51 protein-coding genes and 1 pseudogene (2 of these 52 cut by a window edge) are annotated in these 56,541 nt (G+C 73.4%); 24 read left to right on the forward strand and 28 right to left on the reverse strand.

Going from position 1 to position 56,541, the window contains the following annotated elements:
* From ACFYX4_RS23420 to ACFYX4_RS23435, 4 genes are all read left to right on the forward strand, one after another.
* Positions 1–215: the end of an urease accessory protein UreF gene (locus ACFYX4_RS23420; RefSeq protein ID WP_389336508.1), read on the forward strand. The gene continues 460 nt to the left of window position 1, outside the view; the window shows 215 of its 675 coding nt (coding positions 461–675); the start codon falls outside the window, past its left edge; it ends in the stop codon at positions 213–215.
* 181 nt (positions 216–396) lie between these two features.
* The gene (ureG, locus tag ACFYX4_RS23425; protein ID WP_389336511.1) at positions 397–1,074 is read left to right on the forward strand and encodes an urease accessory protein UreG; all 678 of its coding nucleotides are present in this window, start codon (positions 397–399) and stop codon (positions 1,072–1,074) included.
* Between the two features lies 1 nt (position 1,075).
* Positions 1,076–1,831, forward strand: a complete 756-nt coding sequence (locus ACFYX4_RS23430; RefSeq protein WP_389336514.1) for an urease accessory protein UreD — start codon at positions 1,076–1,078, stop codon at positions 1,829–1,831.
* Positions 1,832–1,971: 140 nt separating this feature from the next.
* Positions 1,972–3,570: an alpha/beta hydrolase gene (locus ACFYX4_RS23435; protein WP_389336516.1), complete on the forward strand. Its 1,599-nt coding sequence runs from the start codon at positions 1,972–1,974 to the stop codon at positions 3,568–3,570.
* Between the two features lie 118 nt (positions 3,571–3,688).
* Here the strand turns inward: ACFYX4_RS23435 and ACFYX4_RS23440 are convergent, their stop codons facing one another.
* The 6 genes from ACFYX4_RS23440 to ACFYX4_RS23465 form a co-directional block, all read right to left on the reverse strand.
* Positions 3,689–4,411 carry a lysophospholipid acyltransferase family protein gene (locus ACFYX4_RS23440; protein WP_389336519.1) on the reverse strand — a complete coding sequence of 241 codons (723 nt, stop codon included), beginning with the start codon at positions 4,409–4,411 and terminating at the stop codon, positions 3,689–3,691.
* Positions 4,412–4,556: 145 nt separating this feature from the next.
* Positions 4,557–5,801 (reverse strand): PP2C family protein-serine/threonine phosphatase, encoded by a 1,245-nt coding sequence (locus tag ACFYX4_RS23445; RefSeq protein ID WP_389336522.1) that lies wholly within the window; start codon positions 5,799–5,801, stop codon positions 4,557–4,559.
* A gap of 114 nt (positions 5,802–5,915) precedes the next feature.
* Positions 5,916–8,462 (reverse strand): SpoIIE family protein phosphatase, encoded by a 2,547-nt coding sequence (locus ACFYX4_RS23450; protein ID WP_389336525.1) that lies wholly within the window; start codon positions 8,460–8,462, stop codon positions 5,916–5,918.
* A 103-nt stretch (positions 8,463–8,565) separates the two neighbouring features.
* On the reverse strand, positions 8,566–9,795 hold the full coding sequence (gene rocD / locus ACFYX4_RS23455; protein ID WP_389336528.1) for an ornithine--oxo-acid transaminase: 1,230 nt from the start codon (positions 9,793–9,795) through the stop codon (positions 8,566–8,568).
* Positions 9,792–10,604 (reverse strand): dimethylargininase, encoded by an 813-nt coding sequence (ddaH, locus tag ACFYX4_RS23460; protein WP_389336531.1) that lies wholly within the window; start codon positions 10,602–10,604, stop codon positions 9,792–9,794. The genes rocD and ddaH overlap by 4 nt, the downstream gene beginning before the upstream one ends.
* Before the next feature lie 125 nt (positions 10,605–10,729).
* A complete protein-coding gene (locus ACFYX4_RS23465; RefSeq protein WP_389336534.1) occupies positions 10,730–11,233 on the reverse strand; it encodes an Lrp/AsnC family transcriptional regulator in 504 nt (167 codons plus the stop codon).
* A gap of 191 nt (positions 11,234–11,424) precedes the next feature.
* On the opposite strand from ACFYX4_RS23465, the gene ACFYX4_RS23470 reads away from it, so the two are divergent.
* The 4 genes from ACFYX4_RS23470 to ACFYX4_RS23485 are packed head-to-tail and all read left to right on the forward strand — an operon-like array spanning position 11,425 to position 15,527.
* The gene (locus ACFYX4_RS23470) at positions 11,425–12,183 is read left to right on the forward strand and encodes a LytR/AlgR family response regulator transcription factor (protein ID WP_389336537.1); all 759 of its coding nucleotides are present in this window, start codon (positions 11,425–11,427) and stop codon (positions 12,181–12,183) included.
* A 2-nt stretch (positions 12,184–12,185) separates the two neighbouring features.
* Entirely contained in the window at positions 12,186–12,554 is a 369-nt protein-coding gene (locus tag ACFYX4_RS23475; protein ID WP_389336540.1) for a hypothetical protein, read from the forward strand.
* Between the two features lie 46 nt (positions 12,555–12,600).
* On the forward strand, positions 12,601–14,325 hold the full coding sequence (locus ACFYX4_RS23480) for a cation acetate symporter (RefSeq protein WP_389336543.1): 1,725 nt from the start codon (positions 12,601–12,603) through the stop codon (positions 14,323–14,325).
* A complete protein-coding gene (locus tag ACFYX4_RS23485; protein WP_389336546.1) occupies positions 14,322–15,527 on the forward strand; it encodes a sensor histidine kinase in 1,206 nt (401 codons plus the stop codon). Before ACFYX4_RS23480 ends, ACFYX4_RS23485 begins: the two co-directional genes overlap by 4 nt.
* Before the next feature lie 60 nt (positions 15,528–15,587).
* Here the strand turns inward: ACFYX4_RS23485 and ACFYX4_RS23490 are convergent, their stop codons facing one another.
* From ACFYX4_RS23490 to ACFYX4_RS23510, 5 genes are all read right to left on the reverse strand, one after another.
* A complete protein-coding gene (locus ACFYX4_RS23490) occupies positions 15,588–15,758 on the reverse strand; it encodes a hypothetical protein (RefSeq protein WP_389336549.1) in 171 nt (56 codons plus the stop codon).
* A gap of 69 nt (positions 15,759–15,827) precedes the next feature.
* Positions 15,828–16,778 carry a cytochrome c oxidase assembly protein gene (locus tag ACFYX4_RS23495; RefSeq protein WP_389336552.1) on the reverse strand — a complete coding sequence of 317 codons (951 nt, stop codon included), beginning with the start codon at positions 16,776–16,778 and terminating at the stop codon, positions 15,828–15,830.
* A 95-nt stretch (positions 16,779–16,873) separates the two neighbouring features.
* Positions 16,874–17,899 carry a 6-phosphofructokinase gene (locus tag ACFYX4_RS23500; protein ID WP_389336555.1) on the reverse strand — a complete coding sequence of 342 codons (1,026 nt, stop codon included), beginning with the start codon at positions 17,897–17,899 and terminating at the stop codon, positions 16,874–16,876.
* A 241-nt stretch (positions 17,900–18,140) separates the two neighbouring features.
* Complete coding sequence (locus tag ACFYX4_RS23505) at positions 18,141–18,869, reverse strand: type 1 glutamine amidotransferase (protein WP_389336558.1); 729 nt, start codon at positions 18,867–18,869, stop codon at positions 18,141–18,143.
* Positions 18,870–18,889: 20 nt separating this feature from the next.
* Complete coding sequence (locus ACFYX4_RS23510) at positions 18,890–20,128, reverse strand: MurT ligase domain-containing protein (RefSeq protein WP_389336561.1); 1,239 nt, start codon at positions 20,126–20,128, stop codon at positions 18,890–18,892.
* Positions 20,129–20,285: 157 nt separating this feature from the next.
* Between ACFYX4_RS23510 and def the strand changes: the two genes are divergently transcribed.
* Complete coding sequence (def, locus tag ACFYX4_RS23515) at positions 20,286–20,840, forward strand: peptide deformylase (protein WP_389336563.1); 555 nt, start codon at positions 20,286–20,288, stop codon at positions 20,838–20,840.
* A gap of 81 nt (positions 20,841–20,921) precedes the next feature.
* Here def and ACFYX4_RS23520 read toward each other — a convergent pair whose 3' ends face one another.
* Complete coding sequence (locus ACFYX4_RS23520) at positions 20,922–21,566, reverse strand: TetR family transcriptional regulator (protein WP_389336566.1); 645 nt, start codon at positions 21,564–21,566, stop codon at positions 20,922–20,924.
* A gap of 180 nt (positions 21,567–21,746) precedes the next feature.
* Between ACFYX4_RS23520 and ACFYX4_RS23525 the strand changes: the two genes are divergently transcribed.
* On the forward strand, positions 21,747–22,976 hold the full coding sequence (locus ACFYX4_RS23525; RefSeq protein ID WP_389336568.1) for an acyl-CoA dehydrogenase family protein: 1,230 nt from the start codon (positions 21,747–21,749) through the stop codon (positions 22,974–22,976).
* A gap of 184 nt (positions 22,977–23,160) precedes the next feature.
* Here ACFYX4_RS23525 and ACFYX4_RS23530 read toward each other — a convergent pair whose 3' ends face one another.
* From ACFYX4_RS23530 to ACFYX4_RS23550, 5 genes are all read right to left on the reverse strand, one after another.
* Positions 23,161–23,397 carry a DUF6213 family protein gene (locus ACFYX4_RS23530; protein WP_389336570.1) on the reverse strand — a complete coding sequence of 79 codons (237 nt, stop codon included), beginning with the start codon at positions 23,395–23,397 and terminating at the stop codon, positions 23,161–23,163.
* 25 nt (positions 23,398–23,422) lie between these two features.
* Positions 23,423–24,808, reverse strand: a complete 1,386-nt coding sequence (locus tag ACFYX4_RS23535) for an NADP-dependent succinic semialdehyde dehydrogenase (RefSeq protein ID WP_389336572.1) — start codon at positions 24,806–24,808, stop codon at positions 23,423–23,425.
* A gap of 92 nt (positions 24,809–24,900) precedes the next feature.
* Complete coding sequence (locus ACFYX4_RS23540) at positions 24,901–25,365, reverse strand: NUDIX domain-containing protein (protein WP_389336576.1); 465 nt, start codon at positions 25,363–25,365, stop codon at positions 24,901–24,903.
* Positions 25,362–26,900 (reverse strand): ATP-dependent DNA ligase, encoded by a 1,539-nt coding sequence (locus tag ACFYX4_RS23545; RefSeq protein WP_389336578.1) that lies wholly within the window; start codon positions 26,898–26,900, stop codon positions 25,362–25,364. Before ACFYX4_RS23545 ends, ACFYX4_RS23540 begins: the two co-directional genes overlap by 4 nt.
* A 29-nt stretch (positions 26,901–26,929) precedes the next feature.
* Positions 26,930–27,907 (reverse strand): NAD(P)/FAD-dependent oxidoreductase, encoded by a 978-nt coding sequence (locus ACFYX4_RS23550; protein WP_389336581.1) that lies wholly within the window; start codon positions 27,905–27,907, stop codon positions 26,930–26,932.
* A gap of 79 nt (positions 27,908–27,986) precedes the next feature.
* On the opposite strand from ACFYX4_RS23550, the gene ACFYX4_RS23555 reads away from it, so the two are divergent.
* The 5 genes from ACFYX4_RS23555 (at position 27,987) to ACFYX4_RS23575 (ending at position 32,339) form a co-directional block, all read left to right on the forward strand.
* On the forward strand, positions 27,987–28,598 hold the full coding sequence (locus ACFYX4_RS23555; RefSeq protein WP_389336585.1) for a helix-turn-helix domain-containing protein: 612 nt from the start codon (positions 27,987–27,989) through the stop codon (positions 28,596–28,598).
* A gap of 116 nt (positions 28,599–28,714) precedes the next feature.
* Entirely contained in the window at positions 28,715–29,692 is a 978-nt protein-coding gene (locus ACFYX4_RS23560; RefSeq protein ID WP_389336587.1) for an NADPH:quinone oxidoreductase family protein, read from the forward strand.
* Positions 29,689–30,870 (forward strand): acyl-CoA dehydrogenase family protein, encoded by a 1,182-nt coding sequence (locus tag ACFYX4_RS23565; RefSeq protein ID WP_389336590.1) that lies wholly within the window; start codon positions 29,689–29,691, stop codon positions 30,868–30,870. The genes ACFYX4_RS23560 and ACFYX4_RS23565 overlap by 4 nt, the downstream gene beginning before the upstream one ends.
* The gene (locus ACFYX4_RS23570; RefSeq protein WP_389336593.1) at positions 30,867–31,949 is read left to right on the forward strand and encodes an acyl-CoA dehydrogenase family protein; all 1,083 of its coding nucleotides are present in this window, start codon (positions 30,867–30,869) and stop codon (positions 31,947–31,949) included. The genes ACFYX4_RS23565 and ACFYX4_RS23570 overlap by 4 nt, the downstream gene beginning before the upstream one ends.
* A gap of 195 nt (positions 31,950–32,144) precedes the next feature.
* Entirely contained in the window at positions 32,145–32,339 is a 195-nt protein-coding gene (locus ACFYX4_RS23575) for a hypothetical protein (RefSeq protein ID WP_389336596.1), read from the forward strand.
* 47 nt (positions 32,340–32,386) lie between these two features.
* Here ACFYX4_RS23575 and ACFYX4_RS23580 read toward each other — a convergent pair whose 3' ends face one another.
* From ACFYX4_RS23580 to ACFYX4_RS23595, 4 genes are all read right to left on the reverse strand, one after another.
* Positions 32,387–33,661, reverse strand: coding sequence for a phosphodiester glycosidase family protein (locus ACFYX4_RS23580; RefSeq protein WP_389336599.1), 1,275 nt, complete (start codon positions 33,659–33,661; stop codon positions 32,387–32,389).
* Between the two features lie 132 nt (positions 33,662–33,793).
* A complete protein-coding gene (locus ACFYX4_RS23585; RefSeq protein ID WP_389336602.1) occupies positions 33,794–34,852 on the reverse strand; it encodes an NUDIX domain-containing protein in 1,059 nt (352 codons plus the stop codon).
* A 67-nt stretch (positions 34,853–34,919) separates the two neighbouring features.
* Positions 34,920–35,372, reverse strand: coding sequence for a carboxymuconolactone decarboxylase family protein (locus ACFYX4_RS23590; RefSeq protein WP_389336605.1), 453 nt, complete (start codon positions 35,370–35,372; stop codon positions 34,920–34,922).
* A 5-nt stretch (positions 35,373–35,377) separates the two neighbouring features.
* Positions 35,378–35,647 carry an STAS domain-containing protein gene (locus ACFYX4_RS23595; protein ID WP_389336608.1) on the reverse strand — a complete coding sequence of 90 codons (270 nt, stop codon included), beginning with the start codon at positions 35,645–35,647 and terminating at the stop codon, positions 35,378–35,380.
* 219 nt (positions 35,648–35,866) lie between these two features.
* Here ACFYX4_RS23595 and lanKC point away from each other — a divergent pair, with 219 nt between their 5' ends.
* The 4 genes from lanKC (at position 35,867) to ACFYX4_RS23615 (ending at position 42,658) form a co-directional block, all read left to right on the forward strand.
* Positions 35,867–38,467 (forward strand): class III lanthionine synthetase LanKC, encoded by a 2,601-nt coding sequence (gene lanKC / locus ACFYX4_RS23600; RefSeq protein ID WP_389336611.1) that lies wholly within the window; start codon positions 35,867–35,869, stop codon positions 38,465–38,467.
* Between the two features lie 110 nt (positions 38,468–38,577).
* Complete coding sequence (locus ACFYX4_RS23605) at positions 38,578–38,703, forward strand: SapB/AmfS family lanthipeptide (protein WP_389336614.1); 126 nt, start codon at positions 38,578–38,580, stop codon at positions 38,701–38,703.
* A gap of 192 nt (positions 38,704–38,895) precedes the next feature.
* A complete protein-coding gene (locus ACFYX4_RS23610) occupies positions 38,896–40,629 on the forward strand; it encodes an ATP-binding cassette domain-containing protein (protein ID WP_389336617.1) in 1,734 nt (577 codons plus the stop codon).
* 73 nt (positions 40,630–40,702) lie between these two features.
* Positions 40,703–42,658 carry an ATP-binding cassette domain-containing protein gene (locus tag ACFYX4_RS23615; protein ID WP_389336620.1) on the forward strand — a complete coding sequence of 652 codons (1,956 nt, stop codon included), beginning with the start codon at positions 40,703–40,705 and terminating at the stop codon, positions 42,656–42,658.
* On the opposite strand, the gene ACFYX4_RS23620 is transcribed toward ACFYX4_RS23615, so the two are convergent.
* The 4 genes from ACFYX4_RS23620 to ACFYX4_RS23635 all read right to left on the reverse strand — a co-directional run bounded on the left by ACFYX4_RS23620 (position 42,594) and on the right by ACFYX4_RS23635 (position 48,166).
* The gene (locus tag ACFYX4_RS23620) at positions 42,594–43,283 is read right to left on the reverse strand and encodes an SDR family oxidoreductase (protein WP_389336623.1); all 690 of its coding nucleotides are present in this window, start codon (positions 43,281–43,283) and stop codon (positions 42,594–42,596) included. The genes ACFYX4_RS23615 and ACFYX4_RS23620 overlap by 65 nt on opposite strands.
* 147 nt (positions 43,284–43,430) lie before the next feature.
* Positions 43,431–45,884: a SpoIIE family protein phosphatase gene (locus ACFYX4_RS23625; protein WP_389336625.1), complete on the reverse strand. Its 2,454-nt coding sequence runs from the start codon at positions 45,882–45,884 to the stop codon at positions 43,431–43,433.
* Positions 45,885–46,026: 142 nt separating this feature from the next.
* Positions 46,027–47,148 carry a LacI family DNA-binding transcriptional regulator gene (locus tag ACFYX4_RS23630; protein WP_389336628.1) on the reverse strand — a complete coding sequence of 374 codons (1,122 nt, stop codon included), beginning with the start codon at positions 47,146–47,148 and terminating at the stop codon, positions 46,027–46,029.
* Between the two features lie 316 nt (positions 47,149–47,464).
* The gene (locus tag ACFYX4_RS23635; protein ID WP_389336631.1) at positions 47,465–48,166 is read right to left on the reverse strand and encodes a TetR/AcrR family transcriptional regulator; all 702 of its coding nucleotides are present in this window, start codon (positions 48,164–48,166) and stop codon (positions 47,465–47,467) included.
* Positions 48,167–48,331: 165 nt separating this feature from the next.
* Here ACFYX4_RS23635 and ACFYX4_RS23640 point away from each other — a divergent pair, with 165 nt between their 5' ends.
* Positions 48,332–49,873 (forward strand): APC family permease, encoded by a 1,542-nt coding sequence (locus tag ACFYX4_RS23640; RefSeq protein WP_389336634.1) that lies wholly within the window; start codon positions 48,332–48,334, stop codon positions 49,871–49,873.
* 64 nt (positions 49,874–49,937) lie between these two features.
* On the forward strand, positions 49,938–51,617 hold the full coding sequence (locus ACFYX4_RS23645) for an amidohydrolase (RefSeq protein ID WP_389336637.1): 1,680 nt from the start codon (positions 49,938–49,940) through the stop codon (positions 51,615–51,617).
* A gap of 24 nt (positions 51,618–51,641) precedes the next feature.
* Here ACFYX4_RS23645 and ACFYX4_RS23650 read toward each other — a convergent pair whose 3' ends face one another.
* Positions 51,642–53,027, reverse strand: a complete 1,386-nt coding sequence (locus tag ACFYX4_RS23650; RefSeq protein ID WP_389336908.1) for a LuxR C-terminal-related transcriptional regulator — start codon at positions 53,025–53,027, stop codon at positions 51,642–51,644.
* 312 nt (positions 53,028–53,339) lie between these two features.
* Between ACFYX4_RS23650 and ACFYX4_RS23655 the strand changes: the two genes are divergently transcribed.
* A complete protein-coding gene (locus ACFYX4_RS23655) occupies positions 53,340–53,414 on the forward strand; it encodes a pentapeptide repeat-containing protein (protein ID WP_389336911.1) in 75 nt (24 codons plus the stop codon).
* 105 nt (positions 53,415–53,519) lie between these two features.
* Entirely contained in the window at positions 53,520–53,636 is a 117-nt protein-coding gene (locus tag ACFYX4_RS23660) for a hypothetical protein (RefSeq protein ID WP_389336914.1), read from the forward strand.
* 1,101 nt (positions 53,637–54,737) lie between these two features.
* Here the strand turns inward: ACFYX4_RS23660 and ACFYX4_RS23665 are convergent.
* Positions 54,738–55,154, reverse strand: a pseudogene (locus ACFYX4_RS23665) (ATP-binding protein); the annotation flags it as partial.
* Positions 55,155–55,352: 198 nt separating this feature from the next.
* Here ACFYX4_RS23665 and ACFYX4_RS23670 point away from each other — a divergent pair.
* The gene (locus ACFYX4_RS23670; RefSeq protein WP_389336640.1) at positions 55,353–56,342 is read left to right on the forward strand and encodes a helix-turn-helix domain-containing protein; all 990 of its coding nucleotides are present in this window, start codon (positions 55,353–55,355) and stop codon (positions 56,340–56,342) included.
* Between the two features lie 42 nt (positions 56,343–56,384).
* On the opposite strand, the gene ACFYX4_RS23675 is transcribed toward ACFYX4_RS23670, so the two are convergent.
* Positions 56,385–56,541: the final stretch of a hypothetical protein gene (locus ACFYX4_RS23675; RefSeq protein ID WP_389336643.1), read on the reverse strand. Its footprint extends 1,358 nt past the window's final position; the window shows 157 of its 1,515 coding nt (coding positions 1,359–1,515); the start codon falls outside the window, past its right edge; its stop codon occupies positions 56,385–56,387.

Raw genomic sequence — 56,541 nt, forward strand, 5'->3', positions numbered from 1 at the left:
CTGTGGTGCGGTTGTTGAGTCTTGATCCGTTCGCGGCTGTGGGGGTGTTGGGGCGGTTGGCGCCGGAGCTCGATCGGGTGGTCGACCGGGCCGTGTCCGCGGGGGTGGCCGTCCTGGATGGGGGGGTGGGGGTGCTTCCCTCGGCTTCCGGACCGTTGCTGGAGATCGGGGCGGAGGTGCATGCGGGGTGGGCTGTGCGGTTGTTCGCCTCGTAGAGGGGGTTCGCCTCCTAGAGGGGGGTTCGCCCCCGCCGCCCCTACCCGTTCCGTACCTGGGGGGCTGCCGCCCCCAGACCCCCCGCTTCGGCCCTGGACGGGCCTCGTCCTCAAGCTCCCCCAGAGGGGGGACCCCCAGACGGGCTGTTTTCGCCCCGCGTATCTCGTGAAGGAGCCGTACATGCATCTTGATCATTCTCATCACGGTCCCGCCGCCGTCAGTGCCGACGCCCGGCGTGGGGACGGGACTCTGCGGGCCTTGCGGATCGGGCTCGGGGGGCCCGTCGGGTCCGGGAAGACCGCTACCGTCGCCGCGCTCTGCCGGGTGCTGCGGGACGAGTTCTCGCTCGCCGTCGTCACCAATGACATCTACACGCGCGAGGACGCCGAATTCCTGCTCAGGGAGGCCGTGTTGCCGCCCGAGCGGATCGCCGCCGTCGAGACGGGGGCCTGTCCGCACACCGCGATCCGGGACGACATCTCCGCCAACCTCGAAGCCGTGGAGGACCTGGAGGACGAGGTCGGGCCGCTCGATCTCGTGCTCGTGGAGTCCGGCGGGGACAACCTCACCGCCACCTTCTCCAAGGGGCTCGTGGATGCGCAGATCTTCGTCATCGACGTCGCCGGCGGGGACGACATCCCCCGCAAGGGCGGACCCGGGGTCACCACCGCCGACCTGCTCGTCGTCAACAAGACCGACCTCGCGCCGTACGTCGGCTCCGACCTCGCCCGGATGGCCGCCGACGCGAAAGCGCAGCGCGCCGAACTGCCGGTCGTCTTCCAGTCGTTGCGCAGTGAGAGCGGGGTGTCCGACGTCGCCGCGTGGGTGCGCGAGCGGCTCGCCGCGTGGACGGCGTGACATGAGCGGTGTGCACGCCACCGCGCGGATCGTCGCTCGGGCGGACGGGCGCGGGGGGACCTCGCTGCCCGTCCTGGAGAGCGACGGGCCGCTCGCGCTCAGGCGCACCCGCGGCAGCGCCGGAGGCGACGCCCGGGTCATGCTCGTCGGGGCGATGAGCGGGCCCCTCGGCGGCGACCGCTTCGCCGTCGAGGCGGCCGTCGAAAGCGGCGCGCGGCTGCGCGTCGGCTCGGCTGCCGCCACCATCGCCCTGCCGGGCCAGACCAAGGGCGAGGCCCGCTACGACGTACGGATCGACGTCGCCGACGGCGGCGAACTGCACTGGCTGCCCGAGCCGTTGATCTCCGCCCGGGGCAGCGACCTGCACGTCACGACCCGTGCCGACCTCGCGCCGGGCGCGCGGCTCCTGCTGCGGGAGGAGCAGGTGCTCGGACGGGCGGGGGAGGAACCCGGGCGGCTCACCAGCCGTCTTGTCGTACGCGTCGGCGGACGGGCCCTGCTGGACCAGGAGTTGGCCTGCGGGCCCGGAGCGGGTGGAGGATGGGACGGGCCCGCGGTGCTCGGGGGACTTCGGGCGGTGGGGCAACTCGTCCTCGTGCGGGAGGAGTTCGGGGAACGGCCGGTCGAGGCGCGGGTGCTCGGGGACGGCGCGGCGCTCATGCCGCTCGCCGGTCCGGCCGCCCTGGTGACCGCCGTCGCCCCCGACGGGCTGCGGCTGCGGCGTCTGCTGGACGAGGCCCTCAACTCGCTGACCTGAGTCGGCCGTTCATCCGGTGAGCGGGCGTGTCGTTCCGGTTATCGGATTGGCAAAGAAGCCCGACGACACCTGTTCTCAGCAACCTCACAGCCGCGAGGATCCCCCCTGACTGTCACAACTAGGCACGGGGAGATTCCCACTTGAGGGACATACGACCGAACAGGCGCACCGCGGCGATCGGCTCGGCCGGCGCAATCGTCGCCGCCACCCTGATCGCCGGCGCGGTCGCCGCGCCCACCGCGAGCGCGGCCGGCGGGCAGCCCGGCCAGGACCGGGAGATGCGCGGCGCGGCCGTCGCCGCGGAACGCGCCGCCAAGGCCGGCATCGACTGGCGGGACTGCCCCGCCGACTGGGGCCTGGAGAAGCCGATCCAGTGCGGCTGGGTCACCGTCCCGCTCGACTACGCCAAGCCCGACGGCAAGCAGATCAAGCTGGCCGTCGACCGCATCGGCAACACCGGGACGAAGGAGGAGCGCCAGGGCGCCCTCGTCTACAACCCGGGCGGCCCCGGCGGCTCCGGCCTGCGCTTCCCGCGCCGGGTCACCACCAAGGCCCCCGTGTGGACCAACGTCGCCAAGGCCTACGACTTCGTCGGCTTCGACCCGCGCGGCGTCGGCAAGTCCGCGCCCATCTCCTGCGTCGACCCGACGGAGTTCGTCAAGGCGCCCAAGGCCGACCCGGTCCCGGACAGCGAGGCCGACAAGCTCGCCCAGATCAAGCTGGCCCGCAAGTACGCCGAGGGCTGCTACGAGCGCAGCGCCGAGATGCTGCCCCACATGACCACGCCGAACACCGCGCGCGACCTGGACGTCATCCGCGCCGCCCTAGGCGAGAAGAAGCTCAACTTCCTCGGCGTCTCCTACGGGACCTACATCGGGGCCGTCTACGGCACGCTGTTCCCGGGCCACGTCCGCCGCATGATCGTGGACAGCGTCGTCAACCCGTCCCGGCAGAAGATCTGGTACGAGGCCAACCTCGACCAGGACGTCGCCTTCGAGATGCGCTGGAAGGACTGGCAGGACTGGGTCGCCGCCAACGACGCCACCTACCACCTCGGCACCACCCGCGCCGCCGTCCAGGCCAAGTGGCTCGAACTGCGCGCCACCGCCAAGAAGAGCCCCATCGGCGGGGTCGTCGGCCCGGCCGAGCTGATCTCCTTCTTCCAGAGCGCCCCGTACTACGACTCCTCGTGGGCGCCGGTCGCCGGCGTCTTCAGCAAGTACTTCGCCGGTGACACCCAGGCCCTCGTCGACGCGGCGGCCCCCGACCTCACCGACACCGTCGGCAACGCCTCCTCCGAGAACGGCAACGCCGTCTACACGGCCGTCGAGTGCGCCGACGCCAAGTGGCCGACCAGCTGGCGGACTTGGAACCGCGACAACACGCGGCTGCACAAGGATCACCCGTTCATGACCTGGGCCAACGCCTGGATGAACCTGCCCTGCGCCTTCTGGCCGACCAAGCAGCAGACCCCGGTGAACGTCAAGAGCCACAAGGACCTGCCGCCGGTGCTGATCGTGCAGGCCGAGCGGGACGCGGCCACCCCCTACGAGGGCGCCGTCGAACTGCACGACCGCTTCAAGGGCTCGCGTCTGATCACCGAGAAGGGCGCCGGCTCCCACGGCGTGACCGGACTGGTCAACTCCTGCGTCAACACCCGGGTGAACGCCTACCTCCTCACCGGTGAGGTGGACACCGCGGACGTGACCTGCGCCCCGCACGCCACGCCCAAGCCGTAAGGACTCGGCTCCCGTAGAACCGCCGTACGACGACACCGCCGTACGAGGACGACACCGCCGTACGACGACGAGGGGCGGCCGGATCGCACCGGCCGCCCCTCGCCCCTGTCCGCCCGCCTCAACTCAGCGGCAGCCGCGGGAACTTGCGCGCCTTCTCCTTCGCGGCGGCCTCCTCGGCCTTGACCACGGCCGCGTACTCGTCGACGTACTCCTGGGCCGACAGCGTCAGGATCGCGTACATGATCTCGTCGGTGATCGCGCGCAGCACGGCCTTCTCGTTCTCCATGCCCTCGTAGCGGGAGAAGTCGAGGGGCTCGCCGAAGCGGATCGCCACGGGGTGGACGTTCGGGATCACCTTGCCGGGCGGCTGCGCCTCGAACGTGCCGATCATCGCGCACGGCACGACGGGCACTCCCGCCCGCAGAGCCATCACCGCCACGCCGACCTTGCCCTTGTACAGGCGGCCGTCGTGCGAGCGGGTGCCCTCCGGGTAGATGCCCAGCAACTCGCCCTTGCTCAGCACCCCGAGACCCTCGCGGATCGCGGCCTGGCCGGCCTCCTTGCCGGAGCGGTCCACCGGGATCTGCCCCGCGCTGCGGAAGAACGCCGCGGTCAGCCGGCCCTTGAGGCCGGGCCCGGTGAAGTACTCGGCCTTCGCGAGGAACGTGATGCGCCGCTTGAGGATCGCGGGCATGAGGAAGTGGTCCGAGAACGACAGGTGATTGCCCGCGACGATGGCCGCGCCGGTCGCCGGGACATGCTCCAGGCCCTCTATTCGCGGCCGGAACACCACTCTCAGCAGCGGTCCCAACACCACGTACTTCAGCAGGTAGTAGAACAAGGGATCGCTCCTCAATCCGGCGGAACGGTTCGACCGCCGCGTTCCAGCAGGTCAATCGGCATGGTGTGGGGTGCAAGTGTAGGCGTGGGCGGGGGCCGCCGGAACCCGGCTGCTTGACGGTGCGTCACCATCGGCGCGAAAGCTTTCACAGCCGCACGATCACAAGGGCCGTGTCGTCCGTCGAGCCCCCGTGCGGCAGCAGTTCCAGCAGCACCGCGTCGGCCAGGGCCTCGGGGTCGTCGTCCCGGTGCCGGGCCAGGGAGTCGGCCAGCCGGCCCAGACCGGTGTCCAGATCCTCGTGCCGCCGCTCCACCAGACCGTCGGTGTACAGGGCGAGGGTGGCGCCCGGCCCGAAGGCGGTGGTGGCCTGCGGCCGGGGGACCGGGTCGGGGCGCGCGTCCAGCGGGGGATCGGTGGCACGGTCGAGGAACTCCACCCGGCCGTCGGCGTGCACGAGCACCGGCGGGGGGTGCCCGGCGCTGCTGTAGGCGATGGTGTGGTGGTCGAAGTCGATGAACGTCGTGACCGCCGTGGCCGATTCCGCGCCGTCCACGACATGGGCGTACCGGCCGAGGACGTCCAGCGCCTGGGCGGGCCCGACGGCGACCCGTGAGGCGGCGCTCAGCGCGCTGCGCAGCTGCCCCATCACCCCGGCGGCCTCCAGACCGTGCCCGACGACGTCCCCGACGGACACGCCGACGCGGCGGCCGCCGACCAGGTCCACCAGGTCGTACCAGTCGCCGCAGACGTTGAGCGCGCCGACCGCGGGCCGGTAGCGCACGGCGGCTCTGAGGTGCCGCACCGAAGTGCGCGCGGGCAGCATCGCCTCCTGGAGGGCGAGGGCCACCTCCCGCTCGCGGGCGTGGGCCAGCCGCAGGCGCTCGTTGAGCTCCTGGAGCTCACGGGCCCGCGTGTACAGCTCGGCCTCCAGCACCCGGGCCCGGCTCGCCGCCCGGCCGCCGGCCCAGCGTCCGCCGCGCGCCCGGATCAGCTCCGTCACCTCCTCCACCCGGTGCACGACGAGCTCCACCGAGCCGTCGGGCCCGATCACCGGCGCGTTGACGGGGCTCCAGTAGCGCTCCTCCCACTCGCCGGGCCGGTCGTGCGACTCGACGTCGTAGCGCTGGAGGGCCATCGCGTCGCGCTCGCCGGTGGCCAGGACGCGGTGCAGCGAGGCCTCCAGGTTGCGCATGCCGCTCGCGGCGGGGTCATGGGGGTTGTCCGGGAAGACCTCGAAGACATGGCGGCCGACCATCTGATCGCGCCGGCGCCCCGCCACCCGCAGGAACTCCTCGTTGGCGTCGGCGTACACGAGCCGCGGGGTCAGCAGGGCGACCATGCCGGGCAGGGCCTGGAACACCGCCGCGTAGTCGATCTCCGTGTCGTTCATGACCCGTGCCCCATCTGCCGGTTTTGCGTCATTTTCTCATGGGGGCGGGATGCCGCTTCTCACACGGGGGAGGGGCTGGTTTCCCACGTGGGGTGAGGCGCGGGCCGCGATCCGTCACACGCCGGGGCGGGGCAGGGACTGCTCCGCCCAGATGATCTTCCCTTCGGGGACGAAACGGGTGCCCCAGCGCCGGGTGACCTGGGAGACCAGCAGCAGCCCCCGGCCGCCCTCGTCCGTCGTGCGCGGATGGCGCAGATGGGGCGCGGTGGCACCGCCGTCGTGGACCTCGCAGACCAGCGCGCGCCCGCGGATCAGCCGCAGCCGGATCGGACCGGAGGCATAGCGGATGGCGTTGGTGACCAGCTCGCTGACCACCAGCTCCGTCGTGAACGACAACTCCGCGAGCCCCCAGTCGGCCAGCCGGCGGCTCGCCGACTTGCGGGCCTCGGCGACCGCGGCCGGATCGGCGGGCAGCTCCCACACCGCGACCCGGTCGGCCGGCAGCCGCCGGGTCCGGGCCATCAGCAGGGCCACGTCGTCGTGCGGACGGGCCGGCACGAGCGCGTCGATCACGGTCCGGCAGCTCAGGTCGAGCGAGGACGCCCGGATCTCCAGGGCCTGCCGCAGCCTGGTCCGGTCCACGTCGAGCGCCCACTGCTCGCCCTGCGCCAGCAGCCCGTCCGTGTGCAGCGCCAGCGTGGTGTCCTCCGGCAGCGTCAGCACCGCCGACTCGAACGGCGGGCCGCCCACGCCGAGCGGCGGCCCCTGCGGCAGGTCGACGAACGCGACCGTGCCGTCCGGCTCGACGAGGGCCGGCGCGGGGTGCCCGGCGGCGGCCATCGCGCACCGCCCGTCGACGGGGTCGTAGACGACGTACAGACAGCCCGCGCCCACCGCCTGCGCGCCGCCCGTGCCGTAGGCGTCACCCGCGTCACCGCCGCCCCCGCCGTCACCCGCGTCCCCGCCGTCACCCGTGTCGGAGGCCTCCGTCTCGCCGCCGTCCTCGTGGGCCCGGCTGCCGACCAGGTCGTCCAGGCGGGCCAGGACCTCGTCGGGCGGCAGATCCATGGCGGCGAGCGTCCGTACGGCGGTCCGCAGCCGGCCCATGGCCGCGGCGGCGTCGATGCCGTGCCCCGGCACCTCGCCCACGACGAGCGCCACCCGGGCCCCCGACAGCGGGATCAGGTCGTACCAGTCGCCGCCGAGCCCGGTCAGCTCGTCCGCCGGCCGGTAGCAGGCGGCCACCTCGACGGCGTCCTGCTCGGGCAGCCGGCGGGGGAGCAGATTGCGCTGGAGCGCCAGCGCGGCGTCGCGTTCACGGGTGTAGCGGCGGGCGTTGTCCACGCAGACCGCCGCCCGCGAGACCAGGTCCTCCGCCAGGACGACGTCGTCCGCGTCGAAAGGTTCCTGCGTGCCGCGCCGCAGGAACGTGGTCACGCCGAGGGTCGTCCCGCGCGCCCGTACCGGTACGACCAGCACACTGGGCGGCTCCGCCGCACCGCCGACCGACGGCAGCGCGGGCCCCCACCCCTCGTCCTCGACCCCGAGCCGCGCCACGCTCCACGGCTGCCCCGAGGCCAGACAGCGCACAGGTGGCGAGCCCCCCGGATACACGACGACGCCCCCCGCCCCACCGGACCCCGTCCCACCGGAACTCTCCGCGCCCTCTCCGCCCTCCACCGCTCCCGCGCCGCCCGACCGCCGGCCGGCCCGCCGCAGCGCCACGGACCCGCCGGGCCTCGCCGTCTGCCGCGCGCCGGGCTCCGCCCCGCGGAACACGGCCTCCAGCAGATCCACGGCGACGGCGTCCGCGAACCCCGGCACCGCCACCTCGGCCAGCTCCTGCGCCGTCCGCGCGATGTCCAGGCTGCGGCCGATGCGCCGGCCGGCCCGGTCCAGCAGCGCGAGGCGCTGACGGGCGCGGTGGCGGTCGGTGATGTCGACGACCGTGTAGTAGACGCCCATCGGATGGCCGTGCTCGTCGTCGAGCCGGGTGAACGACAGCATGTGCGCCGTCTCCCGGTGCGGGGCGGCGCGCAGCCGCCCCACGTGCTCGTACCCGAGGACGGGTTCACCGGTGTCGAGGACGTGCCGCATCTGCGTCTCGACCGCCAGGGCGTCGAAGCCGGGCTGCACGTCGGCCAGCCGCAGCCCGAGCCGGCGCTCGGGCGGCCCGCCGCCGAACCGGGTGAGCGCGGCGTTGGACCACACGAACCGCAGCTCGGTGTCGACGATCGCGATGCCGATCGGCGCGCCGCCCACCATCTGCTCCAGCACGGACCTGCTCATGCTCCAGCCCGGCGCGTCGCCGATCTCGTTGAGCAGCACCAGCCAGCGGGCGGGGCCGCCGGGCTCGTCGGCCGAGGTGATCCGGGCCATCACCGGCACCGGCTCCTGGTCCTTGCGGCGGGCCGACAGCAGCCCCGCCCACCCGCCGTCCCGGCGGCACCGCTCCAGGACGTCCGGCACCCGTCCGGCGTCCCCGAGCATCAGCAGCCCGGTCAGATCCTTGCCGACCGCCTCGCCGCCCGCGTACCCGAGCAGCCGCTCGGCGTCCCTGGTCCAGCTGGTCACCACACCCCGAGCGTCGAGCAGCAGCGGCGCGGCGTCCGCCACGTCGAACCGCCGCCGGGCGGCGCGGCCCTCGTCGTGTGCGCCCACGGTCGACCTCTCTGTCGCTGACAGTGGTCTACCACCTCTCGCCCCCATCTTCACCCTCCCCGCCGTCAACGCACACGACGAGGAGACGAGACGCCGCAGCCCGCTACACCAACACCCTCGCCAACCCGTCCAAAGCGGCCTCCAGCTCCTCCCGGGTGATCGTCAGCGGCGGGGCCAGGCGGATGGTGGAGCCGTGGGTGTCCTTGACCAGGATTCCCTCCCGCAGCAGCCGCTCACCGATCTCCCGGCCGCTGCCCACCCCGGGGTCGACGTCGACGCCGGCCCACAGCCCGCGCGAACGGAAGCCGACCACTCCCTTGCCGACCAGCGCGGTCAGACCCTCCCGCAGAACGGAGCCCAGCTCCTCCGCCCGCCGCTGGAACTCGCCCGTCTCCAGCAGCTCCACCACCGCGGTGCCCACCGCCGCCGCCAGCGGATTGCCGCCGAACGTCGAGCCGTGCTCGCCCGGCCGCAGCACGCTCAGCACCTCCCGCCGCGCCACCACCGCCGACACCGGCACGATCCCGCCGCCCAGCGCCTTGCCCAGCAGCACCATGTCGGGGACGACCCCCTCGTGCTCCACCGCCAGCGTCCGCCCCGTGCGGCCCAGGCCGGACTGGATCTCGTCCGCGACGAACAGACAGCCCGCCCGACGGGTCAGCTCCCGCACCCCCGCCAGATAGCCGTCGTCGGGGATCACGACCCCCGCCTCGCCCTGGATCGGCTCGATCAGCACCGCCGCCGTCGTCTCGTCGACCGCCGCCTCCAGCGCCGCGAGGTCGTTGTACGGCACGATCCTGAACCCGGGCGTGAACGGCCCGAACCCGGCCCGCGCCGTCTCGTCCGTCGAGAAGCTCACGATCGTCGTCGTCCGGCCGTGGAAGTTCTCCGCGGCGACCACGATCGTCGCCCGGTCGGCCGGCACCCCCTTCACCTCGTACGCCCACTTGCGGGCCACCTTGATGCCGCTCTCCACGGCCTCCGCGCCCGTGTTCATGGGCAGCACCATGTCAAGGCCGGTCAGCTCCGCCAGCCGCTCGGCGAACTCGGCGAGCCGGTCGTTGTGGAACGCCCGCGAGGTCAGCGTCAGCCGGTCCAGCTGGCGGTGCGCGGCCTCGACCAGCGCCGGGTGCCGGTGGCCGAAGTTCAGCGCCGAGTAGCCGGCCAGCATGTCGAGGTACCGCCGCCCCTCGACGTCCTCCACCCACGCGCCCTCGGCACGGGCGACGACCACGGGCAGCGGGTGGTAGTTGTGCGCGAGGACGGGCTCCTCGGCCCGGATCAGATCGGCGGAGGTACGCGTACGCGGGGGAACACCGGCGGGAGCGGTCATGAGCGGATCTCCTGAGTGCAGCACTTGATGCCACCGCCGGCCTTCTGGAACTCGGACAGGTCGACGGGGACGGGGACGTAACCGCGCTCCTCCAGCCGCGCGGCGAGGGCCTCGGCCCGGGGGGCGATGAACACATGACGGCCGTCGGACACCGAGTTCAGCCCGAACGCCAGCGCGTCGTCGCGGGTGGCGAGCACCGCGTCCGGGTACAGCCGCGCCAGCACCTCCCGGCTGCCCGGCGAGAACGCCTCCGGATAATAGGAGACGTTGTCGTCGTCCAGCACGAACAACGCCGTGTCCAGGTGGTAGAAGTGCGGATCGACCAGCGTCAGGCTGATCACCGGGTGCCCGAAGAACTCCTGCACCTCCCGGTGCGCCTCCCGGGTCGTCCGGAACCCGGTGCCGGCGAGCACGTACCGGCCCGTCCACACCAGGTCCCCCTCGCCCTCGCAGACGGACTCGGGGCGGTGGACGTCGTAGCCCGCCGTCTTGAACCAGGTGTCGTAGTGGACGGACTCCGGACGCCGCTCGGGCGCGTGGAAGAGGGAGCCGAACACCCGGCCGCCCACGACGATCGCGGAGTTCGCGGCGAAGACCATGTCGGGCAGACCGGGAGCCGGCTCGACGGCGTCCACGGTGTGGCCGTGGGCGCGGTAGGCGCGGATCAGGGACTGCCACTGGTCCCGCGCGAGATCGACGTCCACGGGTGTGTCGGGGTGCATCCAGGGGTTGATGGCGTACTGCACGGCGAAGTGTCTGGGTTCGCAGACCAGGAAGCGCCGGGAGCGCGGCACACGGCTGACGGTCACAGAGGGGTTCCTCCGCTTTCCTGCGGTGTCGACTTGGGGTTGACACCACGGTAGAAAGCGACGGGGACGCCCGACAAGCGACGAGCGCTGCGTGTCGACGCAGGATCACTGCGCAATTTCCTCGCTCAGCGCACTTCTGCTGCGTCGTCCGGGGCCGCGTGGGTGGCGCCGGCCTCCGGGCTCTCCGGCAGCAGATGCGACAGCACCATCACACTGATCGTCTTCCGGATGAACGGCTCCACCCGGATCCGCTCCAGCACCTCCTCGAAGTGCTCCACGTCCCGCGCCCGCACGTGCAGCAGCGCGTCCGCGCCGCCCGTCACCGTCATCGCCGCGGTGATCTCCGGATGATTGCGCACCACCTCCGCCAGCCGCCGCGGCGGCGCGGCCCCCTCGCAGTACACCTCCACGTACGCCTCCGTACGCCATCCCAGCGCCGCCGGCTTCACCGTGGCCGTGAAGCCCGTGATCACCCCCGACTCCCGCAACCGGTCCACCCGGCGCTTGACCGCCGTCGCCGACAGCCCGATCGCCGTCCCGATCTCGGCGAAACTGGTCCGGGCGTTCGCCATCAGCGCGGTGAGGATCTTCCGGTCGAGCTCGTCGAAAGGGGCGGGGCCGCTGTTCATGCGGGCACTGTATCCAGCGGACACCACCGGGCAGCGGTCTGCGGACACCCCCGGGCAGCGGTCTGCGGACACCACCGGGCAGTGATCGGCGGAACCACCGGGCAGTGATCGGCGGACATGTCCGGGCGAGCGGCCGGCGGACCCGTCCGGGACATGTCCAGCCGTACCGATCGCCCCTAGACTCCACCTTCATGCTGCGCGCCCTCGCCGTCGACGACGAACGCCCCTCGCTGGAGGAGCTGCTGTACCTGCTCTGCGCCGATCCGCGGATCGGCAGCGTGGAGGGCGCGGGCGACGCGACCGAGGCGCTGCGCCGGATCAACCGCGCCCTGGAGTCGGGACCGGACGGTCCCGAGGCCATCGACGTCGTCTTCCTCGACATCCAGATGCCCGGCCTCGACGGCCTCGACCTGGCCCGGCTGCTCACCGGCTTCGCCCGGCCGCCGCTGGTCGTCTTCGTCACCGCCCACGAGGACTTCGCCGTCCAGGCCTTCGACCTCAAGGCCGTCGACTACGTCCTCAAACCCGTCCGCAAGGAACGCCTCGGCGAGGCGGTGCGCCGGGCCGCCGAACTGCGCGGCGCCGCCCGCGCCGCCCCCCAGGTACCCGTCCACGAACCCGACCCCGACCACATACCCGTCGAACTCGGCGGAGTGACCCGGTTCGTCGCCGTCGACGACATCACCCACGTCGAGGCCCGCGGAGACTACGCCCGGCTGCACACCGACCGCGGCAGCCACCTCGTGCGGATCCCACTGTCCACCCTGGAGGAACGCTGGCGCACCCGCGGCTTCGTCCGCATCCACCGCCGCCACCTCGTCGCCCTGCGCCACATCGGCGAACTCCGCCTGGACGCCGGCACGGTCAGCGTCGTCGCCGGCGGCGAGGAACTCCAGGTCAGCCGACGCCACGCCCGTGAACTGCGGGACCTGCTGATGAGGAGGCCGTAGCGGTGCCCCAGGACCCCGCCGAGCGCCGCGTCGTCGTCACCGGCCCGCCCCGCGGCAGTCGGCGCAGCCGCCGCACCTCCGGCTACCACCGCCCGCGCACCGAGATCGACGAGCAGACCACCCTCGGCCACACCTACGTCCGCTCCCTCATGCGCACCCAACTGCGTGCCGCGCTCACCGTGTTCGCCGTCCTCGCCCTCCTCGTCGGCCCGCTGCCCCTGCTGTTCGCGGCGCTGCCCGACGCCCGCCGCCTGGAGTGGGCGGTCCTCGGCTTCGGTGTGTACGCCCCGCTGATCCTGCTCGCCCGCTGGTACGTCCGCCGCGCCGAACGCAACGAACGCGACCTGGTGCGCCTGGTCGAGGACCGATGACGCACGGGACCCGCGAAGACCGACGCCACCCGGAAGCCGACCCCCGATGAACTCCGCGTTCGCCGTGCCCGCCGTCGCCCTCGTCGTCGTGGCGACCGTCCTCGTCGGCGCCTTCGGCCTGCGCATCTCCCGCACCACCTCCGACTTCTACGTCGCCTCCCGCACCGTCGGCCCCCGCCTCAACGCCGCCGCCATCAGCGGCGAGTACCTCTCCGCCGCCTCCTTCCTCGGCATCGCCGGACTGGTCCTCGTCCAGGGCCCCGACATGCTCTGGTACCCGGTCGGCTACACCGCCGGCTACCTCGTCCTGCTCCTCTTCGTCGCCGCCCCGCTGCGCCGCTCCGGCGCGTACACCCTCCCCGACTTCGCCGAGGCCCGCCTCGCCTCACCGGCCGTCAGACGCCTCGCGGGCGCCTTCGTCGTCGGCGTCGGCTGGCTCTATCTGCTGCCCCAACTCCAAGGCGCGGGACTGACGTTGACGGTCCTCACCGGCGCGCCCGACTCCCTCGGCGGACTGATCGTCGCCGTCGTCGTCACCGCGACCGTCGCCGCCGGCGGAATGCGCAGCATCACCTTCGTGCAGGCCTTCCAGTACTGGCTCAAGCTCACCGCGCTCCTCGTGCCCGCCCTCTTCCTGGCCCTGGCCTGGCAGGGCGACGGCGCGCCCCGGCACGCTTTCGAGGAACCGCCCGCCTTCCGCGAGCAGCGGACCGTCCGCGTCGACGACACTCTCGACCTCCGACTGGACCGGCCGCTGACCGTGACGGTGACCGGCACCGTCGACGGCCGCCGCCACGAGGCCGCCGAACTCCGCCTCCCCGCCGGCACGCACCGGATCGACCGCGGCACCCGCATCGCCTTCCCCGCCGGGGCCGCCGTCCCCACCGCCGACCGCGGCAGCAACGGCGGCATGTCGACCTCCCTCGCCGCCGGCCGCGAGGAACGCCCCCTGTACGCCACGTACGGGCTGATCCTCGCCACCTTCCTCGGCACCATGGGCCTGCCGCACGTCGTCGTCCGCTTCTACACCAGCCCGCACGGCGTCGCCGCCCGCCGCACCACCGTCGCCGTCCTCGCCCTGATCGGCGGCTTCTACCTGCTGCCGCCCCTCTACGGGGCCCTCGGTCGCCTCTACGCCCCCGAACTCGCCCTCACCGGCGACGCCGACGCCGCCGTCCTGCTCCTGCCGGACCGGGTGATCGGCGGCCTCGGCGGCGATCTGCTGGGCGCGCTGGTCGCCGGCGGGGCCTTCGCCGCGTTCCTGTCCACGGCGTCGGGCCTGACGATGGCCGTGGCCGGCGTGCTCGCCCAGGACGTGCTGCCGACCCGGGGCGTCGGCCACTTCCGGCTGGGCACCGGCCTCGCCATGGCCGTGCCGCTCGCGGCGAGCCTGCTGGTGGGCGGGCTCCCGGTGGCCGACGCGGTGGGGCTCGCCTTCGCCGTCTCCGCGTCCTCGTTCTGCCCGCTGCTGGTCCTCGGCATCTGGTGGCGGCGGCTGACCCCGCCCGGCGCCGCAGCCGGGATGCTCGTGGGCGGCGGCTCGGCCTTCGCCGCCGTCGCCGCGACCATGGCGGGCCTGCCGGTGACCGGCACCCCGCACGCCCTGCTGGCCTGGCCGGCCCTGTGGTCGGTGCCCCTGGGCTTCCTCACCATGGTCGCGGTCTCCCTGGCCACCCCGGCCAGGGTCCCGGCCGGGACGGCGGCTATCCTGGCCCGCTTCCACCTGCCCGAGGAACTGCGCGCCGAGGAACTGCGGGAGGTACGGGCATGAGCGGCTTCCTGGCGGGCCTGTGCATCGCGATCCTGCCCTTCCTCGCCGTCGGCTTCTGGCTCGGCCGGCGCACCGCCCGCCCCGAGACCCTCGGCGGCCTCGGCACCCCCGTCGAGCACGCCACCTTCCAGACCCTGCACACCGCCTCCCTCGCCGCGCCCCCGCTGCGGGCCGGCCTCACCGAGGAGACGGCCCGCAAGTCCGCCCGCCGGCTGCGCACCCTCCTCGGCACGGACGCCCTCTGCCTCACCGACCACCAGCGGGTCCTCGTCTGGGACGGCGTCGGCGACCACCACCGCACCGAGATCATGGCCCGGCTCACCGGCCCCCTGGAATCCGGCCGCGGCGAGGCCTTCCCGCTGACCTGCCACGCCCCCGACTGCCCCGTCCGCTGGGCCGTCGTCGCCCCGCTCACCGTCGATGACCGGGTGCACGGCGCCCTCGTCGCCTGCGCTCCCCGCGAGTCCGCCGTCCTCGTCCGCGCCGCCGGCGAGGTGGCCCGCTGGGTCAGCGTCCAGCTGGAGCTCGCCGACCTCGACCGCTCCCGCACCCGGCTCATCGAGGCCGAGATCAAGGCCCTGCGCGCCCAGATCTCCCCGCACTTCATCTTCAACTCGCTCGCGGTGATCGCCTCGTTCGTCCGCACCGACCCCGAACGCGCCCGTGAACTCCTCCTGGAATTCGCCGACTTCACCCGCTACTCGTTCCGCAGGCACGGCGACTTCACCACTCTCGCCGACGAACTGCACGCCATCGACCACTATCTGGCCCTGGTCCGCGCCCGCTTCGGCGACCGTCTCGCCGTCACCCTCCAGATAGCCCCCGAGGTCCTCCCCGTCACGCTCCCGTTCCTCTGCCTCCAGCCCCTGGTGGAGAACGCCGTCAAGCACGGCCTGGAGGGCAAGGCCGGCACCTGTCACATCCAGATCACCGCGCAGGACGCCGGCGCGGAGGCGCTCGTCGTCATCGAGGACGACGGCGCGGGCATGGATCCCGGCCTGCTGCGCCGCATCCTCGCGGGGGAGGTCAGCCCCTCCGGCGGCATAGGGCTGTCCAACGTCGACGACCGGCTCCGCCAGGTGTACGGCGACGACCACGGCCTCGTGATCGAGACCGCGCCCGGGGCGGGCATGAAGATCACCGCGCGGCTGCCGAAATACCAGCCGGGAGTGCACTCCGCCGCCCGCCCCGGGCCCGGGTAGATCTCAGGTCGTGCGAGCTCTGGTGCGAGCTCTGGTGGTGCGAGCTCTGGTCGTGCGATCTCAGGTCGTGCGCATCACGACCAGTGCGAGCGTGATCAGCCCGAGCACGACCCAGCCGAACCACAGCCAGCCGTTGCTGCCGAGCGCCACCGTGTAGGCCGTCACCATGACGAGACCGCCGAGGGTGAGCACCCCCATGGTCTTCGTCGAACCGTCCGTGGAACCGGGCATCGCGACACCCTCCTCCGGCACACCCTCCTCAGGGTGCGTCCCCCTCCATGGTGCCCTGCTTCCGGCCCATCAGCCCCGGCGTGCGTTCAGCGAGGCCAGATACGCGTTGTAGGCCTCCAGCTCCTTGTCCCCGTCACGGTCGGCGGCCCGGTCCTTGCGCTTGGCCTGCCGCTGCTCGGAGCGGTACCACTGGAACAGCAGCGCGATCAGCACCAGCACCGACGGGATCTCGCTGAACGCCCAGGCGATGCCGCCGGCCGCGTTCTGGTCGGCCAGCGCGTCGATGCCGAGGGAGGCCGGCGGATTCTCGAACGACTTGACCATCGGCGTCGAGGCCATCATCAGCGCGATGCCGAAGAACGCGTGGAACGGCATGCCCGCGAACAGCTCCAGCATCCGCATCAGATAGCCGGGCCGGCTGGGCCCCGGGTCCACGCCCATGATCGGCCAGAAGAAGAACACGCCGACGGCGAGGAAGTGCACCATCATCCCGACGTGCCCCGCCTTGGAGCCCATCAGGAAGTCGAACAGCGGGGTGAAGTAGAGCGCGTACAGGCTCGCGATGAACAGCGGGATCGTGAAGGCGGCGTGCGTGACGACCCGCATGTACCGGCTGTGCAGCAGCATCAGCAGCAGCTCGCGCGGCCCCTTGCGCCCCCTGCCCGCGGTCGGCAGCGCGCGCAGCGCCAGCGTGACCGGCGCGCCGAGCAGGACGAGGATCGGCGACAGCATGCTGATCACCATGTGCTGCACCATGTGCACGCTGAACATGACCATGCCGTAGTCGTTCAGCTTGGTGCACATCATCAGCGCGATGCTCAGCACCCCGGCGACGAACGCCACGGTCCGCCCCACCGGCCAGGCGTCCCCGCGCCGCCGCAGCCGGACGACGCCCCACGCGTACAGACCGAGCCCGGCCAGACAGGCGACGAGGAAGAACGGGTCCGGTGACCACTGGAGTCCTTCCCCCAGCGTGAACGGCGGCAGATCCATGGTCGTCCCATGCCCGCTGTGATCCATGCCGCCGGCTCCTGATTCGTGGGGGGTTGTACGTTTCCAGCCCCCCAAGACTAGGCCTGCCCCCGGCGACCGTTGTCACCGGGGGCGAGGCGGAGCTACAGCACGGTCTCCGCCTCGGCGTACCGCTCGTCCGGCACGGTCTTCAGCGTCTCCACCGCCTCCGCCAGGGGCACCATCACGATGTCCGTGCCGCGCAGCGCCGTCATCTGCCCGAACTCGCCCCGGTGCACCGCCTCCACCGCGTGCCAGCCGAACCGGGTCGCGAGCACCCGGTCGTACGCGGTGGGCGTGCCACCCCGCTGCACATGGCCGAGGATCACCGGCCGGGCCTCCTTGCCGAGCCGCGACTCCAGCTCGACCGACAGCTGCCGGGCGATCCCGGCGAACCGCTCGTGCCCGTAGATGTCCTTGCCGCCCTCGTCGAAGGCCATGCCGCCGGGGCGGGGCTTGGCCCCCTCGGCCGCGACGACGATCGCGAACCGCTTCCCCGCCTCGAAGCGCTCCCCGACCCGCCGGGCCAGCTCCTCGATGTCGAACGGACGCTCCGGCACGACGATGGCGTGGGCGCCGGCCGCCATGCCGGAGTGCAGCGCTATCCAGCCGGTGTGCCGTCCCATGACCTCGACGACGAGCACCCGCTGATGGGACTCGGCGGTGGTCTTCAGCCGGTCGAGTGCCTCCGTCGCGACACCGACGGCGGTGTCGAAGCCGAAGGTGACGTCGGTGACGGCGATGTCGTTGTCGATGGTCTTCGGCACGCCCACGACGGGCAGCCCGCTGTCCGACATCAGCCGGGCCGCCTTGAGCGTGCCTTCACCGCCGATCGGGATGACGGCGTCGAGGCCGAGTTCCTCGACATGGCCCTTGGCCCGCTCCACGCCGTCCCGCAAGTGGGAGGGCTGGACGCGGGAGGAGCCGAGGATGGTGCCGCCGCGGGCGAGGATGCCGCCCACCGCGTCGAGGTCGAGCTTGAGGTAGTCGCACTCCAGGAGGCCCTTCCAGCCGTCCCGGAAGCCGATGACCTCGTCGCCGTGGTCGACGACGGCACGGTGCACGACGGACCGGATGACGGCGTTCAGGCCGGGGCAGTCGCCGCCGGACGTGAGGACACCAATGCGCATAGCCCGATAAACCTTCTCCACGTGGGCCGGGTCCGGACCACGTTGTCCGGCTCGATCCCCGCCACCCTAGCGGCAGGAGGGGGCGGGACCGAAGCACACGTCCGCCTGCTGGACGTGCCCGCTCACCTGTGCGGATGCACCGTCAGACGGGCTGCTGACGGTGCACCGAACATCAGATGAACATACGACTCACGCAGGCTGCTGTGCAGCAGTGACTACGCAGGCTGCTGCGCAACAGTGATCACGCAGGCTGCTGCGCAGCCGCGATGCGCTCGTTGCGGAGCGCCTCGTACCAGCGGTCGTCGCTCGGCGGCAGCGCGTTCACGTCGAGCGCCAGCTTCAGCAGCAGGTCCGCGATGAGCGGGTTGCGGGCCAGCACCGGGCCGTGCATGTACGTACCGAACACGGTGTCGTTGTACGCGCCCTCGGTGCCGTCGCCCGTGCCGTTGCCCTTGCCGAGCTGGACGCGGGCGAACGGGCGGGCGGTGGGCCCGAGATGGGTGATGCCCTGGTGGTTCTCGAACCCGGTCAGCGGCGGCAGCCCGAGGCGCGGGTCGATGTCGGCGAGGACGTCGCCGACGCACCGCTCGCCCTCGCCGCGCGTCGTGGTGACGTCCAGCAGGCCGAGGCCCGGCTCGCGCTGCCCGAGGTCGTTGACGAACTCATGGCCGAGGATCTGGTAGCCGGCGCAGACCGCGAACACGATCGCGCCGTTCTGCACCGCCTGGTACAGATGCCCGTCACGGCGCAGCCGCTCGGCCGCGAGCCGCTGCGGACGGTCCTCGCCGCCGCCGATGAGGTAGATGTCGCCGGAGGTCGGGATCGGCTGGTCGCTGCGCACGTCCAGACGGGCCACGTCCAGGCCGCGCTGCCGCGCCCGGCGCTCCACGACCAGGACGTTGCCCTGGTCGCCGTAGGTGCTGAGCAGGTCCGGGTAGATCCAGACGACCCTCAGCTGGTTGTCGCTCATCAAGTGCTCGTCCCTCGTGCTCAGTTGCCGACGCGGCGGCGCAGGTCCTGGAAGGCGGTGTAGTTGGCGATGACCTCGATCCGGCCGGGCGGCGCCGTCTGCACGGCCTGGTCGAGGCTCTCGCACACCTGGAAGTGCTGGTTGGCGACCTCCAGACGCACCGCCAGGTCAAGCTTGCGGTCGCCGATGACGAAGATCGGGTGGCCGGTGAGCCGGGTGTAGTCGACGTCCCACAGCCACGAGGTGTCGGTGCCGTCGGCGCCGCGCGCGTTCACCGACAGGATGACCGGGGTGGGCGGCGGGTCGATCAGGCTGAACGTCTCCAGCCAGCCGGCCGGGTTCTTCGCGAGCAGGAGCCGCAGGTCGCGCTCCATGAACTGGACGACGTCGTAGCGTCCGGCGACGGCCTGCACCTGGTACATCCGCTCCAGCGCCACCTGCGGCGGTACCCCGAAGACGGCGGCGACGGCGGCCGAGGAGGCGGCGTTGGCCTTGTTGGCGCGGCCCGGCAGCTGGAGGTGGATCGGCCAGGCCGAGCCGTGCGGGTCGAGGACGTGGTCGCCGGAGAGCACCCAGCTCGGCGTCGGCCGGCGGAAGCCGCACTCGCCGCAGAACCAGTCGTCGCCCGGACGCTGCATCACACCGCCGCAGGACGGGCAGGACCAGGCGTCGTCCTTCCACATCTGCCCGGCGGCGACCCAGATCACGTTGGGGGAGGAGGAAGCCGCCCACACCACCAGCGGGTCGTCGGCGTTGGCGACGACGACCGACTTCGAACCGGCCAGCCCCTCACGCCAGTTCTCCGCGAGCATGCGGGTCTCGGCGGCGCGGTCGAGCTGGTCGCGCGAGAGGTTCAGCAGGGCGATGCACTTGGGGTCGGTGTCACGGGCGACGCCCGCGAGGTACTTCTCGTCCACCTCGATGACGCCGTATCTGGCTTCCGAACCGCCCGCCAGGGCCGAGGTGATACCGGCCGGCATGTTGGCGCCGAGGGCGTTGGACACGACCGGTCCCGCGGCCCGCAGCGCCTCCGCGATGAGCCGGGTCGTCGTCGTCTTGCCGTTGGTCGCCGACACCAGGACGACGTCCAGGTTCTGCGCGAGCCGGGCAAGGAGGTCGGGGTCGAGTTTCAGCGCCACCCGGCCGCCGATCACCGAACCGCTGCCGCGCCCCGCGGCGCGCGATGCCGCCGCCACCGCCTTACCCGCGGTCACGGCCAGCTTGGCCCGCGGCGTGAGCGGGTCCGAGTTGCCTGCCATCAGTTCTCGATCCTCCTTGCGTACGCGCCGGGCCTCTGCCTGACGGCAACGTGCTAGGTGGTCAGCCTATCGAGATCCATTCGCACTCCCGAATCCCGGCACCGCCTCACGTCGCGCACGGCATGCGCGTGTCAGAAAGGACCGTACCCTTGCCGCCATGCGACAAGGCTCCATCCCGGGCTCCCAAGGGCGCGTCCGGCCCCTCACCCTGCTCGGCGACCCCCTCCTTCGGCAACCCTGCCGGGAGGTCACCGACTTCGGCCCCGGACTCGCCCGTCTGGTCGAGGACATGTTCGCCACGATGTACGCGGCCCGGGGCGTGGGCCTGGCCGCCAACCAGGTGGGGGAGCCCCTGCGGGTGTTCGTGTACGACTGCCCGGACGACGAGGAGGTCCGCCACCTGGGGCATGTCGTCAACCCGCGCCTGGTGGAGGCGGACGGGATCGTGCTCCGGGGCCCGGAGGGCTGTCTGTCCCTGCCGGGCCTGGAGGCGGGCACGGAGCGCCACGACCACGCGGTGGTCGAGGGGTACACGATGACGGGCGAACGCCTGCGCGTCCACGGCACGGGATTCTTTGCCAGATGCTTGCAACACGAGTGCGATCATCTGGACGGGACGGTGTACGCGGACCGGGTGACGGGGTGGCGGAAGAAGCGGCTCATGCGCCAGGCGAGCCGGACTTCGTGGCACCGGCAGGGCCCGCACGCCTGAGGGGCGCGCGGCCGTGCCGATGTGCGGCCGTGCCGCGTGGGCACGAGTAACCACGCGCGGCCCGCACCCGGTGTACGACCGTCAGAACCCGGGTCCGCCCATCTTGTCCCCCGCGGCGGCGAGCCGGCCCCAGAGCAGGTCGGCGAGGCTCCGCACCAACTCGGCCCGGCCGCACGGCCGCTCGCCCAGCCACCAGTCGCCCGCCGCGTGCATCATCCCGACGATCCCGTGCCCCCACACCCGCGCGAGCTGCTGGCTCCCGGGCCCGAGGTCCAGCCGGTCCTCGATGACCTGGGCCAGCTCCTCACCCATCCGGCGCAGCAGCGGGATCGAGTGCTTGCCCACGTCGAATCCGTGGTCCCCGCCCTGGCCGCCCTCGGAGGGGTGCATCAGGAACCGGTACACCTGGGGCCGGGCCTCGATCGCCGCGAGGTAGGTGTCGAGCGTGGCCTCGACGCGGTCGCGCCGGTCCGCCGGCGCGTCCAGCGCGGCCCGCAGCGAGTCCAGCAGCGCGTCCGTGTGCCGCTTGGCCAACGCCGCGTAAAGTCCGCCCTTGTCGCCGAAGTGGCGGTACAGGATCGGCTTGGTGATGCCCGCCTCGGCGGCGATCGCGTTCATCGAGGCCTGCGGGCCGTCACGCAGCACCACCCGGTCCGCGGCCTCCAACAGCTCCCGCCGCCGGCGGTCCGCGGATCGTTGCTGCTCGGTCCGCTGCGTGGTGTCCATGATCTCTCCCCACCCGTGCTGTTTCGATGGCGCACGCGCAAACTAGCACCTGACAGCAGCCTGACATCGAACGGGCTGACGAGCAGTCGCCGGGAGTTGACTTTTCCTACCGACCGGTAACACACTCGTGTTACCGCAAGTAACATGCACGTCGAGGCGTGCGCCGCCGCTGGAGGGGTCATGGCCGAGTTCACCATGGAGCTCAACGACGAACAGAAGGAGGTGCGGGACTGGCTGCACGGCTTCGCCGCCGACGTCATCCGCCCCGCGGCCGCCGAATGGGACGAGCGTGAGCAGACTCCCTGGCCGGTCATCCAGGAAGCGGCCAAGGTCGGCATCTACTCCCTCGACTTCTACGCCCAGCAGTACTTCGACCCGACCGGCCTCGGCATCCCGATGGCCATGGAGGAACTGTTCTGGGGTGACGCGGGCATCGCCCTGTCCATCGTCGGCACCGGTCTCGCCGCCGTGGGCGTCCTCGCCAACGGCACCGAGGAGCAGATCGGCACCTGGATCCCCCAGATGTACGGCGACGCCAACGACGTCAAGGTCGCGGCCTTCTGCTCCTCCGAGCCCGACGCCGGGTCCGACGTGGCCTCCATGCGCACGCGTGCGGTGTACGACGAGGCCAAGGACGAGTGGGTGATCAACGGCACGAAGACGTGGGCGACCAACGGCGGCATCGCCAACGTCCACGTCGTCGTCGCGGTCGTCGACGCGGACCTGGGCTCCAAGGGGCACGCCTCCTTCATCATCCCGCCGGGCACGCCCGGTCTCGCCCAGGGCCAGAAGTTCAAGAAGCACGGCATCCGCGCCTCGCACACCGCCGAGGTCGTCCTCGACGACGTCCGCGTGCCCGGCTCCTGCCTGCTCGGCGGCAAGGAGAAGCTGGACGAGCGGCTGGCGCGGGCCCGCGAGCGGGCGAAGGCGGGCGGCGGCGAGCGGGTCAAGAACGCGGCGATGGCCACGTTCGAGGCCTCGCGGCCGGCGGTCGGCGCGATGGCCGTCGGCACCGCCCGCGCCGCGTACGAGGTCGCCCTCGACTACGCCAGGACCCGCGAGCAGTTCGGCCGGCCGATCATCGACAACCAGGGCGTCGCCTTCCAGCTGGCGGACATGCGCACCGCCGTCGACGCGGCGCGGCTGCTGGTGTGGCGGGCGTCGTGGATGGCGGTCAACGGCAAGCCCTTCACGGCGGCGGAGGGCTCGATGTCCAAGCTGTTCGCGAGCGAGACGGCGAAGACGGTGACGGCGCAGGCGGTCCAGATTCTCGGCGGCAACGGGTACACGCGGGAGTATCCGGTGGAGCGGATGCACCGGGATGCGGCGATCTACACGATCTTCGAGGGCACGAGCGAGATCCAGCGGCTCGTCATCGCCCGCACGTTGTCGGGGATGCCGATCCGGTAACACCGGGGGTGGTTCTGCGCGATGCGGTCTGCGGGTGCGTCGTGGCCGGTCGCGCAGTTCCCCGCGCCCCTTGAGTAGGTGCACTGCACGTACCTAAGGGGCGCGGGGCTGTGTCGATGTGCGGCTCCGCCGCGTGGGCGCGACCAGCCACAAGCGGCCCGCACCCGGCGACGGATCCGCACCCCTACGGAGTACTCCCGCTGCTGTGCGCGATGCACGCCACGTCGATGCGATCCGCCAGCTTCGCCAGTTCGATGGTCAGCGCGGCGACGGTGTCCTCGTCCAGCCCGTCCGCCCCCGCCTCGACGAGATGCAGCCACCGCGCACCCAACGTGCGGAGCAGCTTGCTCACATCGGCCGCGGACACCTGCAAGGTCCCGCGCTCGTCGACGATCAGGGGCAGGGTCACTTCGCGGTTCACAGTCGGGATCGTAGCCGCGGAAGCGTCACGCACCGTGCCAAACGGTGGTGATGTTGCAGAACTCCCGGATTCCGTGCCCGGACAGCTCACGCCCGTATCCGGACCGCTTCACCCCGCCGAACGGGAAGGCAGGGTGGGAGGCCGTCATCCCGTTGACGTACACCCCGCCGGCCTCCAGATCCCGGACGAAACGGTCCACCTCGGCCTCGTCGCGCGTCCACACGTTGGAACTCAGTCCGAACGGTGAGTCGTTAGCGAGGAGCACCGCCTCGTCGAGGTCGCCGGCCCGGTACAACGTCGCCACCGGCCCGAACGCCTCCTCGCGGTGGACGCGCATCTCGCGGGTGACGCCGGCCAGGACGGTCGGCGGGTAGTACCAGCCGGGCCCCTCCGGCCGCTCCCCGCCGCACAGCACCGCCGCTCCGCTCCGCTTCGCGTCGTCGACGAGCTCCTCCAGGTCGTCGCGTCCGCTCTCGCTCGCCAGCGGACCGACCTCGGTGTCCTCCTCCAGCGGGTCGCCGACCTTCAGCGCCCTCATCCCTTCGGCGAAGCGCTCGGCGAACCGGTCGTACACGTCCGTGTGGACGATGAACCGCTTGGCGGCGATGCACGACTGCCCGTTGTTCTGCACCCGCGCGGTCACCGCCACCCGGGCGGCCCGGTCCACGTCCGCGGACGGCATGACGACGAACGGGTCGCTGCCGCCCAGCTCCAGCACCGTCTTCTTGATCATCTCGCCGGAGGCGGAGGCCACGGCGCGTCCCGCGGGCTCGCTGCCGGTGAGGGTGGCCGCCTTGACGCGTTCGTCGCGCAGCACGTCGTCGACCGCGCCCGAGCCGATCAGCAGGGTCTGGAAACAGCCCTCGGGGAAGCCCGCCCGGTGGAACAGGTCCTCCAGGTACAGGGCGGTCTGAGGGACGTTGGAGGCGTGCTTGAGCAGGCCCACGTTGCCCGCCATCAGCGCGGGCGCGGCGAAGCGGACCACCTGCCAGAGCGGGAAGTTCCACGGCATCACCGCGAGCACGGGCCCCAGCGGCCGGTAGCGGACGAGGGCGCGGGAGGCGCCGGAGTCCTTCACGTCGGCCTCGGCCGGCTCCTCGTCGGCGAGCAGCCCCTCCGCGCGCTCGGCGTACCAGCGCATCGCCTTGGCGCACTTCGCGGCCTCCGCGCGCGCCTGCTTGACCGGCTTGCCCATCTCGGTGGTCATCACCCGGGCGATCTCCGGACCGTCCTCGTCGAGGAGGTCGGCGGCCCGGTTCAGCAGCCGGGCGCGCTCGGCGAACGCCGTGGTGCGGTACGTGCGGAACGTGGCCTCGGCGAGCTGGAGCCGGCGTTCGAGCTCCTCCTCGCCCAGGGCCTCGTACGTCTTGAGCGTCTCGCCGTTCGCCGGGTTCACCGTCGCGATGGGCATGACCGACCTCCTGGAAAGCGGGCTGTGCTTCGACCTTCGCGCGCCGCGACGGGGGCCGCAACGCGTACGTCTGCTCAGGGGGCCGGGACCCCTCAGCCCGAGTGCTCCGCCAGCCGGTCCAGAAACGCGGCCTGCGCCGTGACGATCACCTCACGCGCCCGCTCCACACCGAGCCAGGCCACCCGGTCCAGCTCCGGGAACTCCGCGGTCCGCCCCGACCTGGGCGGCCACTCCATGACGAACGTGCCCGGCACGACCGTCGCCGGGTCGAGGTCCGCCTCGACCGCCCATACCGTCACGATCTTGCCGTTCGTCTGCCGCACCCAGCCCAGCGGCAGCGCCTCGCCGTCCGGCGGGGGCAGCCCCAGCTCCTCCTGGAACTCCCTGCGGGCCGCCTCCCAGGCCGGCTCGTCCGGCTCGTACTCGCCCTTCGGGACCGTCCACGCACCGGCGTCCTTCTTCGCGAAATACGGGCCTCCCATATGCCCGAGCAACACCTCCAAGCCGTCGTCGGTGTGCCGGAACAACAGCAGGCCCGCGCTGCGCTTGACGCTCACGGCCGCACCTCCGGATGCGCGGCGAGCAGCGTCTGCACCGTGTCCGCCTCCTCCGGCCGCTTGTCCTCGCGGTAGCGGATCACCCGGGCGAAGCGGAGGGTGACGCCGGCCGGGTAGCGGGTGGAGCGCTGGAGCCCGTCGTAGGCGATCTCGACGACGAGTTCGGGGCGTACGACCACGCCCCAGCCCTCCTCCCGCACGGCCAGCCCCCGCAGATGCCCGGTCTGCCAGGTCAGCATCGCGTCCGTCATGCCCTTGAAGGTCTTGCCCAGCATCACGAAACCGCCGTCGGCGGCACGGGCCCCCAGGTGCAGGTTGGACAGCTTGCCGGTGCGGCGGCCGTGGCCCCACTCGGCGGCCAGCACCACCAGGTCGAGGGTGTGCACGGGCTTGACCTTCAGCCAGGACGCCCCGCGCCGCCCCGCGCTGTAGGCGGCGTCGAGGGACTTCACGACGACGCCCTCGTGGCCGCGCAGCAGGGTCTCCCGGAGGAACTCCTCGGCCGCCGGCAGGTCCTGCGGTCCGGACACCAGCGCCCGGCGGACCCGCATCGGCTCGGGCACCAGCCGGGCCAGCTCCGCGTGCCGCTCGGCGAACGGCAGATCGAGCAGGTCCCGGTCGTCCACGGAGAGCGCGTCGAAGAAGACGGGGGAGACGGGGACGGCCGCGGCGGCCGTCGCCACGTCCACGCGTGAGCCGACCCGGCCCGCCGTCTCCTGAGAGCTCCGGGGCCGCCCGGCCGCGTCGAAGGCGATGACCTCGCCGTCCAGGATGAACCGCGAACCGCGCAACTCCAGCGCCGCCGCGGTCACTTCGGGCAGCCGGTCGGTGATGTCGTCGAGGGTGCGGGTGTGGATCCGCACACTGTCGCCGTCCCGGTGCACCTGGACGCGGATCCCGTCGAGCTTCTCCTCCACCGCGCACGCGCCCAGCTTGCCGACCGCCTCGGCCACCGAGGACGCGGAGTGCGCCAGCATCGGCTGGACCGGGCGGCCGACGGTGAGCCGGAAGCGGTCCAGGGCCGCCGGGCCGTCCGTCAGCAGCGCCTGCGCCACCGTCCGGAGCGACCCGGCGAGCATCACCGCCCGCCGGACGTCCCCCGCCGCCGCCCCGGTCGCCCCGGCCAGCCCCTCCACCGCGACCGCGTCCAGCGCGCCCTGCCGGACCTCGCCGGTGATCAGCCCGAGCAGGAAGCGCTGTTCCTCCTCGGTGGCCGCGCCCATCAACTCCCCGACCAGCCGGGCCCGTTCGGCCTGGGAGCCGGGGCCGGACACCTTCCCCAGCTCGGTGAGCCGGGCGTCCACCTCGCGCACGGTCAGGGTCGGTTCGCCGGCCGGGGCGACCGGCCGGCCCAGCGCCTTCCAGCCGACGCCGAGCCGCCCCTGCGGGAGCCGTCCGGCCAGGTAGGGGATGACGACCGGCACGTCCTGCGGCTCCGCCTCCCGGAAGAGCCCGGCGAGCAGGGCGATCTTGCGGGAGCGCGCCGAGGCGGCGGCGACCTCCCGGGACACGTCGGCGAGCCGGGTCAGCAGCATGCAGCCATGGTGCAACGCCTTCGCGCCGACTACACCCGCACGGCCGCCGCGGACGCGTCCAGATCGGCCATCAGCAGCTCGCCGTTGATCGCCGCGCCCGCCCGGTAGCCGCGGCTCGCCGCGTTGATCACCTGCTCGGCGAAGCCGGAGGCGTTGCCCGCCGCCCACAGGCCGGGCACGCTCGTCCGGCCCTGGCCGTCGACCACGGGATAGACGCCGAACGGCGTGTCGGTCATCTCGGCGCCCAGGTCCCGCAGCAGCTCGGTCCGGGGGACCGGCCGGGGAGCGACGAACAGCGTCTCGCGGTCGTGCGCGGCCCCGTCCGCGAGGCGCACCCCGGTCAGCCGGTCGTCCTCGACGACCAGCCCGGCCACCTCGCCGGGCACCACGCGGACCCCGGCGGCGGCGAGCCGGCGCAGGTCCTCGTCAGAGAGCTCCCGCTCGGCGACCGTGTGCAGGAAGAACGTCACGTCCTTCGACCACTGGGTCACGATCAGTGCCTGGTGCACGCTCGCCGTGCTCGTGGCGAGCACCCCGAAGGCCCGGTCGCGCACCTCCCAGCCGTGGCAGTACGGGCAGTGCAGCACGTCCCGGCCGAAGCGCTCGGCGAGGCCCTCGACCGGGGGCAGTTCGTCCTTGAGGCCGGTGGCGACGACCAGTTGACGGGCGTGTGCGGTCCGGCCTCCGGCCAGCGTCACGGTGAAGCCACCGTCGCGGACGGCGGCGTCCACCGCCCGGTCGCGGACCAGGTCGACGCCGTACCGGGCGATCTCCTCGCGGCCGACGGCCAGGAACTCCGTCGGCGACATCCCGTCCCGGGACAGGAAGCCCTGCATATGGGCGGCGGGCGCGTTGCGCGGCTCGCCGGCGTCGACGACCAGGGTGCGGCGCCGGGCCCGGCCCAGCACCAGCGCGGCGGACAGGCCCGCCGCACCGCCGCCGACGACGATCACTTCATACCTCTCGCCCACCTCGTGCGCCCCGGTGACTGCGTGGTTCTCGGTCATGGGTGACCACCTCCACCCCGAACCTCGCGCACCCGCTGCCGTATTGACAAATGTGTTTGCCGAAACTGCAATGGGCCCCATGACCGAGACGGGCTCCACGAACGGCGACGGCAGGCAGGACGACATGGAAGAGGTGCTCGCGGAGGTCGGGCCGCGGCTGCGGCGGATCCGCAAGGAGCGGGGCGCGACGCTGGCCGGGCTGTCCGAGGCGACCGGCATCTCGGTGAGCACGCTGTCCCGGCTGGAGTCGGGCCTGCGCAAACCCAGCCTGGAGCTGCTGCTGCCGATCGCGCGGGCCCACGAGGTGGCGCTCGACGAGCTGGTGGGCGCGCCGGCGGTGCGCGACCCCCGGGTGCGGTCCGAGCCGATCGTGCGGCACGGGCGCACGTACTGGCCGCTGACCCGCCAGCCCGGCGGCCTCCAGGCCTTCAAGGTGCGGGTGCCGCCGGGCGAGGAGAAGCCGGATCCGGGCACCCACGAGGGCTACGAGTGGGTGTACGTGTTGTCCGGCCGGCTGCGGCTGGTGCTCGGCGACCACGACCTCGTGCTGACGGCGGGGGAGGCCGTCGAGTTCGACACACGGGTGCCGCACTGGTTCGGGTCGACGGCGGAGGGGCCGGCCGAGTTCCTCAGCCTGTTCGGGCCCCAGGGGGAGCGGATGCACGTCCGGGCGCGGCCCAGGAGGGCGTGACGCACGAGACGGTTCCCTGATCGGCAAGCGACCGCTTAGTATGCGATGAGGCCGGGTCACCCGAAGAGGGACCCCGGTCACCCGAGTCGGACGACGCAGTCCCGTGGAGGCTCCGCATGCAGGCATGGCAAGTGCACGAGAACGGCGAGCCGGGTGAGGTGATGCGCCTGGAGGAGGTGGCCCCGCCGACGCCCGGCGACGGCCAGGTCCTGCTGAAGGTGCGCGCCGCCAGCGTCAACTTCCCGGACGTGCTGCTGTGCCGGGGCCACTACCAGGTCCGGCCGCCGCTGCCGTTCACCCCGGGCCTGGAGATCTGCGGCGAGACCGAGGACGGGCGGCGGGTCATCGCCAACCCCGCGCTGCCCCACGGCGGTTTCGCCGAGTACGCCGTCGCGGACGCCGCCGCCCTGCTGCCCGCCCCCGACGCGCTGGACGACGCCGAGGCCGCCGCCCTGCACATCGGCTACCAGACCGGCTGGTTCGGCCTGCACCGCAGGGCGCACCTCGAAGCCGGCGAGACCCTGCTCGTCCACGCTGCCGCCGGAGGGGTCGGCAGCGCGGCCGTGCAGCTCGGCAAGGCGGCCGGCGCGACCGTGATCGGCGTCGTCGGCGGGGCCGACAAGGCCGCCGCCGCCCGGGAGCTGGGCTGCGACACGGTGATCGACCGCCGCGCGCAGGACGTCGTCGCCGCCGTGAAGGAGGCCACCGGCGGCCGGGGCGCGGACGTGATCTACGACCCCGTCGGCGGCGAGGCCTACGCCCAGTCCGCCAAGACCGTCGCCTTCGAGGGCCGGATCCTGGTCGTCGGCTTCGCCAGCGGCACGATCCCCAGCCCGGCGCTGAACCACGCCCTGGTGAAGAACTACTCGATCCTCGGCCTGCACTGGGGCCTCTACAACACCAAGAACCCGAAACTGGTCCAGCACTGCCACGAGCAGCTCACCGAACTGGCCGCCCGGGGCGCGATCAAGCCGCTGGTGAGCGAGCGCGTGCCGCTGAGCGAGGCCGCCGCCGCCGTGCAGCGGGTCGGCGACGGCGTCACCACCGGCCGGGTCGCCGTCGTGCCGTCCCTGGAGAACGGAGCCGCCACATGACCGACGCAGAGGAACTCCGCCGCCGCACACGGGAGTTGCTGACCGCCCATCCGCCGGCGAGCACGGACCGCCTGGACTTCCTCAGGGCCCGCTTCGACGCCGGACTCGCCTGGGTGCACTACCCCGAAGGCCTCGGCGGCCTTGGCGCGCCCCGCTCCCTCCAGGTCGTCGTGGACGCCGAGTTGGAGGCCGCGGGCGCACCCGACAACGACCCGCGGCGCATCGGCATCGGCCTCGGCATGGCCGCCCCGACCGTCCTGCGCTACGGCACCGAGGAGCAGAAGCGACGCTACCTGCGGCCCCTGTGGACGGGCGAGGAGGTCTGGTGCCAGCTCTTCAGCGAGCCCGGCGCCGGCTCCGACCTGGCGGCCCTCGGCACCCGGGCGGTCCGCGACGGCGAGGACTGGGTCGTGAGCGGCCAGAAGGTGTGGACCTCCAGCGCTCACATCGCCCGCTGGGCCATCCTCATCGCCCGCACCGACCCCGATGTGCCCAAGCACGCCGGCATCACCTACTTCGTCTGCGACATGACCGACCCCGGCGTCGAGGTGCGCCCGCTGCGCCAGATCACCGGCGAGGCGGAGTTCAACGAGGTGTTCCTCACCGACGTCCGCATCCCCGACTCCCGCCGCCTCGGCGAGATCGGCGACGGCTGGCGGGTCGCGCAGACCACGCTGAACAACGAACGCGTCGCCATCGGCGGCATGCGCCTGCCCCGCGAGGGCGGCATGATCGGCCCGGTGTCCAAGACCTGGCGTGAGCGGCCCGAGCTGCGCACCCACGACCTGCACCAGCGGCTGCTGAAGCTGTGGGTGGACGCCGAGGTCGCCCGCCTCACCGCCGAACGGCTGCGCCAGCAGCTCGTCTCGGGCCAGCCCGGCCCCGAGGGCGCCGGCATGAAGCTCGCCTTCGCCCGCCTCAACCAGGAGATCAGCGGCCTGGAGGTCGAACTCCTCGGCGAGGAAGGCCTGTTGTACGACGACTGGACCATGCGCCGGCCCGAACTCGTCGACTTCACCGGACGCGAGGCCGGCTACCGCTATCTGCGCTCCAAGGGCAACAGCATCGAGGGCGGGACCAGCGAGGTCCTGCTGAACATCGTCGCCGAACGCGTCCTGGGCCTGCCCGCCGAGCCGCGCACCGACAAGGACGTCGCCTGGAAGGACCTGGCCCGATGACGGATCTCCTGTACTCCGAGGAGGAAGAGGCACTGCGGTCGGCGGTACGGGACCTGCTCACCGACCACTGTGACGCGCCCGGCGTCATCGCCCGCACCGAGTCCGACGCCCCGCACGACGTCGCGGCCTGGAAGGCGCTCGCCGACGGCATGGGCCTCGCGGGTCTGCTGATCCCCGAGGCGCAGGGCGGCCAGGGCGCGACCCACCGCGAAGTCGCCGTGGTCCTGGAGGAGTTGGGGCGGGCCGTCGCGCCCGTGCCGTATCTGACGAGCGCCGTCGTCGCCACCGAGGCGCTGCTCGCGTGCGGGGCCGACGACCTGCTCGCCCGGCTGGCGGACGCCACCACGATCGGCGCGCTCGCCGTCGGCCTGCACACCGCGCCCGGCGCCGCCTTCCCGACCGTACGACTCGAAGACGGCGCCCTGCACGGGGAGTTGACCGGCATCGCGGACGCGGCCGTCGCCGATCTGCTGCTCGTCCCCGCGGACGACGGCGGGCTGTACGCGGTCGAGGCCTCCGCCGTGACCGTCACCCCGCAGGTCTCCTTCGACCTCACCCGCCCCCTCGCCACGGTCACCCTCGCCGGGGCCCCCGGCCGTCGTGTCGGCGACGCCGCGCCCGCGGTCCGCCGTGCCCTGCGCGCCGGCGCCGGACTGCTCGCCTCCGAGCAACTCGGCCTCGCGGAATGGGCGTTGACGGAGACCGTGCGGTACCTGAAGGACCGCAAGCAGTTCAACCGGCCGGTCGGCGGCTTCCAGGCGCTCAAGCATCGGCTGGCCCAGCTGTGGCTGGAGGTCGTCAACCTCCGCGCCGCCGCGCGCAACGCGGCCGACGCGCTCGCCGGCGGGCAGTCCGCCGACGAGGTGGCCGTGGCGGTCGCCGTCGCCCAGGCCTACGCGGCGTCCGTCGCCGTCCACGCCGCCGAGGAGGCGGTGCAGCTGCACGGCGGCATCGGCATGACCTGGGAACACCCGGCGCACCTCTGCCTCAAGCGGGCCAAGGCCGACTCCATCGCCTACGGCACGGCCGGCGCCCACCGGGAGGCGCTGGCCGAACTCGTCGACCTCCGCGCTCCCTGACAGGCGCCGGAGGAACCACGGAGAGAACCCGTCCCACCTGGGGCGGGTTTTCTCGTGCGGGCGAACGTACCGCGGGGAGGCGAACCCCTGCGGACACCACTCGTTCGGAGGACAGGCCAGTCGCACGGACGAACCCTCCGCTACGCCACACTTGCGGCCGAACGCCACGAAACGGACGTGGCGGAGGAGGTTGTCGTGGCCATTTCCATCTCGGTGGTGCTGTTGCTGCTGATCCTGGCGGTGATCTTCCTGCGCAACGGCGGGCTGAAGATCTCGCACGGACTGGTCTGTCTGCTGCTCGGCTTCTTCCTGGCCGGCACGAACATGGCCCCCACCATCCACAGCGGCCTCACGGCCACCGCCGAGATCGTCAGCAGCATCCGGCCGTGAGAGCACCGTAGGGGATCACCGGGTCACCAGGCCGGCGGGTCACCGGGTCACCGGAGGAACACCCCGATCCCGTTCGGCACCGGGCGCTCCGTTCCGTCCGACGGGTGGTTGCGCACCGTGGCCCGGGCCGCGCCCGGCGCGCGGGCGACCAGGGTCGAGGATCCGCCGCCGTCGAGACTGAAGCCCCCCGTCGCCCCGAGGCTCTTCAGGGCCTTGGCGACCTCGGCGATCGTCAGACCCTTGCGGTACCGGGGCGCGCCGTCGACCGCGAAGAGCAGCACGCGCCGCCCGCCGTCCGCGATGCCGACGGCGGTGCGCACCGCCGAGGTCCGCGTGTCCAGACCGGGCAGCGGCTGCCCGCCGGAGAGCACCGGATAGCCGCCGACCGCGAACCGGTACGTACGCCCCGACGCCGCCGTCAGCCCGTACCGCACCGTGACCGCCTGACCCCGGGTCAGCCGGCGCAGCCGCTGGGCGCCCGCCTCCCGGCCCACCAGCACCGTGGTGCCCGCCGCGACGGGGCCGCTCCCCGGCACGGCCGAGACCGACGCCACCCTGCCCCGCCGCAGCGTCACCTCGTAGGTGCGGGCGCTGCACGCCGCCGCCCGCTCGGTGTCCGAGCCGCAGGTGGCGCGCTTGCGCGAGACGCTGCCCCAGTCCGACGTGTACGCGCCGACGGAGTTCTCCGGCAGCGCGTACTGGTTGAGCCCGCCCAGCGGCTGCCGCCGGCCGCCGACGCTGAACGACCCGTTCAGCGTCAGCGCGTCGATCCGGGCCCGCCCGTCGTCGCCCACCCCGAGCACGGCGTCGGTGTCCGTGCCGGGCGGCAGCTCGGGGCCGAACCGCTGCGCCGTCGGGACCGCGCCCTTGAGCGCTTTGCCGTCGGCGATCGCCGGACCCACGCTCGCGCCGGTCGCGGCGACGCCCGGATGCTGCACCTCGCTGATGTTGAAGAAGTCGCCGTTGACGCCGGCGACCGCCTTGCGCGCCGCGGCCTGCCGGGAGAGGGGCTCGCGCGACGCCACCTTCCCCGGGTGCAGCAGCCCGAGCCGCACCCGGGCGTTCGTCAGATCGACGCTGACGACGTGCACATGGGTGAGACCGGCCGCCGCCGGCAGGTCGTAGTGCCGGTACGCCACGCCCGGCGCGACGGCGGTGGGGGCGGCCCCGGCCCCGGTGCCGGCGGCGGGCGCGGCTGCCGTCGTGGCCCCGGTCGCGGCGGCGGCCGGTCCCGCTCCCGTCAGGGCCGCGCCGGCCAGTGTGCCCAGTGCCGTCAGCAGCGTCAGCGACGTCCTGCGCGCCGTCACCGTGCGGGAACACACTTCCTGATGATGCGTCACACATCCCCCAGACTCGTGCGGGCGGCAACCCTCCCACGAGCCGCGCGCGGAACTCGGGGAAGCGGGCGTGAACACCACGAGAAGGGATGAGAAAAGCCACGAATCCGGGTGATTTCACTTGCTTTCGTACGCGGTGAAGTGCGCCGGCGCGTGGTCGATCGGCAGGTCCGGGCGCCAGGCGGTGAGGGCCTGGGCGCTGCACACGAACAGCGAGGGCGGCAGGCGGTCCAGCCGGTACCAGCGCCAGTCGCCGACGCGTTCGTCCGGCTGGTCGGCCGGCTCGCCCCGCCAGTCGGTGACGGCGGCGGCGACGGTGACCCGGACGACGTCCTCGGAGTGGTCGAGGAGCGTGCCCAGCAACCGGACGTCCGCCGGGTCCGCCCGCAGCCCGGTCTCCTCCCTCAACTCCCTCACGACGGCGTCCTGGAGCGACTCACCGGGCTCCACGGTGCCGCCGGGCAGCTCCCAGGTGCCCCGGCGGTGACGGCCGAGCAGCAGCCCGCGCGGGCCGTGCAGGACGGCGCCCACGCCGAGGGCGGCGTGCGGGACGGGCGGCAGGGCGGTGCGCGGCCGGGAGGTGACGCGCGCGGGCCGCCGGGCCCGGAAGACGCGGTGCGCGGCGGGGTTTCCGGGGTCCGGGGCCGTCACCTCCACGACCTCCTCGACGTACAGCCCGTGGTCGACGAGGAGTTCGCGCCAGGTCTCCTCGGCCGGCGCGGGGGAGGGCCCGTCGCCGCGGGAGTCGGTGTGCGGCACGCCGAAGCACAGCGTCCCGCCGGGCTTCAGCGCCGTCGCCAGCGCGGGCAGCAGCCGGCGCGGGTCGATGAACGGTACGGCGTCGACCGAGTAGACGACGTCGTACGGCTCCGCGTCGCGCAGATGGGCCACCGCGTCCGCGTGGACGAGACGCAGGCCGGGGAGGGACTCGTAGCGGGCGCGGGCGCGTTCGATCCGGCCGGGCTCGGAGTCGACGGCGTCCACCTCGGCGCCGTACGCCCGCACCAGACGGGCCGCGTACCGGGCCGTACCGCAGCCCAGATCGAGCACGCGCCGCCCCTTCAGCTCCCCGAGGAACCCGTCGTCCGGCCCCGCTCCGCGGAACCACCGGTCGATCCGCTCGGCCTCCCCGCTCTCCTGGTCGTCCGGATCGTCCGGCACGCGGGGATTCGGCATGGGCGGCCTCCTGGGTCGGCGGGTCGACGGCGCGGAGATTCTTACCGGAGGCCGGCCGGGGTAGTCGTCAGGCGCGCACCGGATGCTTGCTCATGATGGAGACCCGGTTGAACGCGTTGATGGTCACCGCCACCCAGATGACCGCCGATATCTGGTCCTCGGTGAGGACTTCACGGGCGGCGGCGTACGCGGTCGCCTGCGCGGAGGCGTCGGCCGGGTGGGTGGTCGCCTCGGCGAGCGCGAGGGCCGCGCGCTCCGGCGGGGTGAAGAGGTCGGTGTCCCGCCAGGCGGGGAGCACGGCGAGCCGCCGGGTGGTCTCACCGCCGCGCAGGGCGGCCCTGGTGTGCAGATCGAGGCAGTACGCGCACCCGTTGAGCTGCGACACCCGCAGGTTGACCAGTTCCACGACGGTCCGCTCCAGGCCCGCTTCGGCGGCGGTCGCGCGCACGGCCTCGGAGGTCTGGAGGAGCGCGTGGTAGGCCTTGGGGCTCTGCTTGTCGATGAAGATCCGTCGCGTCATACGGATCATGGTGACATAGTTGAATCCGAAACATTCGGGTGTTCCGGAACGGTCGTCAAGTGCTCGTAGGCGCCGGTGAGATGGAGCAGGCGGCGCAGGACCGGGCCCGTGTCGTCGAGATGGAGCGTGACGCCGCGCTCGCAGGCGTCGCGGTGGATCCGGAGCAGCACCGTCAGGCCCATGGAGTCGACCATGTCGAGCCGCGCGCAGTCCAGGCGCAGGTGCCGCACGTCCTCGCGCGTGCGCAGTAATTCACCGTCCGTGAGATCGAACACCTATGCAGGTGCAAAGGGGGGGTATTGCGTGCGGGGCGATGAGCCTCGCGCGCCCTTCTGGCGCGCTGTATGCGCCCTGCCAGTGGGAGTCGGCCTCGCGTTAGTTTTATCCGGCAGGCGGAAATGAGCCACCGTATCACCTCTCTCCAGTGGTGAAACGATGCGGCATTGCCACTGCATCCGTCCGGGAAAGTCTTGCCACTGGGATGGGGGAACGTTATGGACATGCGTTACGAGGCGTTTTCCTACGCCGACAAGGTGTTCTATGACTCACCTGTCCGATGGGCGACGACGGAGGAGTTCGACGCCGTCGGCGAGAAGCCGCCCGCCGGCTGGGTGGGCAACGCGCGGGACGTGTGGGTGGGCCGGCAGCTCGCCGACGTCGAACTGCCCGACCAGGGCTGGAAGATCCACGTCTCCGCGTGTCTCGACAACGCCGAGCACATCCTCGCGGTCGTCAGCGAGTACTGCTTCGAGCACCGCGTGGCCTTCAAGTTCCTGCGCAGCCCCACGCTGGTGCAGACCCAGAACGCGAAGTACGCCTCGCGCGGCTCCAGCGGGAAGTTCATGACGCTGTACCCGGTCGACGAGCCGACGCTGGAGCGATGTCTGAACGACCTCGGCGAGGCCCTCGACGGCCAGCGCGGGCCGTACATCCTCAGCGACCTGCGCTGGCGCGAGGGGCCGCTCTACCTGCGCTACGGCGGCTTCACCGAGCGGTTCTGCCGGTCGGAGACCGGTGAGCTCGTCCTGGCCCTGCGGGAGCCCTCGGGCCGGCTCCGCCCCGACGTGCGGCGCGCCGTGTTCGAGGTGCCCGACTGGGCCCCCGTGCCGGCCGTCATGCAGCAGGCGCTGGCCGACCGGGCGAGAGCGAGCACCGCCGACCTGCCCTACACCGTGGAACGGGCGCTGCACTTCTCCAACGGGGGAGGCATCTACGTCGGCAGACCCGCCGGCGGCGGCGACGAGGTGGTCCTCAAGGAGGCCCGCCCCCACGCCGGCCTCGACCAGCGCGGGGAGGACGCCGTCACCCGGCTCGGCAGAGAGCACGACATCATGCGCCGCCTGAGCGGCGTGCCGGCGGTGCCGTCCGCGCTCGGATACTTCACCGCCTGGGAACACCACTTCCTGGTCCAGGAGTTCGTGCCGGGCGAGCCCCTCAACAGATGGTTCGGACGCCGCTACCCCCTGGTCCACCCCGACCCCGACCGGTCGGAGATCGACCGGTACAGACAGGAGGCGCTCGACGTCCTGGAGGGCATCGAGGAAGGCCTGAACGCCATCCACGAGCGCGGAATCGTCTTCGGCGACCTCCACCCCCGCAACCTGATCGTCAGACCCGACGGACGGGTGTGCTTCATCGACTTCGAACTCGCCTCGCCCGTCGACGAGTTCGTCAGACCCGGGCTCGGCGCCGCCGGCTTCGCCGCCCCCGCCGACCTGCACGGCTTCGCCATCGACCGGTACGCCCTCGACGCGCTGCGCCTGTGGATCTTCATGCCGCTCATGCAGCTCACGTCGCTCGACCCCGACAAACGCGACCAGTTGGCGGACGCCGCCACCAGACGCTTCGGGCTCCCGGCCCGGCCCCTGCCCGCCCAGTCCTCCGGCCGCTCCGAACGCGCCCCGCTCGAAGCGCTGTTCAGCGGCGACGACACGGACTGGCCCGCACTGCGCGACTCGATGGCGGCGGCGATCAACGCCAGCGCCACCCCCGATCGCCTCGACCGCCTCTTCCCGGGAGACCCCAACCAGTTCACCCACGACGGACTCGGACTCGCCTATGGAGCGTCCGGCGTCCTGTGGGCCCTGCACTCGACAGGCGCCCGCGTCGAACCGGACCACGTCCAGTGGCTCGTGGACGCCGTCGGACGCGAGCCCTGCCGCCCCGGTCTCTACACCGGCTCCCACGGCGTCGCCCTGGCCCTCGACCGCCTCGGCCGCACCCGGCAGGCGCACAACCTCCTGGACCGGCTCCTGAAGGACCCGCTGGACGCCCAGGGCAGCGACCTCGCCGGCGGACTGCCCGGCATCGGACTCACGCTGCTGCACTTCGCGGACGCCACCGCCGACGCCTCCCTGCACGCCGCCGCGGTCGACGCCGCCGAACGCCTCGCCGACCGTCTCAAACCGGCCTCCGCCGGCGGCGGCCCACCCGCAGGCCCACCGGCAGGCACACCCGCCGGACCGCCGGCCGGCGCGCGCACCGGACTCCTGCACGGCAGCACCGGGGCAGCGCTGCTCTTCCTGAGACTCCACGACAGCACCGGCGACAGCGGTCTCCTCGACCTCGCACGCCAGGCGCTCGACCAGGACCTGGCCCGCTGCGTCCTCACCGACGACGGAACCCTCCAGGTCGACGACGGCAGCCGGGTGCTGCCCTACCTGGAGTCGGGCAGCGCCGGCATCGCCGCCGTACTGCACTCCTATCTGCGCCACCGCCCGGATCCGGAGCTGCGGCAGAGCCTGGACCGCATCCGCGCCGCCGCCGAACCCGAGTTCATCGTCCAGCCCGGTCTGTTCAACGGGCGGGCGGGACTGATCTCGCTGCTGCACCTGCTCCAGGACGGCACCACGACCCACGACCGGACGATCCGACGGCACATCCGCCGACTGGTCTGGCACCTCGTCCCGTACGAAGGCCATGTGGCCTTCCCCGGCGAGCAGTTGCTGCGCCTGTCGATGGACCTCGGCACCGGCTCCGCCGGCATCCTCCTCGCCCTGGGCTCCGCCCTGGCCGGCACCCCGGCACTGCCCTTCTGGGACGGCCGGCGGACCACGGCCCCCGCGTCCCGCCCCCCGGCCCTGCCGGCGGTCTGACCGCCGCCCACACCCGCGGCGACCCCCACTGCGACATCCGCGGTCGCAGTCACGAGTTTCCGGCATTCGCCGGGAAGCAGAAGCACCGACCGAAGCGACAGGAGTACATCATGTCCATCCTCAGCCTGCAGGCCATGGAGACCCCCGAGGAGACCACCGAGTACATGTCGGTGATCAGCTCCCTCAGCGTGGTCAACTGCACCAACAGCACCGTCAGCACGCTGCTGTGCCTCTAGCCGGCACGCCCCGGGTCGTCCGTCCGCCCCACTCTCGGATGACTTGGTGACCGGATGAACAGAGCCGGCCCGGGCTGAGGGACAGCCCGGGCCGGCGTTCTCGTGCCCGCATCACGACCGACCGCCCCACGACGGTCCGCTTCACGACCGTCTGCCCTACGACCGCCCGTCCAACCTCCGCAGGAGTCGCGCATGGGACAGGAACCCTCGGAGCAGCCGCAGCGCAGCGGGGTTCCCGATCGTACGGCCTCTCGTGCCGGCGCACGCTCCGTGTGGTGGCCCACCGTCCTGGCGCTGTCGGTGGCGGCGAGTTCGGCCGCCGCGCTGATGCTGCCCGCCGTCCTCGCCGACGCCGTCGACCGGGCCCTGTCCGGTGGAGCCCTCACCGGCGTCGCCCCGCTCGCCGCGGTCGTCGGCCTGCTCACCGCCGCCGAGACCCTCGCGCAGTACGCGGGGCCGCGCCACACCGCCGACACGACGGCCCGGCTGCGCGCCGCGCTGGTGCGGCACGTGATGGCCAACGGCCCTTACCCCGCACGGCGGATCCCGACCGGCGACCTGGTGGCCCGGCTCACCGCGAGCACCGCGGAGGCCGCGCTCGGCGTCCAGGCGGTGATCTATGCGATCGCCCAACTCGCCATGGCCACCGGCTCCGTCGTCGCCCTGGCGCTGCTCGCCCCCGAACTCGCCGCCGCCTTCCTGGTCACGGCCCCCGCCGGGTTCCTCCTGGTGCGCCGGCATCTGCGGCGCACCGTGCAGCGCGGCGCGGGCTACCAGACCGCGCAGGCCGCGGTGGCCGCCCGGCTGCTGGACGCCCTGGCCGGCCGCCGCACCATCGCGGCCGCCGGAACCGTCGAGCAGGAGATCGAGCGCGTACTGCGGCCCGTCCCCGAACTCTCCAGCCACGGAAGGGCGTTGTGGGACAGCCAGCGCCGCGTCGCCTGGTCCACCGGCCTGCTCGCCCCGGCCACCCAGATCGCCGTGCTCGCCGTCGCCGGACACGAACTCTCCACCGGGGCGCTCAGCACGGGCGACCTCATCGCCGCGCTCGGCTACACCGCGCTCGGCCTCGGCGGCTTCGGCACGGCCCAGAGCCTCCTGGACCACGCTCGGGCCAGGGCCGGGCAGACCAGGGTGAACGACGTCCTCGACGAGCCCAGGCAGCCGCCGGGCCTGCGCCCCCTGCCTCCCGGCCCCGGCCGCCTGGAGATCCGCCAGGTGACCGTACGACGCGCAGGGCAGGCCGTGCTCGACCGGCTCGACCTCAGTCTCCCCGCGGGCAGTTGCGTCGCTCTCGTGGGCAACTCCGGTTCGGGCAAAACACTGTTGGCGGCGGTCGCCGGCGGACTCCTGGTCCCGGACAGCGGACTGGTGCTGCTGGACGGCGTGCCCCTGGACGAGATCCGCCCCGCGGAGCTGCGCACGGCCGTCTCCTACGCCTTCTGCGACCCCGAGTTGACGGGCGCCACCGTCCTCGACGCCCTCCGCGCCGCCGAACGGCCCGTGTCCGCCGACCGGGCCCGCCGGGCCGCCCGCGCCGCACAGGCGGACACGTTCATCCGCCGGCTGCCCGCCGGTTACGACACCCCCCTCGCCGACGCGCCCCTCTCCGGAGGGCAACGGCAGCGCGTCGGGCTCGCCCGCGCCCTGGCCCGCGACTGCCGGCTGCTCGTCCTCGACGACGCCACCGCCAGTCTCGACACCGCCACCGAGGCCGCCGTCCTGGACGCCCTGCACGACACCCACGGGGACCGCACCCGGCTGATCGTGACGCACCGGACGTCCACCGCCGCCCGCGCCGACGCCGTGGCCTGGCTGCACGAGGGACGCGTCCGGGCACTCGCCCCGCACCGGGTCCTGTGGCGCGTGCCGGCCTACCGCGCCACGTTCACCGGCGCCGAGGAAGCCGCGCACCGGGCGGACTGAGCCCCCCGTAGGACCGCCGGGAGGCGGGCACGGCACGGACCGTCGAGGGACAGGCACGAAAGGACAGGCACGTATGCCGCACCGCACCGCCGGCGCCCACCGCACCGCCGGCGCCCACCGCACCGCCGACGCCCCCCGCCCGGCCGACCCCGCCCCGCCGCCCGCCGACCCGTCCGCGACCCCCGGCCACTCCTCCCCGATCGCGACCAGCGGCGCCGCCCTGCGCCTGATCCGGGACGGCCTCGCCCGGAGCCGGGCCGCCGCCCTGCGGCTGACCTGGTGGACGCTGCTGTCCGCCGCGCCCGCCCTCGTCTCGGGCAAGGCCCTCGCCGTCGCCGTCGACCAGGGCTTCCTGATGGACCGCCCCCGCACAGCGGCCCTGGGCCTCGTCCTGTTCGCTCTGTGCACCTTCGGCGGGGCCTGGGCGAGCCGGCAGACCTACCCCTGGCTCGCCGAGATCGTCGAGCCGCTGCGCGACCGGCTGTTGCGCGAGGTCGTCACCGGCACCCTGCGCCGCGCCGTCGCGCGCGGCACGCACCGGGAGGACTCCGCCGCCGTCGCCGTCGCCCAACTCACCCGACAGGTGGAGGCGGTTCGCGACTCGGTCGCCGGACAGCTCATGCTCGTATGGCAGTTCGTCCTGACGGTTGTCGCCGTCGTCGCGGGCACCGCCGTCCTCGCCCCGGCCGCCGTGCCGCTCGTCGCGGGACCGCTGCTCCTCGCGCTCGCCCTGTTCGCCGTCCTCGCGCCCGCGACCGTGCGCAGACAGCGCGCGGCCTTCCACGCCGAGGAGAGGCTCGCGGCGACCACCGTCGAGACTGTCGGGGCGCTGCGCGACCTCGTCGCGTGCGGGGCGCACGACCACGCGCAGCGCGACGTGCTGCGGGCCGTGGCGGCCCAGTTGTCCGCGTCGCGGGCGCTGGCGTCCGTGGCGGCCGTACGGCGGCTGATCGTGGCGCTGGGCGCGCACAGCCCGCTGCTGCTGGTCGTCCTCGCCGCGCCGGCCCTCGTCGACCGCGGCATGACCCCCGGAGACGTCGTGGGCGTGCTCGCCTACGTGCTGGCCACCCTGGAACCCGCCATCCGCCTGCTGGTGCAGGGAGTCGGCGCGTCCTGGCTGCGGCTGGCCGTGGCGGCGGAGCGCCTCGCCGAGGCCGCGCGCCCTCCCGAGCCCCCCGAGGAGCCCTGCCCCGCGCTGAGTCCCCTGGACGGGTCGGCCGCGCTGTCGGAGGTCACCTTCGCCTACGGGCCGGGCGCCGAACCGGTGCTCGACGGCCTCGACCTGTCCCTCGCCCACGGCGAGCACCTGGCCGTGGTCGGCCCGTCCGGCGTCGGCAAGTCCACGATGGCCGACGTCCTGGCCGGCATCCTCCCGCCCGACAGCGGGCGGGTGACCCTCGGCGGCGTCCCCCTCGACCTCGTCAACGGACCCGATCTGAGCCGGATCCGGGCCCTCCTTCCGCAGAACCCGTACGTGTTCGCAGGGACGTTGCGGGAGAACCTCTGCCAACTCGCCCCCGACAGCCCGGACCACGCCCTCGACGACGCCGTGGAAGCCCTCGGCATGGGCGCTCTGGTGCGACGGCTGGGCGGGGCCGACGGCTGGGTCGACCCGGCCGAACTGTCCTCCGGTGAGCGCCAGCTCATCGCCCTGGCACGGGTCTTCCTCTCCCGCGCCGAGCTCGTCATCCTCGACGAGGCGACCCGGCACCTCGACGCCGCGGGCGAGCAGCGGGTAGACGAGGCGTTCCGGCGGCGGCCCGGGACGGTCGTCACGATCGCGCACCGCATCGCGCCGGCCCGCCGCGCGGACAAGGTGCTGCTCCTGGACGGCCGCCGGCCGTGGACCGGCACCCACGACTCCCTGCTGGCCCGGGTGCCGCTCTACGCGGAACTGGTGGGCCACTGGAACACGGGTGCGGCCGGGCCCGTCGACGGCGGGCCCGGTCACGGCGGCGATCCCCTCAGCGGCCGGGCCGCAGCATCAGATCGCTCATCGTCGCGTCCCGCGGCAGATCCAGCGCCGTGAGGACGGCGGCGGACACGGAGGCCGGGCTCATATGCGCCTCCGGCTGGTACGGCAGCCCGAACTGCTCGTGCAGCCGGACCTGCATCGGCGTGTCCGTCTCGCCGGGGTAGACGGTGGTGACGCGGATCCCGTGCTCGTACTCCTCCGCCCGCAGCGACTCGGCCAGCGCCTTCAGCCCGAACTTGGACGCCGCGTAGGCGCTGAGCCGGGGCGGCGCGTGCACTCCCGCCCCCGAGTTCATGAAGACGACGTGCCCGCGGGCCGCGCGCAGCGCGGGCAGCAGCAGCCGCGTCAACTCCGCCGGTGCGACCAGGTTGACCGCGAGGGTGTCCTGCCAGGTCCGCGCGCCCACGTCGCCGATCCGCCCCGACTCCGCCACCCCGGCGACGTGCAGCAGCGAGTCCAGCCGCTCGGGCAGCTCCTGCGATTCCAGCCGGCCGGGCAGCTCGTCCGGCGCGGACAGGTCGGCCACCAGGGTCCGGCTGCGCGGATACCGCGCGCGCAGGGCCCTCGCCCGCGCCTCGTCCCGGGCCAGCAGCCACAACTCGTGCTCCCGCGCGGCGAGATCGTCGGCCAGCGCCGCCCCGATGCCGGAACCGGCGCCTGTGATCAAATAAACTCCCATGGACCGATACATGCCCGACCGGGCACTTCGTTCCCCCTGTCGAGGCAGCTCGCCGTTGCACACTGCGGCCGTCGTGCGCCGCTCCGCTCCGGCGTGCGCGGTCCGACACGTCACACCGCCGGGCCGCCCCCGCGCCCCCGGCGTTCGTCACCCCTGTGAGAGGGACTGCTCCGCCCAGATCGTCTTCCCCCGGTACGTGTGCCGGGCGCCCCAGCTGCGGCTGAGCTGGGCGACCAGGAGCAGGCCGCGTCCGCCCTCGTCGTAGTCGCGGGCCCGGCGCAGATGCGGGGACGTGTTGCTGGCGTCGGAGACCTCGCAGATCAGGCTGCGGTCCAGGATCAGCCGCAGCTCGATGGGCGGCTCGCCGTACCGGATCGCGTTGGTGACCAGTTCGCTCACCACCAGTTCGGTGACGAACGAGGCCTCCTCCAGGCCCCACTCCCGCAGCTGCCGGCTGGCGATGCTGCGGGTCTCGGCCACCGCGGACGGTTCCGGCGCCACGTCCCAGGCGGCCACGTGGGCCGAGTCCAGCGCGTGCGTCCGCGCCAGCAGCAGCGCCACGTCGTCGGAGGGCCGGTCGGGGAGCAGGGCGTCGAGCACGGTGTCGCACGCGTTCTCCAGCGACGGGTTCCCCCGGGCCAGCACGTTCAGCAGGGTCTCGACGCCCTCGTCGATGTCCCGGCCGCGGTCCTCCACCAGGCCGTCGGTGTAGAGCGCGAGCAGGCTCCCCTCGGGCAGCTCGATCTCCGTGCACTCGAACGGCAGCCCGCCGAGGCCGAGCGGGGGACCGGCCGGGAGGTCGAGGAGCTGCGGTGTGCCGCCGGGGACGATCAGCGCCGGCGCGGGATGCCCGGCCCGGGCTATGCAGCAGCAGCGGCTGACCGGGTCGTAGACGGCGTACAGGCAGGTCGCGCCGATGTCGGCGGTGCTGCCGGACAGGTCGTCGGCCTCGGCGGACAGCCGGTTGACGAGATCGTCGAGATGGGTCAGGAGCTCGTCGGGGGGCAGGTCGACGTCGGCGAGCGTCCGCACGGCGGTGCGCAGCCGCCCCATCGCGGCCGAGGCCTGGATGCCGTGCCCCACGACGTCCCCGACGACGAGCGCCACCCGCGCCCCCGAGAGCGGGATGACGTCGAACCAGTCGCCGCCCACGCCGGACTGCGCGCTGGCCGGCAGATAGCGGGAGGCGACCTCGACGGCGAGCTGCCGCGGGAGCCGCTGCGGCAGCAGGCTGCTCTGGAGGGTCAGCGCGGTGGCCCGCTCGCGGGAGTAGCGGCGGGCGTTGTCGATGCTCAGCGCGGCCCGTGCGGTGATCTCCTGGCACAACAGCAGGTCGTCCTCCTCGAAGGGGTCCGGATGCCGGTGCCGGGAGAAGGTCGCCACGCCGAGGGTGATGCCGCGGGCGCTCATGGGCACCGCCAGCACCGAGTGGAAGCCGAACCGCCGCATCCGCTCCGCCCGGTCGGGAGCCTCGGACGCCCACTTCGCCACCCCCGCCGGGGTCACCCGGTGGATCCTGGCCTCGCCCGAGGCCAGGCACTCGGCCGCGGGCGAGGGGTCCGGGTAGGCGGCCACCGCGCCCAGCGCCACCACCGCCTCGGGGCACCCCGGCAGCACCGACTGGTTGGCCACGCGGCGCAGCAGCACGGGGCTGGGCAGCGCCTCGGCGCGCAGCTCCTGGTCGTCGTCGATGTCGGGCAGCAGGTCCACGGTGACGAAGTCCGCCAGCTGCCCCACGGCCACGTCGGCGAGCTCCTGCGCGGTGAGGGTCAGGTCGAGGGTGGTGCCGATGCGCACCCCGGCCTCGGCTACCAGGGCGAGCCGCTGTCTGGCCAGGTGCTCCTCGGTCCTGTTGTGCGCGGACAGCAGCACGCCCCGCACCGTGCCGCCGGCGTCCCGCACCGGGGCCAGGGACACCGACCACGCGCTCACGTGCCGGTCGCCGGCGAGTTGCAGGGCGGCCCGCAGATGCTGCTGCTCGCCGGTCTCGACGACCTTGCGCATCAGGCGCTCGGTGCGTTCGCTCTCCGGATCGAGGACGATCTCCGAGACCCGCAGCCCCCGCATCTCGGCCTCCGACAGGCCCAGTACGCGTTCCATGTCGGCGTTGGCCCGCAGCAGCTGCAACCCGGTGTCGTAGAGCGCCATGGTGCAGGGGGAGTGGAGCATCGACCACCCGAGCAGGCTCTCCTCGTCGATCTCGGGACGGGAGGGGGCCGTGGGCGCGACGATGAGCCACTCGCGGCTCCGGCCGGCGCCGCCGTCGGCGGACGGGCCGTGTTCGCGGCGGTGGACCAGCAGGCCGACCGCGATCGGATGACCGTCCCGGTGCCGCAGATTCACCGTGCCGTTCCATCGGCGCGTCGCCACGATGGATCTCAGCGCGGAACCGGTGAGGCCCTCGGCGAGCAGGACGGCCGCCGAACGCCCCATGACCTCCGAGGCCTCCCAGCCCACCAGCCGCCGCGCGCCTTCGCTCCACCCGGTCACCACGCCGAACGCGTCCACGACCGCCCGTGCGGTCGCCGACCCGCCGTTGACCTGCGTCGCCGGTGCCGCAGGTCCGTCCCCGGTGAATCCGGATCGCGTCATCGCGCCCATCCTGCTCTCAGCAGCACCGGCCTATAACCGACACATCGGGCACTCATTATAAAACCCGAGCATGTGGGTTATGTGCCCATGCCAAGGTGCAGGACTTCTCGTGCCGAGGCGCAGCACTTCCTGCGCCGATGTGCAGCACTTCCTACAGCCGCCGTACCGACTGCCGGACGACCAACTGCGTGCCCAGCACGACATGGTCGTCCCCGGCGCGCGAGCCGTCCCGGTCCAGGGCCATGCGCACGGCGGTGCGGCCGAGTTCCTCGAAGGGCACCCGGACCGTGGTGAGGGGCGGTGTCAGGTCGCGGGCGAAGGGCACGTCGTCGAAGCCCGCCACGGACACGTCGTCCGGCACGCCGAGCCCGGCCTCGCGCAGCGCGGCGAGCGCGCCCAGGGCGACCATGTCGGAGGCGGCGAACACCGCCGTGAACTCAAGGCCCGCGCGCAGGGCGTCCCGGGTGCGGACGTACCCCGAGGCGCGGGTGTACGTCCCCGTGATGTCGAGCTCCCCGGCGTGCTCGACGCCGAGGGCGCGCAGGGCGTCCCGGTAGCCGGCGCGGCGCTGGTCGGCGCTGCTCAGCCCGGCCTCGCCGCCCAGGAACAGCACCCGCCGGTGCCCGGAGGTGAGCAGGTGCGAGGCGGCCTGGTAGGCGCTGCCCCGGTTGTCGTAGTCCACGACGGTCACCGGCAGGTCCGGCGTCGGCGCCGGACGCCCGACGAGCACCAGCCGCGACCCGGCGGCGTCCAGCGCCCTCGCGTACCCGGCCATGCGCCGGTCGTACGCCTCGTCCGGCACCACGCCGCCGACCAGGAGGACGGCCGCCGCGTGCTGCTCCCGCGCGAGCTGGACCAGGTCGTCCTCGCGGGCCGGGTCGTCGTGCGTGGCGCACACCAGGCTCAGCCGGCCGCGCTCGGCCGCCTCCTGCTCCACTCCCGCGGCGACATGGGCGAGCGACGGGCCGGTGATGTCCTTGACGACCAGGGCGACCGGGCCGGCGACCCGCCCGGAGAGCGCCTTGGCATGGACGTTGACCACATAGTGCAGGGTCTCGACGGCCGCCATGACGCGTGCTCTCGTCTCGTCGGAGACGGGGTAGTTGCCGGCGAGCGTGCGGGAGACGGTCGCCACCGAGACGCCGGCCTTCAGAGCGACGTCACGGATGGTGCTGGGCCTGTCCTGGACGGCCTGCCCGGCCTCGGCGCGCCTGCGCTTCCCGGGCCGGCTCGTGCGGACGGCCGGCCGCTCGGTGTTCCCGTTGTCCGCCACGGCTCGACGCTACTGCATACGGGGTGCGCCCCGGTGCACGGCTGCCGAGGGGGGATGCCGACGGGGTGGGGGTGTAGGGGGTGGGGATGCCGGGTTCCAGCGGGGACTACTCAGGACGCCGGTCGAGCGTCACGCGTGCGGCTGCCGCCTGCGCCGCCTCTTACTCCCGCTGGTTCGGCCGTAGGCCTCGGGCGCCCCGGCGACGCCGTGGAAGCGACGGGGCCAGCATGTCATGTGCCGTGCAATCGGACCAGCGGTCCCGGCCGGGCCGCGTCCCTGCCTGCTCCCTCGCGTCCCTGCCCTTCCCCCAGCGCCCCTATCCGCCCGACAGCCTCGCCGCCCGCGCCGCCAACGCCTCCAGCAGCAGATCCACCGCCTCCTCGAACGAGCTGTCCCCCATCGTGTGCAGCGACGGGCGCACGGCGGTCAGGGCGGGGTACGTCGCCGGGTTCAGGCCCTGGTACACCTCGCGCCAGGCCCGGTGGTCGGCCTCGCGCTGCTCCCGCGGGAGGGCCTGGAACGCCGCGTCCATCGCCGCGTGGCTGAGCACCGTGTCGATGAACGCCAGATACAGGCGCGCCGCGTCGGCCGCCGTGAAGCCCCCCGACAGCAGCAGCGCGATGCCGGTCTCCACCGCGCGGATCTCGTTCTCGCGCCGGGTCACCCGGTACGACGCGAAGGCCGCCGCCCGCGGATGGGCGAGGTAGCCCGCCCGCACCCGCAGGGCCATCTCGCGCAGCCCCGCCACCCAGTCGTCCCCGGGCGCGAAGCCCGCCATGGCGTCGCCGATGATGCGGTCGGCGATGGCGAGCACCAGGTCGTCGGTGCCGTGGAAGTAGCGGTAGAGGGCGCTCGGATCGCAGCCGAGGGCGGTGCCGAGCCGGCGCACGCTGAGCGCCTCCGGACCGTGCTCGCCGATCAGCCGCAGCGCGGTCTCCACGATGAGGTCCTCCGACAGCAGGACCCCCGTGCGGGTGGGGCGGCGGCGTCTGCGCTCCTGCGGGACACGGGTCGTCACAGCGGCCCTCCTCTCGCCCGCGGCCCCTCCGAGGAGCCGGGTACCGTCAGTGAAGGGGCCTTGTCCGTCTTATGTCAACAGCATTGACGCAACGAGAAGCCCGGGTGTTCCATCACATTCCGCCGCGCGGCTCTTCCCTCGTTCCCTCCCCGCGAGGAGCCCTTCATGACCTCCGCGTCCCCTCAGCCCGCCACGCCCTCCGCTTCTTCCGCGTCCACGCCCTCCGGTGGACCCGGCACCGGACTGCGCCGCACCCTCGGCGTCGTCGACGGTGTCGCCATCGCCGCCTCCAGTACCGCCGCCACCACCAGCATCGCCATCGGCATGGGCACGATCGCCACCATCGTGGGCCTCCAGGCCCCGGCGCTCCTGCTCCTCGCCTTCCTGCCGGTGCTGGGCATCGCCACCGCGTACGCCCGCCTCAACCGCTCCGAGCGCAACTGCGGCAACGGCTACACCTGGGTCGGCAAGACCCTCGGCCCCTGGCCCGGCTTCCTCACCGGCTGGGTCACCATCGTCGGCTCGGTCATCTTCTGCGCCTACACCAGCGCGGTCATGGGATCGGTCGTCCTGATCTTCGCCAACAAGGCCGGGCTGCACTCGGTGGCGGGCATCGCCCTCGACCCCTCGTCCACCGGCGTCAGCACGGCCGTCGGACTGGTGCTGCTGCTCGGTCTGACCGCCCTCGCCGTCACCGGCATGCGCGCCACCACCCGCTTCCAGTTCGCCCTGCTGGTCTTCGAGTACACGGTGCTGCTGGGGTTCTGCGGCTGGGCCCTGATCACCGGCGAGCAGTCCTTCTCGCTCTCCTGGTTCAACCCCTTCGCGATCTCCGACGGCACCGCCTTCGCGCAGGGCATGGTCCTCGCGGTGTTCTTCTTCTGGGGCTGGGACGCGGCCTTCAGCGTCACCGAGGAGACGAGGGAGCCGGGCGACTCCGCCCGCGGCGGCCTGATCGCCCTGTTCGCGATGCTCGGGCTGTTCCTCTTCGCCTCGGTCGCCTTCCAGCGGGAGATGAGCCTGACCGAACTGATCGAGAACGGCCCGCAGGCCCTGCCGTACCTCGGGCAGAAACTGGCCGCCGAACCCTGGGCGACCCTGCCCGTCGTCGCCCTGATGTTCTCCGCGGCGGCCTCCGTGCAGTCCACGCTGATCCCGACCGCGCGCGGGCTGCTCGCCATGGGCCGCGACCGCACCATGGGGCCGCTGTGGACCCGGGTGCACCCGCGCTACGGCACCCCGGCCGCCGGCACGGCCGTCGTCCTCGCCATCGCCTCGACGGTCGCCGTGCTCGCCGTCGCGATCCCGAAGCTCAGCGACATGCTGCTCGCCGCCGTCAACGCCATCGGTCTGCTCGTCGCCCTCTACTACGGGCTCACCGCGCTCGCGTGCGCCGTGCGCTTCCGCTCCGCCCTGCGCGAGGGGCCGCGTGAGGCGGTGCTCGCGGTGGGCGTGCCCGCCGTGTCCAGCCTGGTGCTGCTCGGTCTCGGCGGCTACCTCGGACACTCGTACCTGACCATGAGCGACCACTTCGAACTCAGCCCCGACAACGGGTGGTTCATGTTCTCCCTGCCCGCCGTCATCGTCCTCGCCGGTCTCGTGATGGCCGCCGTCGCCAAGTACGTCCGCCGCTCCCCGTTCTTCGCCGGCGGACACGGCACCGACGCCGAGGCGATCAGCCTGCCCATGGACCGCACACCCGCCTGACCCCGCCCACCGGACCACCACCCGTCCCCCCCCGCCCCTCCGTCTCCTCCCTGGAGCTCATCCCATGCCGCAGTCCCGGCCCGAGGGCCCCGCCGATGTCGTGTTCACCGGCGGGCCCGTCCACACCGTCGATCCCGCCCGCAGCCGCGCCACCGCCGTGGCCGTGCACGGCGGACGGATCACGGCCGTCGGCCACGACGAGGTGCACGCCCTGATCGGGCCGCGCACCGAGGTCGTCGACCTCGCCGGGAAGCTGCTGCTGCCCGGCTTCCAGGACGCCCATGTGCACCCGCAGGGCGCGGGCCTGGAACTGGGCATGTGCCACCTCGCCGACACCGTCGACCCCGCCGAGTACCTGCGGCGGATCCGGGCCTACGCCGACGACAACCCGGACGCGGAGTGGATCACCGGCGGCGGCTGGTCCCTGGAGGCCTTCCCCGGCGGCGCCCCCACCGCCGCCGCCCTCGACACGATCGTCCCCGACCGGCCCGTCTTCCTGCCCAACCGCGACCACCACGGCGCCTGGGTCAACACCCGGGCGCTGGAGCGGGCCGGCATCGACGCCCGCACCCCCGACCCCGTCGACGGCCGGATCGAACGCGACGCCGACGGCAACCCGACCGGCATGCTCCAGGAGGGCGCCGTCCACCTCGTGGGCCGGCTGCTGCCCGACCCCACCCCCGAGGAGCAGCTCGCCGCCCTGCTGCGCGCCCAGGCCGTGCTGCACTCCCACGGCGTGACCGCCTGGCAGGACGCCATCGTCGGCGCGTACGCCAACATGACGGACCCGGCGCCCTCGTACCGCACGGCCCTGGACCGGGGGCTCCTCACCGCGCGCGTGGTCGGCGCCCTGTGGTGGGACCGTGTGCGCGGCGCCGAGCAGATCCCCGAACTGGCGGCCCGGCGCGAGGAGTTGAGCGGTGGGCTGTTCCGGGCCGGCGCGGTGAAGATCATGCAGGACGGCATCGCCGAGAACCACACGGCGGCCATGCTCGACCCCTACCTCACCGGCTGCGGCTGCGCCTCGGACACCGGCGGCGGCACCAGCGGCATCAGCTTCGTCGAACCCGGCGAGCTGAAGAAGTACGTCACCGAACTCGACGCGCTCGGCTTCCAGGTCCACTTCCACGCCCTCGGCGACCGCGCGGTGCGCGAGGCCCTCGACGCCGTGGAGGCCGCGCGCACCGCCAACGGGCACCGCGACACCCGGCACCACCTCGCGCACCTCCAGGTCGTCCACCCCGACGACGTACGACGCTTCCGCCCCCTGGGCGCCACCGCCAACCTCCAGATGCTGTGGGCCGCCCACGAGCCGCAGATGGACGAGCTGACGCTGCCCTTCCTGGGCCCCGAACGCGGCGCCCGGCAGTACCCGTTCGGCGATCTGCTGCGCGCCGGGGCGACCCTTGCCGCGGGCAGCGACTGGCCGGTCAGCAGCCCCGACCCGCTCCAGGCCGTGCACGTCGCCGTCAACCGCCGCTCCCCGGACGCCCCCGAGGGCACCCCCGAGTTCCTGCCCGGACAGCGCCTCGACCTGGGCTCCGCCCTCGCCGCGTACACCGCGGGCAGCGCCTATGTGAACCACCTCGACGACGTCGCCGGCAGCATCGCCGTCGGCAAGGCGGCCGACCTGGTCGTCCTCGACCGCGACCCGTTCACGCGCCCGCCCGAGGAGATCGCCGCCACCCGGGTGCTGGAGACCTTCGCGGCCGGACGGCGCGTCCACGCGGCCCCCGACGCCTGACCCGCGCGGGTGTCCCGCCCGGCGTCACCGCGCGAGAGCCCTCGCCAGTTGCCGCCGGGAGGTCAGGTCCAGTTTCCGGAACACCTTGCGCAGGTGGTAGTCGACCGTGTTGGCGCTGATGAACAGCTGCGCGGCGATCTCCGCGTTGGTCGCGCCGTCCCCGGCGAGCCGGGCGATCGTCAGCTCCTGCGGGGTCAGCGGGCTCGTCGTCCCCGTCCGGGCCGGGACGACGGGCTCCCCGGCGGCGGCCAGCTCCCGGGCGGCGCGCCTCGCGTACGCGGCGGCGCGCATCCCGCGGAACATGACCAGGGCCGCCCTGAGCTGCTCCCGGGCGTCCTTGCGGCGTCTGCGCCGGCGCAGCCACTCGCCGTAGAGGAGGTGCGCGACGGCGAGATCGGAGTCGGTGGCCGGGCCGGACAGCAGCTCCACGGCCCGCCGGTACAGCGGCTCGGCGTCGGCCGCGGGGGCGAGCAGCGCCTGTGAGCGCGCCAGCACGCCGAGCGCCCAGGGCGTCCCGGCCGCCGTCGCGCAGGGCGTGAGGGTGCGCAGGGCGGCGGTGGCGAGGAGCCGGTCGCCGCAGCGCACGCCCACCTCGACCAGCGCCGGCAGGAGCCGCGCGTGCAGGCCGAGGGCGAGGGGCGAGAGCCCTTCCCCCGCTGTCTCGTGGGCGTGGGGGAGGCCTTCCGCGAGACCCTCTGCGAGGCTCTCCGCCTCGCGACGCACCGCAGCCGACGCCGCGGGGTCCGCCGTCCGTGCGGGCGGCGCGTCCTGCCCGTCCAGGGCGTGGGGCGAGTGTCCTTCCCTCGCTGTCTCGTGGGCGTGGGGGAAACCTTCCGCGAGCCCCTCCGCGAGACCCTCTGCGAGGCTCTCCGCCTCGCGACGCACCGCAGCCGACGCCGCGGGGTCCGCCGTCCGTGCGGGCGGCGCGTCCTGCCCGTCCAGCGCGTGGGCCGCGTCCTGCCCGACCAGTTCGTGGGCGACGGCGCGGGCCCCGGCGTAGTCGCCGTCGCCCAGGGCCAGGACGACCGCGCCGGCGAGGGCGAGGGTCTCCATCGCGCCGTTGCCGAGCGCCCGCGCCGCGTCGAGCGTGCGGCGCAGCAGTTCGTGGACGCGGTCGTCGTCCGCGTGCCAGGCGAGCAGCTCGGGGTTGCGGTAGATCTGCCGCTGCGAGGGGCCCGCGCCCATGGCGGTGAGGATCTGCCGGCTCTCGGCCGCCAGATCGTCGGCCGAGGTCAGACGCCCCAGCGTGGTCTCGGCCATGGACCGGCAGAACAGGATGCCGTTGAGGTGCTGGAGGGCCCCGCCCCGGCGGGCGACGGCGTCGGCGCGCCGCAGCAGCTCGGTGCGGGCCTCGTGGTCCCACAGCAGGGTGGCGAACCAGACGCCCAACTGGTAGCCGCGCAGGACCATGTCGTCGGGCGTGTCCGGAGCCGTCAACGCGTCCAGCGCCTGCCGCAGCCGGGGAACGGCCCGCTCGTAGCCGTCGGAGGCGAGCACGGCGAAGCCATGCAACAACTGATCCACCGGCGTACCCGCCCCGGCGGGGAGGGGCCCGGCCGCCGGGGTGCCTGCGCTGGGGGTGCCTGTCTGCGGGGTGTCCGCCTCGGGGGTGCCTGTCTGCGGGGTGTCCGTCGCGGGGGTGCCTGACTGCGGGATGTCGGCCTCGGGGACTTCCGCCTCCGGGATGTCCGCCTCGGGGACGCCTGCCTCCGGAAGGCTTGTTTGCGGGGTGTCCGCTTCGAGGGTGCCTGCCTGCGAGGTGCCCGCCTCCGGGGTGCCCGTCGCGGGGGTGCCTGACTGCGGGATGTCGGCCTCGGGGACTTCCGCCTCCGGGATGTCCGCCTCGGGGACGCCTGCCTCCGGAAGGCCTGTCTCCGGGGTGCCAGTTGCGGGGGCGCCTGCCTGTGGGGTGCCTGCCTCGGAGGGGCCCGCCTGCGGGATGCCTGCCTCCGGGACGGCCGTCTCCCGGATGCCCGCCTCCCGGGAGCGGGACAGTACCGCTGCTGCGATTCGGGCTGATGTCGATGCCGGGGCTCGGTGGCGGGCGGTCAGGGTCCATTCGGCGGCTCGTAGTAGCGCCTCGCGCTCCTGTTCGGGGGCCCGGTCGCCGAAGGCCTCCGCGGCGGCCAGGCACAGTGCCGCCGCCCTGGCGTGGGAGCCGGGCTCGCCCAGGCCGTTGAGGACGCCGGCCCGCACCAGCAGCGCACGGCCGCGCGCCTCGTCGTCCAGCAGCCCGGTGTCGACGGCGTCCAGCAGGACCTTCGCCTGGAACGGCGCCCCGGCCGTGACGGCCGCCTCCGCCGCCGCGAGCAGCCGCCGGGCACGGTCGCCGTCCCCCGGCGTCAGCTCGGCCGCCCGGGTCAGGAACGTGGTGCGGGCCGCGTGCCCGCCGCGCGCGCCCGCCCGGTCGGCCGCCCGCTCCACCTGGTCGGCGATGGCCGCGTCGGGCCCCGCCGAGGCCGCGGCACGGTGCCAGGCGCGCCGGTCGCTGTCGGCGGGACGGTCGGTCACCTCGGCCAGCGCCCGGTGCACCCGCCGCCGCTCCACGCTGGTGGCGCCCGCGTACACCGCGGACCGCACCAGCGGATGCCGGAACACGGCCGACGCCCGCAGCTCCACCAGCCGGGCGGCCTCCGCCGGCGCGGACGCGTCGGCGCGGACCCCGAGCCGGTACGCCGCCGCCGCGATGTAGCCCAGCGCGCCGGCCGGTTCGGCCGCCGCGAGCAGCAGCCAGGTACGCGTCGGCGCGGGCAGTTCGCCGACCTGCCGCAGATAGTGCTCCTCCAGCCGGCTGCCCACCGGCAGCGGCTCGGGCAGCGCCAGCGCGCCCGAGAGCTGCCGGGCCGACAGCTCACGCCCGAGGTCGGTCAGCGCCAGCGGATTCCCGCCGGTCGCCGCCACGATCCGCAGCCCCACCCCGGCGTCCAGCGGCCCCGCCACCACCGACCGCAGCAGCTCCAGCGCGGCCGGCCCGTCCAGCCCCGCGACCTCGGTGACCGGCAGACCGGCCGGGGCGTCGAAACCGGTGCGGACGGCGAACACCAGGCCGACGCTCTCGGCGTGCACCCGGCGGCCGACGAACGCCAGCACGCCCAGCGAATCCCGGTCCAGCCACTGGAGATCGTCGACGCAGCACAGCAACGGCCGCTTCTTGGCGGCCTCCGCCAGCACGGTCAGCACCGCGAGCCCCACCAGGAACCGGTCCGGCGGCGGCCCCTCGTCGAGCCCGAACGCCACCCGCAGCGCCCGGTGTTGGGGCGCGGACAGCACACCCGGTTCCTTGAGGTCGTCCAGGAAGGGCACGAGCAGCCGGTGCAGCGCCGCGAACGCGAACCCCGCCTCGGCCTCCACCCCCGCCACCCGCAGGAGACGCAGATCGGCCGCCTCGGCCGCCGCGTGGTCGAGCAGCGCGCTCTTGCCGATCCCGGCGTCGCCCCTGAACAGGACGACACCGCTCAGCCCCCGGCGCACATCCGCCAGGAGACGGTCGAGTTGGCCGCGCTCCGGGGAACGCCCCGCTAACCGCACACTCAACACCCCTCGCCGCGGCGGCTCGTGTGAAGCTCTGGTGAAGGGAGCATGGCACGGCCCTACGATGCCCGATTCACTCTGCGTGCCCAGGACTTGCCCCTCCGTGCCACAACCGCGTGCCCGTTGCAACCGGCTTTGTCGGCCGCGCCCGGCCCGGCGGACACTGTCCCCCGGGGAGCGACCACCACGGCCTTGGGGGAAACAGTGCTGGTTCTCGACACCGACGACGTGCCGGTCGCCGACCGGTACGAGGCGCTGCGCGCGGTCGTCGCCCGGGAGGGCGGGGTCTCCGACGTCGAGGAGGACGAGCCGGCCGCCGCCATGTGGAAGCGGCTGGAGGTCTGGAACCTCGGCCCCCTCACCCTGTTCGACACGCGCGGCACCAGCGTCCGCTTCGTGCGCTCCTACCGCAAGACGCGCCGCGAACTGGTGAACAACGTCTCGATCATGACCCAGGCCGAAGGGTTCGGCACCGGCGCCTTCGGCTGCGACGGACACCAACGGCACCTGAAAACGGGCGGGTTGGGGCTCGTCCCGCACATGGTCGCCTCCCACGAGTACGGCTGGTCGGGCAGCGGCCGCTCCGTGGCCTTCTCCGTCGACATCGCGCAACTCGACCTGCCCGTCGACACGGTGCGCGCCGCGATCCCCCTCGTACGGCACAGTCCCGTCGAGTCCCTGCTCCTCCAGCAGCTGCGCCTGCTGCGCCGGCACGCGGACCGGTTCAGCGCCGGCCCCGAGGCGGAAGCCCTCGCCGCCGCCACCGTGCAGCTCACCCGCGCCCTGATCATGTCCGTCGCCGGCGACGGCCGCGTCCGTGAGGAGGTGTCCCGGGAGACCCTCCTCACCCGTGTCCTGGCCTACCTCCGCGCCCACTTGACCGAGCCGGACCTCACACCCCAGCGCGTCGCCCGGGCCCACGGCGTCTCCGTGCGCACCCTCTACCGGCTGTGCGAGGAGGGCGGGTTCAGCCTGGAGCAGTGGATCATCCGCCGCCGTCTCGAAGGGGCCCGCGCCGACCTGGCCGCGCCCGACCAGGCCCACCGGACCGTCGAAGCCGTCGCCCGCTCCTGGGGGTTCACCCGCCCCGCCCACTTCTCCCGCCGCTTCCACCAGGCGTACGGCACCACCCCGGGCCAGTGGAGACGGCATGCCCGGCAGGGGGTCGCCCTGTCCCGGGAGGAAGATGAGTGAAGGCGCAGTACGTGCGGGGGAGTTGCCGGCGGCGCGGCACGGCTAGGGTGCGAGCGCCGTCATCACCGCGCGCGGCAGCGACGGGTTGCCGGCCGCCGCTTCCGCCACCGCGTCGTGGGAGTCGCTGAGCAACTCCGTGACGACGTGCGGCGGGAGCGCCGGATGTCCGGCGGCCAGGGGCTTCGCCCGCTCGTCCGCC

Origin of the sequence: Streptomyces sp. NPDC002328 (assembly GCF_042890065.1) — a bacterium.
In the GTDB taxonomy this organism is placed as follows: Bacteria; Actinomycetota; Actinomycetes; order Streptomycetales; family Streptomycetaceae; genus Streptomyces.

What these genes read in the sequence shown, in the direction of transcription:
- ACFYX4_RS23535 (WP_389336572.1), bottom strand. Translation starts at nt 24,808, where the DNA reads ATGCCCATCGCGACGGTGAACCCGGCGAACGGCGAGACGCTCAAGACG.
- ACFYX4_RS23525 (WP_389336568.1), top strand. Translation starts at nt 21,747, where the DNA reads ATGGCCGAGTTCACCATGGAGCTCAACGACGAACAGAAGGAGGTGCGG.
- ACFYX4_RS23430 (WP_389336514.1), top strand. Translation starts at nt 1,076, where the DNA reads ATGAGCGGTGTGCACGCCACCGCGCGGATCGTCGCTCGGGCGGACGGG.
- ACFYX4_RS23555 (WP_389336585.1), top strand. Translation starts at nt 27,987, where the DNA reads ATGACCGAGACGGGCTCCACGAACGGCGACGGCAGGCAGGACGACATG.
- ureG (WP_389336511.1), top strand. Translation starts at nt 397, where the DNA reads ATGCATCTTGATCATTCTCATCACGGTCCCGCCGCCGTCAGTGCCGAC.
- ACFYX4_RS23640 (WP_389336634.1), top strand. Translation starts at nt 48,332, where the DNA reads ATGACCTCCGCGTCCCCTCAGCCCGCCACGCCCTCCGCTTCTTCCGCG.
- ACFYX4_RS23470 (WP_389336537.1), top strand. Translation starts at nt 11,425, where the DNA reads ATGCTGCGCGCCCTCGCCGTCGACGACGAACGCCCCTCGCTGGAGGAG.
- def (WP_389336563.1), top strand. Translation starts at nt 20,286, where the DNA reads ATGCGACAAGGCTCCATCCCGGGCTCCCAAGGGCGCGTCCGGCCCCTC.
- ACFYX4_RS23625 (WP_389336625.1), bottom strand. Translation starts at nt 45,884, where the DNA reads ATGGGCGCGATGACGCGATCCGGATTCACCGGGGACGGACCTGCGGCA.
- lanKC (WP_389336611.1), top strand. Translation starts at nt 35,867, where the DNA reads ATGGACATGCGTTACGAGGCGTTTTCCTACGCCGACAAGGTGTTCTAT.
- ACFYX4_RS23650 (WP_389336908.1), bottom strand. Translation starts at nt 53,027, where the DNA reads ATGGTCCTGCGCGGCTACCAGTTGGGCGTCTGGTTCGCCACCCTGCTG.
- ACFYX4_RS23605 (WP_389336614.1), top strand. Translation starts at nt 38,578, where the DNA reads ATGTCCATCCTCAGCCTGCAGGCCATGGAGACCCCCGAGGAGACCACC.
- ACFYX4_RS23645 (WP_389336637.1), top strand. Translation starts at nt 49,938, where the DNA reads ATGCCGCAGTCCCGGCCCGAGGGCCCCGCCGATGTCGTGTTCACCGGC.
- rocD (WP_389336528.1), bottom strand. Translation starts at nt 9,795, where the DNA reads ATGACCGCTCCCGCCGGTGTTCCCCCGCGTACGCGTACCTCCGCCGAT.
- ACFYX4_RS23445 (WP_389336522.1), bottom strand. Translation starts at nt 5,801, where the DNA reads ATGAACGACACGGAGATCGACTACGCGGCGGTGTTCCAGGCCCTGCCC.
- ACFYX4_RS23590 (WP_389336605.1), bottom strand. Translation starts at nt 35,372, where the DNA reads ATGACGCGACGGATCTTCATCGACAAGCAGAGCCCCAAGGCCTACCAC.
- ACFYX4_RS23505 (WP_389336558.1), bottom strand. Translation starts at nt 18,869, where the DNA reads ATGAGCGACAACCAGCTGAGGGTCGTCTGGATCTACCCGGACCTGCTC.
- ACFYX4_RS23620 (WP_389336623.1), bottom strand. Translation starts at nt 43,283, where the DNA reads ATGGGAGTTTATTTGATCACAGGCGCCGGTTCCGGCATCGGGGCGGCG.
- ACFYX4_RS23480 (WP_389336543.1), top strand. Translation starts at nt 12,601, where the DNA reads ATGAACTCCGCGTTCGCCGTGCCCGCCGTCGCCCTCGTCGTCGTGGCG.
- ACFYX4_RS23615 (WP_389336620.1), top strand. Translation starts at nt 40,703, where the DNA reads ATGCCGCACCGCACCGCCGGCGCCCACCGCACCGCCGGCGCCCACCGC.
- ACFYX4_RS23550 (WP_389336581.1), bottom strand. Translation starts at nt 27,907, where the DNA reads ATGACCGAGAACCACGCAGTCACCGGGGCGCACGAGGTGGGCGAGAGG.
- ACFYX4_RS23545 (WP_389336578.1), bottom strand. Translation starts at nt 26,900, where the DNA reads ATGCTGCTGACCCGGCTCGCCGACGTGTCCCGGGAGGTCGCCGCCGCC.
- ACFYX4_RS23495 (WP_389336552.1), bottom strand. Translation starts at nt 16,778, where the DNA reads ATGGATCACAGCGGGCATGGGACGACCATGGATCTGCCGCCGTTCACG.
- ACFYX4_RS23585 (WP_389336602.1), bottom strand. Translation starts at nt 34,852, where the DNA reads ATGCCGAATCCCCGCGTGCCGGACGATCCGGACGACCAGGAGAGCGGG.
- ACFYX4_RS23485 (WP_389336546.1), top strand. Translation starts at nt 14,322, where the DNA reads ATGAGCGGCTTCCTGGCGGGCCTGTGCATCGCGATCCTGCCCTTCCTC.
- ACFYX4_RS23500 (WP_389336555.1), bottom strand. Translation starts at nt 17,899, where the DNA reads ATGCGCATTGGTGTCCTCACGTCCGGCGGCGACTGCCCCGGCCTGAAC.
- ACFYX4_RS23610 (WP_389336617.1), top strand. Translation starts at nt 38,896, where the DNA reads ATGGGACAGGAACCCTCGGAGCAGCCGCAGCGCAGCGGGGTTCCCGAT.
- ACFYX4_RS23465 (WP_389336534.1), bottom strand. Translation starts at nt 11,233, where the DNA reads ATGAACAGCGGCCCCGCCCCTTTCGACGAGCTCGACCGGAAGATCCTC.
- ACFYX4_RS23570 (WP_389336593.1), top strand. Translation starts at nt 30,867, where the DNA reads ATGACGGATCTCCTGTACTCCGAGGAGGAAGAGGCACTGCGGTCGGCG.
- ACFYX4_RS23490 (WP_389336549.1), bottom strand. Translation starts at nt 15,758, where the DNA reads ATGCCCGGTTCCACGGACGGTTCGACGAAGACCATGGGGGTGCTCACC.
- ACFYX4_RS23565 (WP_389336590.1), top strand. Translation starts at nt 29,689, where the DNA reads ATGACCGACGCAGAGGAACTCCGCCGCCGCACACGGGAGTTGCTGACC.
- ACFYX4_RS23560 (WP_389336587.1), top strand. Translation starts at nt 28,715, where the DNA reads ATGCAGGCATGGCAAGTGCACGAGAACGGCGAGCCGGGTGAGGTGATG.
- ACFYX4_RS23510 (WP_389336561.1), bottom strand. Translation starts at nt 20,128, where the DNA reads ATGGCAGGCAACTCGGACCCGCTCACGCCGCGGGCCAAGCTGGCCGTG.
- ACFYX4_RS23520 (WP_389336566.1), bottom strand. Translation starts at nt 21,566, where the DNA reads ATGGACACCACGCAGCGGACCGAGCAGCAACGATCCGCGGACCGCCGG.